Annotated in this window: 39 protein-coding genes, 1 tRNA gene and 1 pseudogene; 3 read left to right on the forward strand and 38 right to left on the reverse strand. The window is 38.4% G+C overall.

Annotation, left to right across the window (positions count from 1 at the left end; genetic code table 11):
- From E7274_RS13025 to E7274_RS13070, 10 genes and pseudogenes are all read right to left on the reverse strand, one after another.
- Positions 1–458, reverse strand: a pseudogene (locus tag E7274_RS13025) (F0F1 ATP synthase subunit beta); the annotation flags it as partial.
- A 12-nt stretch (positions 459–470) separates the two neighbouring features.
- Complete coding sequence (gene atpG, locus E7274_RS13030; RefSeq protein ID WP_304176469.1) at positions 471–1481, reverse strand: ATP synthase F1 subunit gamma; 1011 nt, start codon at positions 1479–1481, stop codon at positions 471–473.
- 3 nt (positions 1482–1484) lie between these two features.
- Positions 1485–3500, reverse strand: coding sequence for a F0F1 ATP synthase subunit alpha (atpA, locus tag E7274_RS13035; RefSeq protein WP_304176471.1), 2016 nt, complete (start codon positions 3498–3500; stop codon positions 1485–1487).
- 2 nt (positions 3501–3502) lie between these two features.
- On the reverse strand, positions 3503–3985 hold the full coding sequence (gene atpF / locus E7274_RS13040; RefSeq protein WP_033153532.1) for a F0F1 ATP synthase subunit B: 483 nt from the start codon (positions 3983–3985) through the stop codon (positions 3503–3505).
- 38 nt (positions 3986–4023) lie between these two features.
- Positions 4024–4245, reverse strand: coding sequence for an ATP synthase F0 subunit C (atpE, locus tag E7274_RS13045; RefSeq protein WP_015548814.1), 222 nt, complete (start codon positions 4243–4245; stop codon positions 4024–4026).
- 196 nt (positions 4246–4441) lie between these two features.
- Positions 4442–5128, reverse strand: a complete 687-nt coding sequence (locus tag E7274_RS13050) for a F0F1 ATP synthase subunit A (RefSeq protein WP_304176473.1) — start codon at positions 5126–5128, stop codon at positions 4442–4444.
- A 213-nt stretch (positions 5129–5341) separates the two neighbouring features.
- Positions 5342–6622, reverse strand: coding sequence for an amidohydrolase family protein (locus E7274_RS13055; protein WP_304176475.1), 1281 nt, complete (start codon positions 6620–6622; stop codon positions 5342–5344).
- A gap of 26 nt (positions 6623–6648) precedes the next feature.
- A complete protein-coding gene (locus E7274_RS13060; protein ID WP_033153527.1) occupies positions 6649–6915 on the reverse strand; it encodes a dihydroxyacetone kinase in 267 nt (88 codons plus the stop codon).
- 106 nt (positions 6916–7021) lie between these two features.
- Positions 7022–8140, reverse strand: a complete 1119-nt coding sequence (gene glgD / locus E7274_RS13065) for a glucose-1-phosphate adenylyltransferase subunit GlgD (RefSeq protein ID WP_304176477.1) — start codon at positions 8138–8140, stop codon at positions 7022–7024.
- 1 nt (position 8141) lies between these two features.
- Entirely contained in the window at positions 8142–9281 is a 1140-nt protein-coding gene (locus E7274_RS13070; RefSeq protein ID WP_304176479.1) for a glucose-1-phosphate adenylyltransferase, read from the reverse strand.
- A gap of 272 nt (positions 9282–9553) precedes the next feature.
- On the opposite strand from E7274_RS13070, the gene E7274_RS13075 reads away from it, so the two are divergent.
- Positions 9554–9625: transfer RNA gene (locus E7274_RS13075), tRNA-Glu, on the forward strand.
- Positions 9626–9714: 89 nt separating this feature from the next.
- Here E7274_RS13075 and xylB read toward each other — a convergent pair.
- The 8 genes from xylB to E7274_RS13110 form a co-directional block, all read right to left on the reverse strand.
- The gene (gene xylB, locus E7274_RS13080; RefSeq protein ID WP_304176481.1) at positions 9715–11172 is read right to left on the reverse strand and encodes a xylulokinase; all 1458 of its coding nucleotides are present in this window, start codon (positions 11170–11172) and stop codon (positions 9715–9717) included.
- A gap of 56 nt (positions 11173–11228) precedes the next feature.
- Positions 11229–12713 (reverse strand): L-fucose/L-arabinose isomerase family protein, encoded by a 1485-nt coding sequence (locus tag E7274_RS13085; RefSeq protein WP_044937243.1) that lies wholly within the window; start codon positions 12711–12713, stop codon positions 11229–11231.
- A 143-nt stretch (positions 12714–12856) separates the two neighbouring features.
- Positions 12857–13279: a hypothetical protein gene (locus tag E7274_RS13090; RefSeq protein WP_304176484.1), complete on the reverse strand. Its 423-nt coding sequence runs from the start codon at positions 13277–13279 to the stop codon at positions 12857–12859.
- 111 nt (positions 13280–13390) lie between these two features.
- Complete coding sequence (locus E7274_RS14420; RefSeq protein ID WP_442960419.1) at positions 13391–13468, reverse strand: zinc-ribbon domain-containing protein; 78 nt, start codon at positions 13466–13468, stop codon at positions 13391–13393.
- Positions 13469–13593: 125 nt separating this feature from the next.
- Positions 13594–14568: a ribonuclease H family protein gene (locus E7274_RS13095; protein ID WP_304176486.1), complete on the reverse strand. Its 975-nt coding sequence runs from the start codon at positions 14566–14568 to the stop codon at positions 13594–13596.
- A 2-nt stretch (positions 14569–14570) separates the two neighbouring features.
- A complete protein-coding gene (locus E7274_RS13100; protein WP_033153513.1) occupies positions 14571–15401 on the reverse strand; it encodes an AraC family transcriptional regulator in 831 nt (276 codons plus the stop codon).
- Complete coding sequence (locus tag E7274_RS13105; RefSeq protein ID WP_304176487.1) at positions 15401–16159, reverse strand: GNAT family N-acetyltransferase; 759 nt, start codon at positions 16157–16159, stop codon at positions 15401–15403. The genes E7274_RS13100 and E7274_RS13105 overlap by 1 nt, the downstream gene beginning before the upstream one ends.
- A 10-nt stretch (positions 16160–16169) precedes the next feature.
- Positions 16170–17423 (reverse strand): DUF6273 domain-containing protein, encoded by a 1254-nt coding sequence (locus tag E7274_RS13110; protein ID WP_304176489.1) that lies wholly within the window; start codon positions 17421–17423, stop codon positions 16170–16172.
- Between the two features lie 188 nt (positions 17424–17611).
- Here E7274_RS13110 and E7274_RS13115 point away from each other — a divergent pair, with 188 nt between their 5' ends.
- Entirely contained in the window at positions 17612–18316 is a 705-nt protein-coding gene (locus tag E7274_RS13115; protein WP_304176491.1) for a hypothetical protein, read from the forward strand.
- A gap of 115 nt (positions 18317–18431) precedes the next feature.
- Here E7274_RS13115 and E7274_RS13120 read toward each other — a convergent pair whose 3' ends face one another.
- The 4 genes from E7274_RS13120 to E7274_RS13135 all read right to left on the reverse strand — a co-directional run bounded on the left by E7274_RS13120 (position 18432) and on the right by E7274_RS13135 (position 22229).
- Positions 18432–18932, reverse strand: a complete 501-nt coding sequence (locus E7274_RS13120; RefSeq protein ID WP_304176493.1) for a shikimate kinase — start codon at positions 18930–18932, stop codon at positions 18432–18434.
- 81 nt (positions 18933–19013) lie between these two features.
- Positions 19014–20846, reverse strand: a complete 1833-nt coding sequence (locus E7274_RS13125) for a carbohydrate-binding domain-containing protein (RefSeq protein WP_304176494.1) — start codon at positions 20844–20846, stop codon at positions 19014–19016.
- Positions 20847–20858: 12 nt separating this feature from the next.
- Positions 20859–21530 (reverse strand): DUF4956 domain-containing protein, encoded by a 672-nt coding sequence (locus tag E7274_RS13130; RefSeq protein ID WP_304176495.1) that lies wholly within the window; start codon positions 21528–21530, stop codon positions 20859–20861.
- A 21-nt stretch (positions 21531–21551) separates the two neighbouring features.
- Complete coding sequence (locus E7274_RS13135; protein ID WP_304176497.1) at positions 21552–22229, reverse strand: polyphosphate polymerase domain-containing protein; 678 nt, start codon at positions 22227–22229, stop codon at positions 21552–21554.
- 181 nt (positions 22230–22410) lie between these two features.
- On the opposite strand from E7274_RS13135, the gene E7274_RS13140 reads away from it, so the two are divergent.
- Positions 22411–22968: an alpha/beta hydrolase gene (locus E7274_RS13140; RefSeq protein WP_304176499.1), complete on the forward strand. Its 558-nt coding sequence runs from the start codon at positions 22411–22413 to the stop codon at positions 22966–22968.
- Between the two features lie 48 nt (positions 22969–23016).
- On the opposite strand, the gene E7274_RS13145 is transcribed toward E7274_RS13140, so the two are convergent.
- The 16 genes from E7274_RS13145 to E7274_RS13220 all read right to left on the reverse strand — a co-directional run bounded on the left by E7274_RS13145 (position 23017) and on the right by E7274_RS13220 (position 42537).
- A complete protein-coding gene (locus tag E7274_RS13145) occupies positions 23017–23385 on the reverse strand; it encodes a desulfoferrodoxin family protein (RefSeq protein WP_033153498.1) in 369 nt (122 codons plus the stop codon).
- 148 nt (positions 23386–23533) lie between these two features.
- Positions 23534–24517, reverse strand: a complete 984-nt coding sequence (locus E7274_RS13150; RefSeq protein ID WP_304176501.1) for an ArsR/SmtB family transcription factor — start codon at positions 24515–24517, stop codon at positions 23534–23536.
- Positions 24518–24528: 11 nt separating this feature from the next.
- Positions 24529–25338 (reverse strand): ABC transporter permease, encoded by an 810-nt coding sequence (locus E7274_RS13155; protein WP_304176503.1) that lies wholly within the window; start codon positions 25336–25338, stop codon positions 24529–24531.
- A complete protein-coding gene (locus tag E7274_RS13160) occupies positions 25335–26324 on the reverse strand; it encodes an ABC transporter ATP-binding protein (RefSeq protein WP_304176505.1) in 990 nt (329 codons plus the stop codon). Before E7274_RS13160 ends, E7274_RS13155 begins: the two co-directional genes overlap by 4 nt.
- Before the next feature lie 8 nt (positions 26325–26332).
- Positions 26333–27145 carry an ABC transporter permease gene (locus E7274_RS13165; RefSeq protein ID WP_304176507.1) on the reverse strand — a complete coding sequence of 271 codons (813 nt, stop codon included), beginning with the start codon at positions 27143–27145 and terminating at the stop codon, positions 26333–26335.
- A 689-nt stretch (positions 27146–27834) separates the two neighbouring features.
- Positions 27835–29940, reverse strand: a complete 2106-nt coding sequence (locus tag E7274_RS13170) for a glycoside hydrolase family 36 protein (RefSeq protein ID WP_304176509.1) — start codon at positions 29938–29940, stop codon at positions 27835–27837.
- 2 nt (positions 29941–29942) lie between these two features.
- On the reverse strand, positions 29943–30806 hold the full coding sequence (locus E7274_RS13175; RefSeq protein WP_304176511.1) for a carbohydrate ABC transporter permease: 864 nt from the start codon (positions 30804–30806) through the stop codon (positions 29943–29945).
- Positions 30806–31696: a carbohydrate ABC transporter permease gene (locus tag E7274_RS13180; protein WP_304176514.1), complete on the reverse strand. Its 891-nt coding sequence runs from the start codon at positions 31694–31696 to the stop codon at positions 30806–30808. The genes E7274_RS13175 and E7274_RS13180 overlap by 1 nt, the downstream gene beginning before the upstream one ends.
- Positions 31697–31780: 84 nt before the next feature.
- Positions 31781–33085, reverse strand: coding sequence for an ABC transporter substrate-binding protein (locus tag E7274_RS13185; protein WP_304176516.1), 1305 nt, complete (start codon positions 33083–33085; stop codon positions 31781–31783).
- A 111-nt stretch (positions 33086–33196) separates the two neighbouring features.
- Positions 33197–34783 (reverse strand): response regulator transcription factor, encoded by a 1587-nt coding sequence (locus E7274_RS13190; protein ID WP_304176518.1) that lies wholly within the window; start codon positions 34781–34783, stop codon positions 33197–33199.
- Positions 34783–36573 carry a sensor histidine kinase gene (locus tag E7274_RS13195; RefSeq protein ID WP_304176519.1) on the reverse strand — a complete coding sequence of 597 codons (1791 nt, stop codon included), beginning with the start codon at positions 36571–36573 and terminating at the stop codon, positions 34783–34785. The genes E7274_RS13190 and E7274_RS13195 overlap by 1 nt, the downstream gene beginning before the upstream one ends.
- 152 nt (positions 36574–36725) lie before the next feature.
- Positions 36726–37961, reverse strand: coding sequence for a glycerate kinase type-2 family protein (locus E7274_RS13200; protein WP_304176521.1), 1236 nt, complete (start codon positions 37959–37961; stop codon positions 36726–36728).
- Between the two features lie 21 nt (positions 37962–37982).
- Complete coding sequence (locus E7274_RS13205) at positions 37983–39374, reverse strand: GntP family permease (protein ID WP_304176523.1); 1392 nt, start codon at positions 39372–39374, stop codon at positions 37983–37985.
- A 123-nt stretch (positions 39375–39497) separates the two neighbouring features.
- A complete protein-coding gene (locus E7274_RS13210) occupies positions 39498–40640 on the reverse strand; it encodes a CdaR family transcriptional regulator (protein ID WP_033154319.1) in 1143 nt (380 codons plus the stop codon).
- Positions 40641–40984: 344 nt separating this feature from the next.
- Positions 40985–41446 (reverse strand): GNAT family N-acetyltransferase, encoded by a 462-nt coding sequence (locus E7274_RS13215; RefSeq protein ID WP_304176528.1) that lies wholly within the window; start codon positions 41444–41446, stop codon positions 40985–40987.
- A 233-nt stretch (positions 41447–41679) separates the two neighbouring features.
- On the reverse strand, positions 41680–42537 hold the full coding sequence (locus E7274_RS13220; protein ID WP_304176525.1) for a BRO family protein: 858 nt from the start codon (positions 42535–42537) through the stop codon (positions 41680–41682).
- Between the last annotated feature and the right edge of the window lie 100 nt (positions 42538–42637).

A 42637-nucleotide genomic window follows, 5' to 3' on the forward strand; every position in this document is an offset into this window, starting at 1 on the left:
CCACCGAAAAGTCCGACCTTACCACCCTTAGCATAAGGAGCAAGTAAGTCGATAACCTTGATACCTGTCTCAAGCATTTCAACAACTGGGCTCTGGTCCTCGAATGTAGGTGGCTCTCTATGGATGCACCAGTGCTCTCCATTATCGAGCTTTTCACCATTATCAAGTGTGTCACCTAATACGTTGAAAAGTCTACCAAGTGTCTGCTCACCAACTGGCACAGAAATACCTGTACCTGTAGCAGTAACTTCCATATCTCTACATAGTCCCTCAGAAGGAGCAAGCATGATACATCTAACCACGCCTAAACCGATGTGCTGAGAGACCTCCATTACTCTTTTCTCATCCCCTACCATAACGTATAGGGCATCTCTAATGGCAGGTAGGTCATTATCTTTAAATTCTACATCGACAACAGGTCCTGAAACCTGGACGATTTTTCCTTTTAACTCTGACATGTTTAACCTCTCTTACCTTTTAGCTTTTTTCTTTTTTAGCGCCTTGGCACCACCGATTACCTCAGTGATTTCCTGTGTAATTTGTGCCTGGCGAACTCTATTGTATTCAATAGATAAATCATGAAGAATAGCTTCCGCATTGTCAGTAGCTGACTGCATCGCCATCATTCTTGCATTCTCTTCACTGGCTGAGCACTCAACCAAAGCTCCATAGATGAAAGCTGTGAAATGGTTGTGTACCAAATGCTCCAAAACCGATGAAAGAGATGGATAGAATGGATACCATGAATCTCCGCCTTCTTTGAAAGCTTCAAGCTCGTAGTTATTGATTGAGTGAACGTGCTTTGTACCTTCCTTCATCTCAGTAGCTACTTTACTTGTTCCTTCTGTATCAGATTCAACCTCCTGAACCTGCTCCTTAATAAACTTATGAGTTTTTAAAGGAAGCAGACGTTCTACGCAAGTCTCTTCTGTAACAGAATTGAGCATCTTTGTGTAGATAATATCGATTCTATCAAGCTCTTCTCTGTTGTATAAATCGATAAGATACTCAGAAATGACACGTGCTCTATGCATTGAAGGATTGTTTGCAGAATATCTGAAATTTTCATCTACGTTATATCCATTGTTTATGAAAAACGCTCTACCAGTCTCACCTACAACGAATAACTTATACTCGTCTTTTGATAAGCCGCCGATTCGCTGAAGTGCATATTTGATGGCATTGTGGTTGTAAGCACCAGCCATACCCTTATCACCTGTGAATACTACGAATCCACGCTTTTTGGTAGTTTCCTGATCATCCTCAACACGGTTATCAAAATAGATGTGTCGGATGTTAGGCATTCTAACAAGATTTTCTGCAATGCCCCTTTGGGTTCCTTCAAAGAATGGCAATGTCTCTTCAAGCTTTGATTTTGCCTTGCGCAATTTCATTGAAGACATCATGTACATGGCTCTTGTAATCTTCATTGTATCCTGAATACTGTTTATTCTATTTAGGATTTCCTTTGTACTTGCCATGGTTTACTCCTGATTCTTTTTGAACTCCTCTGCTGCGTCAACAATCGAAGCCTTAATATCCTCTGACAAATCCTTTGATGACTCGAGCTGACTGATGATTGCGCTATGCTCTGTTGCAAAGAACTCAAGCATATCTGCTCTAAACTTCTTAAGCTTTGAAAGCTCAACATCACTAAAGATATGAGCGTTTGCAGCTACAAGAATAATAACCTGCTCTGCCATTGAGAATGGTCTGTTAAGAGGCTGCTTTAATAATTCCATAAGGACACGACCATGAGCCAACTGCTTCTTTGTTGCATCATCAAGATCTGATGAGAACTGTGTGAAGACTTCCATCTCACGGTACTGAGCCAAATCGATACGAATTGAACCAGCGGCTTTCTTCATAGCCTTTGTCTGGGCAGCACCACCAACACGGGATACAGAAAGACCTACGTTTACGGCTGGTCTCTGACCTGCATTGAAAAGCTCTGACTCAAGGAATATCTGACCATCAGTAATAGAAATTACGTTTGTAGGAATGTAAGCTGAAAGGTCACCAGCCTGAGTCTCAATAATTGGAAGAGCTGTAATTGAACCACCACCTGCTTCTGGTGTGATTCTTGCAGAACGCTCCAATAATCTTGAATGTAAGTAGAAAACATCACCAGGATATGCTTCACGTCCAGGTGAACGCTCTAACAACAATGAGATTGCACGGTATGCAACCGCATGCTTTGATAAATCATCATAAACGATAAGTACGTCCTTGCCTGAATACATAAAGTACTCTGCAAGTGCTGTACCAGAATATGGTGCAATATACTGAAGTGGTGCTGGATCAGATGCTGTAGCACTGACAATAATTGTATAATCCATTGCACCGTTTTCTTTTAATGTGTTAACAAGCTTTGCAATTGTAGATGCCTTCTGACCAATAGCTACATATACGCAGATAACATCCTTGCCCTTCTGGTTGATGATTGTATCAGTAGCGATAGATGTCTTACCTGTCTGTCTATCACCGATGATAAGCTCACGCTGTCCTCTACCAATTGGGAACATTGAATCGATTGAAAGAAGACCTGTCTCCATTGGCTGGCTAACAGACTGTCTGTCAACGATACTTGGAGCTGGACACTCAACTGGTCTAAATCCATCTGCCTGGATTTCTCCGTTTCCATCAAGTGGAGTACCAAGAGCATCAACGATACGTCCAAGGAATCCGTTACCAACAGGAAGGCCTGCCATCTTACCAGTACGAACAACCTTAGAACCTTCTTTGATTTCTGTATCACGACCGAAAAGGATAACACCGACTTCATCGCGTCGAACATCCTGTACCATACCTCTTACGCCGCAATCGAAGATAACGATTTCGCCGTAGAATGCATGATCAATACCGTCTACGTTGGCAATTCCATCACCAACCCAGTTAACGATTCCGACTTCTTTTTCCTGAGCTTCAAGAGCGAAGTCTTCAACGTTTGTTCTGAGGATTGAAAGGATGCTTTCATCAACAGCTGAAACACCAACCGCCTTATTAATCTTTGTAGCGAACTGCTCAATACGTCCCTGTTCGCTCCAGTCATATTCTTTTGTACCCACTGAAAGAATGAAACCACTCTTTAGTGAATCGTCCTGTACTAATTCAAGCTCAATGTCTCCATTGCCTGTTTCCTTAGCAAGGAACTTCTTGATACCTGCAAGCTGCTCATCTGAAGGTGCAGTAACATAGCGAAGTTTCGCTCTATCAACCTTTTCAGTCTTTGGCTGAAGAGATTCCTTGTATGCAGCTCTAATATCATTAAATAAATCAAAATCTCCGTTATCACATAGCAATTTGAAGAAATTGCGGATTTCATGAGGGAATATGCTATCAATAACAACATGCTTCTTAGCGATTGCTACTGTAGGATCTGATAATTCCTCTCCAATTGCAGGTACAGCCTCTAGTATAGAAGCGGCAGACTGCAAATGTGCTTCTGCATTATCTATGCTATGTAGGTCACGGGCATAGTTTAAAGATTTCTCTGTCACTTTTATTCACCTGCTTTACCTAAAAATTCATCAAACAGTTTGCTATCGATATCAGCTCCTGTTTTGCTACCAACAACTTTTGTAGTTGCATCAACTACTATATCTGCAATTTCTTTCTTTGCACTTGCGATGATCTGGCTCTTCTCATGATTAGCCTCTGCAACTGCTGCATCATGAATGCTCTTTGCATCAGTCTTAGCATCTTCTAATATCTTCTGATACTGGCCATCAGCGCTCTTTCTTGCTTCAGCAATAATCTGTTTCTTCTCTGTCTCAGCCTCTGCAACCTTCTGCTCGTACTGTGCAGCAAGTTCATTAGCCTCATTTTCCTTTGCTGTAGCCTTTGCATAAACCTCGTCTGCCTCTTCCTGACGCTTAGCAATAATTTTGCCAATAGGCTTAAAGAAGAAGATTTTGAAAGCTACAACCAGGATAAGAAGATTGACTACTGTCCAAAGAATACTCCAAAATTGAATGTTAATCATATCTAATACCTATCCTTTATTATTAATAGAACTTGTTATTACAATACGAACATTATCATAAGAGCGATAACGAAACCGTAAATAGCTGTTGCCTCTGCAAGGGCACAACCTAAGATAAGGTTCTTCTGAATCTTGCTCTCTGCTTCTGGCTGACGTGCAATACCTTCGCAAGCCTTACCTGTTGCGATACCGATACCAATACCAGCACCAAGACCTGTTACTACTGCAATACCTGCTCCAACTGCGATTAAAGTGTTCATAAAATTTTTCCTCCTAAAGCTCGCCGACATTCACTCTGTGTATGCTTGTTACGATTACAAGCCTTATAGATTCTCCGCTCGACTACATGTCTCGCTTGAGAATCATAAGAGCTTGATATCTACAAGCTCATTATCATTTTTTGAGTCGGCTCTTCTACTTGATTAAAAATACCATAAAAATATTCTTTTCGATTCTTTATTCAATAGCTTCCTTTAAATATAAAGAAGTTAGGAATACGAATACGTATGCCTGAAGTAATCCATCAAACAAATCAAAGTATAATGAAAATACAGCAGGGATAACTGGTGGAACGACGATTTTAAGAAGTTCCATGATAACAAAAGCACCAAGTACATTACCAAAAAGTCGCATACATAACGACAATGGTCTTGTGAATACATCAAGAATGTTAAATGGTGTTACTATAGCAACTGGCTCAACAAATGAATGTAACCATTTCTTTACGCCCTTGTGATAAATACCTGCAGCTTCTACCAAAACTATACTCATAAGAGCAAGTGCTGCTGTAACATTTACATCCTTAGTAGGTGACTTGAAACCAAACAAACCAATGATGTTAGATAAACCAATGTACAAAAGTACTGTGACAAGGTAACCGGTATATGCCTTTCCCTCTTCACCTAAGGTTGCACCAACAATGGCATTTAGTTTCTCGTAAATAAGCTCGGCAAATGCCTGCTTTTTACTGATGTTTTGTGTCTTTAGTCCCGTAGTCAAGAATATGGCTATGAGAATAAGCACGGCCATTACGATCCAGGTAACTACGACTGATTCATAAATCGGAATATCAAATCCTCCGATATGGAGCCTGAATACCTCTTCGCAATTTAGCTCTTCTACAAGCTTTTCTGCTAAAGTCAAGAAAACACCTCCTATTCATTTTTTCTCATGCCACTCATTTTATACCATTCGCACAAAAATATAAGATACAAATTGAGCAATGTGTATAAAGAAAATGTTTGACATGCAATTTACCGGACTTTTACTCCGTATGTTCTCACCATACACCTAAAAAAAGTGTCCAGTCAATGCTGGACACTTTTATTTAACACTTTTTTCAAGACTTTTTAGCAATTAGCAATATACCTTTTTGCCTTTGACAAATTTATCCTTAATAATGGCATCGGCATCATTGTAACACATTCTCTCAATACGCTCTCTGATGGACATATCTCTCATTGAATACATCTTGCTGTCATCGATAACAACTGCATCGAATTCGTATCCATCCTTGAATGTACCAACCTTGCCAAAGTACTCTCCGCCACCTGCTGTAGCAAGATAGAAAACCTCTTCAAAAGAAAGTGGCTTAACATCTGTATCAACCAGGCGATAGTACATTTTAGATGCCTGCAATGTAATAAGCATTGTCTTAAGCATATTCATAGATGAGCCGGCAGCCACGTCTGTACCAAGACCCACCTTGATGCCTGCATCCATAAACTTTCTGATTGGAGCGATACCGCTTGTAAGGTTCATATTGGAATCAGCACAATGAGCAATGTAAGCACCATGCTTTTTAAGGATGCTCATTTCCTCTTCTCCTGAGTATACACAGTGAGCCATGATAGTAGGAAGTTCTGCTGAGCCCATGGTATCAAACAGCTCGTACGCATTTGCGTAGGAAGTTGATTCAGGAACCAACTCCTTTACCCAAGCCACCTCCGACTGATTTTCAGAAAGATGCGACTGGATTCTCAAATTTCTTTCAGCTGAAAGCTTTCCCAAGCCTCTCATTAAATCATCTGAGCATGATGGGATGAATCGAGGTGTAAGGATAGGCTTTGTGTTTTTGTAGCGACCATCGATAGCTGAAAGCCAATCCAATGTAGCTTGAAGTGATGCCTCGGCACTTTCCTCCTGAAGACCTTCGCCACCATTTCTATCCATATTTACCTTACCAACGTATGTGATCACACCAGTATCCTCTAGCTGATCCATGAGGTTGATAGTTGCTTCATTATGCATTGTTCCAAAAACAACAGCACGAGTTGTAAAGCAACGTCTTAAATCCTCTGCAAAATACCCATATGCCTTTTTAGCATATTCCATATCAGAGTATTTGGCTTCCTCTGGGAATGTGTAGGTGGTAAGCCACTCCAGTAGCTCCTCATCCATACCAATTCCGCGGAAGGTGTACTGAGGTGCATGAACATGCAAATCAGTCATGCCAGGGATGATTAAACGCTCGCCGTAATCATATAGCTGCAATCCCTTGTACTGCTCAGGGAGCTCTGTGAAGGCACCTTTGCAAATGCCATCCACACAAACAAGATAACCTCTATAATATGTAGTTATTCTCTTTTCTGATTCCGAGAAGGCAATGCCTCCGCGTAATATAAAGCTGTTATTCATGTAAAATCCTTTCGGGAAGACGCAGCCTAGCCTTGTAAACCTCTTGCCTGTCTATCCATATCCTCGACTACGATATCATAAATCTCGCCAAGTGTTCTGCAGTACTCAAGAACCTTCCATGGCTCGTTTGTATGATAGTGAATCTTGATAAGCTCCTCATCACCTACTGCAAGTAAGCTGTCGCCAACAAAATTCTCTGTGATGTAATCGTTGATTGCATCCTCATCAAGATTCTCGCCCTCAATAAGAAGTTGTGTGTCATATCTAAATTCAATTGTCTGTTCTGGTAACATATTTATTTCCTCCAAAATTTTCTTTTCGAAAAACTACAGAATTACTTTACCACATATATAAAAAAAAGGCGAGTCAGTCTGTTAGTTTAGACTGACTCGTTTTTAATTAAAGTTTATCATTACGTTTTACATATGTTGGTGTAACAGATTCTGATACAATCTTCTTGATTTTCTTTGCCTCAACCCATTTATCTACTACCGCATTTTCGATATAAACTCCATCTCCAATATCAGCGTAGGAAAGAATAATTGAGTTTCTAACTACTGCCCCTTTTCCAATATGAACATTACGTCCAATGATAGAATTTTCAACAGTGCCTTCAATCAAGCCGGCATTACATACCATTGAGTTGGTAACATTTGCTCCGTGGAAATATTGTGTTGGGCAGGCGTCTGTTGTCTTAGTGTAAAATGGCCAATCGTTTGTGAAAAAGTCCATCGCCGTTGCGTAATCAAGCATCTCCATGTTTGCCCTGTAGTAATCATCCAAGCTTGTTATCGCTGCAAAGAATCCTTTGTGCTGATAGCCTCTCACATCAAGAGTCTCGCAAGCTAATGCAATCATATCTGCAAGAGAATAAGCAGAAGACTCTTTCTTAGCCTTTTTAATCAAATCAACAAATATCTCTTTAGACATAACATAGGTGTCCATGCTGACAAGCTTCTCCTTGGCTGTGCCCATGTTGCGTTCCAGAGATTGTACACCTTTTTGCTTGTTCAAGGTAACCACATTGCACGCTCTGTAGTATTCCTTAGCCTGATCTACCTTGTGATATAGCAAAGTAATATCTGTTCCAGCTGCCACATGCTCATCCAAAAGCTTTTGATAATCCTGCTTGTAAATCATGTAGCTAGGTGCCACGATTACATAATCCTGAGGCATGCGCTCTATCTGCTCTAGGTTTTCCAGATACGCATTGATATCTGTATTATAGATGGAACTATAACCATTATTCTGTGTAAATAACAGCTGAATATTTCCTCGTTTTGAATTGATATTGTAATGGCGACCATCACCAATGTGCTCAACAATAGAACGAGGTCTACTATTCAAATATACGTGTATACGATTTATGCCGCTATTGCTCATATTCGAAATAGGGAAATCGATAACTCGAAATCTACCCAAGAATGAGAAAGCGCCAATTGGTCTGTAGTCATGAAGTCCTTCGACTCTGATATAGTTTGCGGCGGAATTAATCACGCCAAATGCTTTGTTTGCCATATTAATCCTCCCCCTTTACATTTTTTGCAACAAGAAGGATTTCCTCGCTCTTCTTATTTCCTACCTTGGCGTTCTTTCCTATTCTAATGTTTTCAGCCACAAGGGCTCTTGTGACAGTAGCTCCTTCTTCAACAATAGCTCCTGGCATAAGCACGGAATCTATTACCTTTGCACCAGGTGCTATCTTTACATTTGAAAAGATAACTGACCTGGATACCTCTCCACCTATGTGAGCGCCCTGGTTGATATATGCCCCATCGATTTTTGCCGAAGAAGCAATGTACTGTGGAATGACACCTGTGTCTTCTGTGTAAATCTTCCATGATGTATCATCCAGATTAAGCTCATTGTCGCTATCCAGAAGATCCATATTGGCTTCCCAAAGGGAATCGATTGTTCCAACATCCTTCCAATAACCTGAGAACTCATAGGCATAAAGCTTTTTATCTCCATTTAACATTACCGGAATAATGTCCTTACCAAAATCATGGCTTGAGTCAGGATTCTTCATATCCTCTATCAAAAGCTTTCTCATAGTCTTCCAGGTGAAAATATAAATACCCATAGATGCCAGGTTGCTCTTTGGCTTTTCCGGCTTTTCCTCAAACTCGATGATTCTTCGGTTGTCATCTGTGTTCATTATGCCAAATCGACTTGCTTCCTTCATTGGCACTCCACGAACAGCTATTGTTGCATCTGCTCCCATTTCCTTATGGAAAGAAAGCATCTTATCATAATTCATTTTATAAATATGATCCCCGGATAGTACCAAAATGTACTCTGGATCATAAGCATCAATAAAATCAATGTTCTGTGAAATAGCATCTGCAGTACCTCGATAAACATCAAGACCACTGTCTGCCTTCTCTCTAGGTGTGAGGACAAAAACACCACTATCCTTTGTGTCCAATCCCCATCTTCCACCTGCCGCAACATAACTATTTAGCAAAACCGATTCGTACTGTGTCAAAACACCTACGATATCTATTCCGCTATTAGCACAGTTACTGAGTGGGAAATCGATAATACGATATTTTCCACCATAAGCAACGGCCGGTTTTGCAACTTTCTTGGTTAACTCATGCAGACGGCTACCGCGACCACCTGCTAGAATCATAGCTAGCATACTTGTCTGAGCCATATCATCCCCCCCTATCTTTCTTCTTTTATATCCTTCTGTAAATAAACAACACACTTTATTTATAGATAATATTTTAATAGTTTTGCACAAATAAGGCAACTTTTTTGAGCTTTTTTTATGCATTTTTATCACATTTATTGAGTACAACACAGTCAAAATATTGTTCAGTATTGTCTTAATTTTCAAATAATTCTGAATTTAAAATAATTGTGGGTTTTCTCTTGACTTAGAGGCCAGGCCATAGTATTATATGTCTTGTCGTTAGGACATATGGTTCCTTGGTCAAGCGGTTAAGACGTCGCCCTCTCACGGCGAAAACAGCGGTTCGATTCCGCTAGGAACTGCTAAGAGCATCGCAAAAGCGATGCTCTTTTTTTTGTTATATGTCAATATAAATAGAATGGCGCTAGCATAGGAGCTAGCGCCTTATTTATTAGAATAAACTCTTTACTGTAGGATAAAGCTTCTTGAACTCCTGATATCTCTCTTCGTATTTACGAATTAATTCTGGATTAGGCTCAACTGTAGTCTTTACCTTTACAAGCTTGTCACATGCCTCTTCTACAGTAGCGTACTCACCACAGCCAACAGCTGCAAGAATTGCGCCACCAAGTCCTGGGCCTTCCTCATTCTCCAAGATATCAAGCTTCAGATTCATAACTGATGCAATAATCTGCTGCCATAATGGAGACTTAGCACCACCACCACAAATCTTGCTTCGCTCAATAACGATACCCTGTGAACGAGCAACCTCCAGCGAATCACGAAGGCCAAAAGCTACGCCTTCAAGAACAGCCTGTGTCATATCCTCACGTGTTGTATCCATAGACATGCCGATGAACATAGCACGCGCATCCGGATTGTTGTGAGGGCTACGCTCTCCCATAAGATATGGTAGATAGAATACTCGGTTCTCACCAAGGTTCTTGATACCAGCCTGCTCTGCTGGATAATCCTTTGTCTTGAGGATTTCATCCATCCACCACTTGTTACATGATGCTGCCGAAAGCATACAGCCCATAAGGTGATATCCACCATCTGCATGATCAAATGAATGAAGGGCATTTGCAGGGTCTACTGTAAAGTTTTTGCTAGAGATAAAGATTGTACCAGATGTTCCAATTGAAAGATTGCACTTGCCCTCTCCAACTGTACCTGTACCAACTGCAGCTGCAGCGTTGTCACCAGCGCCTGCAATAATCTTTACATCATTTGTAAATCCAAGCTCTGCTGCAACCTCTGGCTTAATTGTGCCAACTACTTCATAGCTCTCGTAAAGCTTAGGAAGCTGAGACTCAGAAACATGGCAGATATCCATCATTTCCTTGCTCCAGCATCTGTTCTTAACATCAAGAAGAAGCATACCGCTGGCATCAGAATAATCTGTGCAGAAGCTTCCGGAAAGCTTGTAAGCCAAATAGTCCTTTGGAAGCATAATCTTTGCTACCTTAGCCCAAAGATCTGGCTCATTTTCCTGCATCCAAAGAATCTTTGGAGCGGTGAAGCCTGCGAATGCAATATTTGCAGTGTAAGCAGAAAGCTTGTCCTTTCCAATTACATTATTAAGATACTCTGTCTCTTTACCTGTACGTCCATCATTCCAAAGAATTGCAGGACGAATGACATTGTCATCTGCATCAAGTGTTACAAGGCCATGCATCTGACCACCAAAAGAAATACCAGCCACCTTAGTCTTATCAACCTCTGCTGTAAGTTCCTTCAAGCCTGCCATAGACTGAGCCCACCAATCCTCAGGCTTCTGCTCAGACCAGCCTGGATGTGGGAAGCTAAGGTCATATTCCTTTGAAACTATTTTCTTGATATCACCGTTGCCTTCCATGAGAAGGAGTTTCACTGCCGATGTACCAAGATCTACACCTATATAATACATAACTATAATCTCCTATTCTAAAAATGGCTGGCCGAAGCCAGCCATTTTTTAACTAATTATGCGAATGGGTTCTCTGTTGGGTAACGTACGCCTGCAGGCTGGTTGTATCCGATTTCGTCTACCTCTACTCCGATGTACTTGAATACTTCGTAGAGAGCCTTTCCGTAGTGACCGAATGCAACAGCTCCGTGATGTGGGAATCCCTTCTCGATTAACCAGTGACGATAGAAGCGTCCCATTTCTGGAATAGCAAATACACCGATTGAACCGAATGACTTTGTACGTACATCAAGAACCTCGCCCTGTGCGATGTAAGCACGAAGGATGTTGTCTGCTGTAGACTGAAGTCTATAGAATGTGATTTCTCCTGGAGCGATATCTCCTTCAAGTGTTCCATTTGTAACTTCCTCTGGAAGTGTACGAGCCATAATCTTCTGGTTTCTCATCTCACAGAATGCAAGCTTCTTAGAGCATGTATTTCCGCAGTGGAATCCCATAAATGTATCCTGAAGTGTGTAGTTTGTCTTACCCTTGATTTCTTCGTTGTACATATCCTTTGGTACTGAGTTATTGATATCAAGAAGTGTAACGATATCTTCTGAAACAACTGTACCGATGAACTCTGAAAGACATCCGTAGATATCAACCTCGCAAGATACAGGAATGCCTTCACCTGTTAATCTTGAGTTTACATAGCAAGGAACGAAACCAAACTGTGTCTGGAATGCAGGCCAGCACTTGCCAGCGATTGCTACGTATTTACGATATCCCTTGTGATCTCTTACCCAGTCCTTAAGTGTAAGCTCGTACTGAGCAAGCTTTGCAAGAACCTCTGGCTTCTTGTTTCCAGCGCCAAGTTCTTTTTCCATATCTGCAACAACCTCTGGAATACGGCTGTCGCCTTCATGCTTATTGAATGCTTCGAAAAGATCAAGCTCTGAGTTCTCCTCGATTTCAACACCAAGGTTGTAAAGCTGCTTGATTGGTGCATTACAAGCAAGGAAGTTAAGTGGACGTGGTCCAAAGCTGATAATCTTAAGATCTGAAAGTGCAATTACTGCACGAGCGATTGGCTCGAATTCGTGAATCATATCAGCGCAATCCTCAGCATCACCTACTGGATACTCTGGAATATAAGCCTTGATGTTACGAAGCTGTAAGTTGTAGCTAGCGTTGAGCATACCACAGTAAGCATCTCCTCTACCATCAAGAAGGCTATTGCCTGACTCTTCTGCTGCTGCAATAAACATCTTTGGTCCTTCAAAGTGCTTTGCAAGAAGTGTCTCTGAAATTTCTGGACCGAAGTTTCCAAGATATACGCAAAGTGCATTACATCCTGCTTTCTTAATATCCTCGAGAGCCTGTACCATGTGGATCTCGCTCTCTACTATACAAACTGGGCACTCATAGATGTGCTCTGCACCATATTTCTTTGTATAGGCCTCAATAAGTGCCTTTCTTCTGTTTACTGATAAGCTTTCTGGGAAGCAGTCACGAGAAACTGCTACTACACCAATTTTTACATTTGGCATGTTGTTCATTGTAATTACCCTCCTTAAATACCGCGGCTCCTTTTACAAAAAATAAGCCTCCAAAACGTTTTTTGATAATCAAATGATATCAAACAAAACATTTTGGAGACTTTTAAATCTTTACTATGTGATGTCAATTTTTTGACTTTTATTTAGTTGACAAAAACATCGCGTCTGTTGTTGAAGTATGTACGGTTTACAAAAATCATAACGATAGAAACAACAATTTGAGTAATTGTAGTAGCATCACCCGCAAATGTGCCAAGAATAATTGAGGCACCAATTATATAAATAACTGATAATACAGACTGAACACCATACATTAAGCAAACTAAAGTGCCTGCCTGCTTCTTGCGCTTGATGATAGATAGTGCTGTCACAACGCCCAATGCAACAGTAGCAAGTAAGCAAATTCCATAAAGAACATCTAACACTTTAAGACCTGTGAAGAAGCTATAAACAAGATCTGCATCCTCACCATAAAGTAGGCCAGTGATAAGTGAAATACCTGAACCGAGATTAACAAGTGCACCTGCCCACAAAGCAAAATATCCAAGGAAGTTTGCCCATTTCAAACCAAGGACTGGCTGTGGTGTGTAATACTGTGTTGAACCGTCAAACTGTGGTGCTGGATTAACTGGCGCACTAGCCTGTGCTGCGCTGTTAGCCTGAGCTGCATCGTTTGCCTATGCTACAGGATTACCGCAATTTGGACAAAAAAGTGTGCCCTCTTCTAACTGTGTACCGCATGAACTACAAAACATATTATTTCCCTCTTTTCTTTTATTTTAGATTTGAATTCGTCCTTCAAATCTGTTTGATGAAATTATAATATACTATATTACAATAAATATCAATACCCAACTTTAAAAGTATTGTACAAATACCATTAATTTCTATAATCCGCTAATCTATCAGAAACTCCATTCAGGAATTCTGCCATTTCAAAGGATACTTTTGGTATATCCTGAGATTCATATACGGCTTTTCCTTTAGTTGCCTTAGACTTATCTTTATAAGCTGCATGCTCTGATGGCACATAAAGGAAGTTGATTTCCATGCCCTGCTTTAAGTATTGAAGGCTGGCGTTTATAAATATCTGAAGCATGTAGTCGTCCATCTTATGGATTTTCTTGAAGGCTCCGGAGAAATACTTTGCAGGAAGATTGTTATCCTGATAAATATGGATTTGTTTCAATCCCATACGAGCTGCTATGTACATAGCAAACAATGCAGCAAGCTCCTCTCCTGCCACATTTGATGCTCTAAATAGCCAGTCAAAATCTGTGCCCCTTTCAAGGGCATATCTATACAAACTAAACTTTGATTCTTCCGAATTGTAGAAAACTACACCAAAGAGAATTCTTGTGCTTTCGAAATTGGCACCCACTTTGTCGCCGCCACCATCTACGAAGGCAATATTACACTCAGATGTAAGACTATCGAAATCACAGCCATAGCGAGCCATCAAAGTCTTTACATCCTCATTTGCGCTAATGTCATCAATAGAAACTGGCGATGCAAATGCAGTCTTGAAGGCTTTTGTAATAAGTGCCACCTTGTCAATGCACTGCTCCTTTATCTGGGAATCAAGAATGTTGTATTTACCTCCATCCTCTACAGTTACCTTTTGAAGATTCTGGAAAGCATCAGTTGCAGTCACAATATCATTTTTAACAGTTGCAGATTTAGCAGCTCCGCTACTTACAGAGCCTCCTTTCATAAAAGCCTCTGCCTCTGCCATAGATGTAAAACCCTTAAACACGGGCCCCTTGAAGCCATCAACCTGAGCCTTAGCCTCATCCCATGTGTGATAAATTCCAGGTTTTCTACCCACTCTGACTGCATATACTTTCTTTGCCATTATTATTCATTACTCCTTCTGTACTCGCTGGGGAGTACTCCGTATTTATCTCTAAATGCATTTGAAAATGCCTTTGAATTTGGGAATCCATTTCCCAATGCAATATCTACAATCTGGCCATTTGTTTCTTCTAATTCCCGGACTGCATGCTCTAATCTAATTCCGAGCAAATAGTCTTTAAAATTGATTCCAGCATGCTTTTGGAACATTCTAGAAAGATATGATGGAGAATAGTTAAACTGCTCTGCCATTGATTCCAAAGATATACTCTCAGCATAATGGTCCTTCATATATCTTGTGATATTTGAAAGCTTCTTCAACTGCTTACTGTTCTTAAGTATTTCTTCATTAACATTGAACTTACGATATTTTGTAACCAAAATATAAAGAAGCTCATAATACAAGCTAAGAACCTGAAGCTTATTGGCTTCTTCTCCATTTGTATAAATAAGATACATTTCCTGCAAAAGTGTAAACACACGATGATCTGTTTCTCTGTCTCCATGTGAAAACCAGATAAACTGCTCATCTGTAAAATACTCCGCAAATGTATCCTGTGGAATCTGCAATACCACCGTTTTATTAACATCTGGAGCTGCTATACTATGAACCTCGTTGCTATTTACTATAACAAACTCGCCACCGTTAAGAGGAAAGCGCTTTTCTTGGAGAGTAAATTCCAATCTGCCCTCCCAAACAGCAAAAATCTCAATTGAACGGTGCCAGTGTTTTTCCCTTACATAATTTCCATTCTGGCCTTCAAAAGCAAAAAGCTTGAATGGAAGCCCCTCATCAGTCACTACTACTTCATGCTGATAGTTCTTTAAATCCATTACAAAATCTCCCTAAAATACCTACAATCTCCATCAGTTTCGTATCCCACAATAACGAAACCGAGTTTTTCTAATAAATGTCTGCTGGCTAAATTTTCCGGATCACATCTAGCAATCAAGCTTGTGAGCCCATATTCGTCTCTGGCCAACTCTATTATCTTTGAGCAAACCTCATAGGCCAGTCCCTGCTTCCATCTGCTGGATGCAATAGCAAAGCCCATTTCCGCCTGGTTTTCTCTATCGCAGGTTTCCCGCACTTCTAAACCTGCTCTACCTATTAATTTACCCGTGAATCTATCGAAAATCAACCACATTCCAAAACCATACAGCTTGTAAATATATTCTATATAGTTTTCCTGATATTGCTTTTCTTCCTCATACTCAAAAAGTGGTTCCATATAGTCTGTCATGTGTGGTTCCGAATACAATTCAAAGAGTGCATCCAAATCAGCCATCCCAAATTCCCTGATAAGACAGCGCTCCGTATATGCGATATCCCATGGTATGCCGGCACATCGTCTGTAGATGTTTTCAAAATCATCATCTTCTATTTCATCAACATCCATAAGCACCTGCGAACACCGTATAGGCACAGAGCCTTCTTCCTCATAAGCTGCAACCGGAAAATGTCTGCTTTCGCACTCATCAACAACAGCCTGGCTATCAGTCAGCACCAAAGTGCCAGGCTCATAGTCAGGCTGTAAATCTGTCAAATTATTTATAATTATTTTTCTTTTAAGGAATCTTTCCTGTGTCACGCCTCTGCTCCTAGGTCACATCAATACGGCATGTCATGGTATAAGTTTTGCCATTTGATTTCTTCATTCTAACAGTCAGTGTACCTGTTCCCTTTCCAACGGATGTAATCAAGCCATTGGAGTCAACGGTGAACACACTGGCATCTGATGATTTGTATGTCACATTGTATTGCTTATCTGTACTATTCAAATAGTCTAGATTAATCGCTACCTGGGCAGTGCTACCGTTGCTCATAGAATAAGTGGCATCATCTGGCAATGTGATGTTTCCTATATTTGTGCCATTGTTTGCATATTTCTTTGAAGATGTAGCCTTTGCTGTAGATGTGCTACTTGTTGATGCAGTTGTAGTAGCTGTGGTAGTGGTACTAGCTGTACTTGCAGTGCTTGTGGAATCTGTCGAACTGCTAGTTGAACTGCTAGAAGAGCTACTTGTGGTATCTGATGTAGTGATAGTGTCTGTTGAAGCTGTGTCTGTACCTGATTCAGCAGCCTTCTCCTCGTCAGTCTTTCCAAGTTTTACATACATAGCTGGTCTGATTCCATCACCAAGATAATAGTACTTTCTTTCGATGAGCTTCTTTGCATCATTTACAAACAGTCCCTGAGCCGGGTCATCATAAGCGTTTGTTCTAAGAGGCCATGTGTTGCTGGTCTCATATTTCATAGTATCCTTGTACGCTGTGTACTCATCTGAAGAAAGGAAGAATATATAATCAGAAGTTGTACTCTGATTGTTGTAAATATTCATATTGAGAGAGTTCTTAACATTTCCGGCAAGGTAATAAGCATCCAAAGTAGTGTCATGATAGAAATTCATGAGACTTGTCTGGGCTGCTTCCTCTGTAAGAGATGTCTTCTGGATTGTGGCTCTCTCAGCGTCTGTAAAGCACTGCTGATAGAAAATTTGATTGAGCCAACCTCTCCAATAGTTATCCTCCCACTTAACATAGCCAGCAGACGACTTGCTATTTAAATACATCTGATTAATTGAATCTCTGTATGCAAGCACTGAATATGAATGTAGAGTCTTTCTTGAAACAATAAGGGCAACCTTTGTAGTATCGTCATATGTAAGAATTGTCCAGTTGATAATGTTTCCATCCAAGGTTCCAAAGGCAATATCATCACCTTCTGCATATGTTCCTGAGGATTTCTTTTTAGCAGCATCTGCCTGTAGTGACAAGCCAAGGACTGCTACTCCCATAAATACGGCCAGTGAAAAGGCCAATATCTTTTTTGAAACTTTGATTGCTCTTCTCATATATAATCTCCTAACACAAAAATATGTGCATAATTTCCCTTATATCTTTATAGTAATATCGTGCATTTTTAAAGTCAAATTAATATTGGATAATTAACAAATTTATCATTTTTGATAATTGTAAATTTCAATTTCAGTTGCTATACTATCCTTCTGTATAAAGTTATATCGAGTTTTAAGGAGACATAATGACAAAGAAAGAAATGTTTAAAATGTTGCACGATGAAGAACCTGTTCTTCGTGCAGAAATCACTGCATTGTACTCAGTTCTAGATCACAAGCTGGGGCTCCACGGTGCAGAAGTTCCAATCACCTTTGGGATGGATGAAAAGGCCCTTGGATCTTATCTTCCACCTTCATATGATGATGAAGAGCAATTCCAGTTTTCACTATTTTTCATCGGTTTCTGCTTAAATGAGCAGCTTTCAAAGGCCGATCGAATCAATTTATATAAGCATGAATATGCACACTACATGACACGTCACATCAGCATCCCAAGCGAATACACATGGCAGCCAGGAGTTCACGGCAGTGCATGGAAATACTGCTGCAGCCTTATCGGCGCCATCCCTGCAGACTACTACGTAGAAGGCCAGAGCCTCAAAAAGGTGGACTATGATTCAGTTTTAAAGCGTCCTACAGTAGATCACAAGCAGGTTCAGATGCTTGATACTTATCGCACACAGCGCGCTTACAAAAATATGGAAAATTCGAAAATACGATATGAAGTAGGCGATGTTGTTTCTCATCCAAAATTTGGAGAGGGAACAGTCAAAGAAATTGAAAAGCAGCCATCATCTGTACGCCTCCACATCGCATTCGGAGACGAAGTCAAAATTATCGATCAGAAGTGGCTTGTAAAAACTGGCTACAAAAAAGTTTCGGAAACCTAATTATATATAAAACAAAAAGTCCTGTTACACTAACAATCCTATGATACTGTCTCGTCGGCTAACACGCCTCCTTGACAGTACATAGAGATTGATAGTTACAGGACTTTTATACTATCTATTCAGATATTTTTTCTAGCACCGCATCCAAGGTTTCCTCGAGGCCGAGGCCCCCCTCATCTACGGTTACATCTGCATATTTTTCATACAGCGGAATTCTTTCGTCGTAGAGAGACTTAAGATTCTGCCCGTCTTTTAGAACAACCCCGCGGCCCTTTAGACTGCCGAGGCGACTATCAAGTGTTTCATAATCAAGCTTAAGATAAACTACAGTTCCAATTTCCTTTAGGTGCTCCATTGCTTCTGCGCCATAGATAACACTTCCACCAGTTGCTATAACTGTTTTGGTTGAAGAAATGCTGGCATTTACATCATTTTCTATTTTAAGAAAACCATCTACACCTTCCTCAGCAATGATTTCCTTAAGCAAACGTTTTTCCCTCTTTTGGATAAGCAAATCCGCATCTACGAATTCAAACCCAAGTTCCTTCGCCAATACAACACCCAAAGTACTTTTGCCAACACCTGGCATACCAATTAGAACTATGTTTTCTTTCATTTTAATTATGTCTCCTAATCATTCACTATAAATGTTAGGGGTATTGTACATGATTTGCTTTAAAAGAAAAAGCACTATTTATTATAATCTTCCCTTTCTGTAAAATATTGCAAATCCTAATCCTGCTACAAGGACTGCCGCTGAAACTCCAAGTAAAATCCATGTCTGTGAATCTAACTCAGATAATGACTGAGCTGTATCTGTAGAATCTTCTGACTCTGTAGTCTCTTCTGACTCAAATCCAGCTTGGCCTCCTGCCATGCCCATACCGCCTCGGCCTCCTTGTCCCTTGCCCTGTGGCATAGCGCTTTCATCCATGTCCTCAGGTGCCTGGAATTCTTCGCTTGACTCTGAGTCTTCTGGTGCCTGGAATTCTTCATTCATTTCTACGTCTTCCGACTGCATCTGCTGGCCGCGGCCCATGCCACCCATTTGGCCCATGCCACCCATCTGGCCCATGCCACCCATCTGGCCCATGCCACCTGCTGTGGCCTCTCCTGCAGTAGTTACCACATCTTCAAGTGTAACTGTCTCGGATTCATCGCCAGCAGTAATTGTATATGTTTCACCAATTACTAAATCAGGGCTACTTATATTAATTGAAGAGAAGCTATATGGAACTTCCCATGAAATAATTTCATTTCCATCTGCATCTACAACCGAAACTGTAGTTCCAGCTTCCATAGAAGCGCTAGTTGTGTAAAGTATAGATGCCTGTGTGGATGTACTATCAAAGGATTCTGCCATACCGCTACTTCCAGCAGCAATAATTGTTCCTCCTGTGATTACTGCAACACCACCATTTTCACTTGCGTAATCAATTGCGTTGTTAGATCCGCCATCAGTTAGACTTACAAAAATCGTACCACCTGATATACTAATATCACCGTTAGAATCAATGCCATCTGCGTCATTACCACCTTCATTAAAAATTCTAAGAGTGCCGCCACTTATGCTAATGTATGTTTCCTCTGTAGTTTCAGAATCTGTAGTTTCAGAATCCGTTGTTGAGCTTTCCATTTGGCCCATACCAAACTCTTCTGACGATCCTCCATTAGCATTTATGCCATCATCTGTTGAATAGATAGTGATATCTCCATCTTCTATTTCAACAATGACTGCTTCAATTCCTTCGTAAGAATTGCTTATGAGAATTGTGCCTCCGCCAATGTATACACTGGTATCGCAAGTGATGCCATCATCTTCAACATCAATAGTAATATCTGCATCTGTTATATTCAGAGCATCATTTGCTTTCAAGCCATCACCAGGAGCTGTCACTGTGATTGTTCCACCTGTGATAATCAAATCATCCTTTGAAACAATGCCATGTGAATAGCCGGTTGTAACAGTCAAGCTACCGCTTCCATTTATTGTCAAATCATCGTGTGAGAAGATTGCTCCATCTCTATCATCTTCAACAGCCTCCTCTGAATACTCGCTGCCTGTCTCAATTGTGTTTTCAGAGCCATCTGCCAAAGTTAAAAATACCTTATCTGCCTGCTCTACGATAATTCCTGCATCATCTTCGCAGTAAATATCTACCCCATCAAGCATGATCCAAATTTTGGAATTATCCTCTGCAGAAACAACAATGCTTCCATCAGTAAGCTCTCCACTTACCACATAATATCCAGATTGTGCAATGTACACATTTCCATCATTTACATAAGCTCCTGTCCCCGAAACAGTTATGTCATCTCCTTCTAATGTAATAATTGTCGCCTCGGAAGTATCCCAGTCACCATCCATATCATTGTTTGTAAAATATGAAGATGTGGTGGTTGTTTCAGAATCCTCATCAACCACCACTGTAAGTCCAAGCTTCTCGCCATTCATAAATAAAACTGTCAGGATGATGGCCAGTATCAAGACCACTACGCAGATGATGTCAATTTTTTTATTAGTTGACATAATCTGTCCTCCTTATCCCATGTAATCGCCGTTATAACTAACTAGTACTGCGCTTTCTACACCTTCCATATCTGATAACTCGTTAATGAAATCTGTGTTATCTTCCTTAAGTCTGATTTCAAGATTTAATTCAATCTCGCCCTTTCTTGCTGTCTTGCTCTTAACTGCACACTTAGTTGTCTTCTCCTCTAAGTACTGCATTGCCTCTTTTTCTGCAAGATTATCATCACATCTGAGAACTACAATATAAGGATTAACATTTGATTTACGATTCGCAAATACGGTAATCATGATACCAATCAAAACACTACCAAATACTGCAAGTGGAATCATTCCTGCTGCAAGTACGATACCTGCTGCAATTGCCCAGAAAAGAAAAGCTATATCAAGAGGTTCCTTGATGGCTGTTCTAAAACGAACGATTGATAAGGCACCGACCATACCTAACGAAAGAACTACGTTACTGGTTACTGCCAAGATAACGAATGTCGCAATCATTGTAAGAGCTACTAAAGTCACTCCGAAATTTGATGAGTACATAACTCCTGCATATGTCTTTTTGTAAATAAAGAAAATAAACAACCCAATTGCAAATGATAACGCCATAGCAATTACCATATCTAAAACTGTTACGCTTGTTACATTGCTTAAAAAGCTTGATTTAAAAATATCGCTAAATGTCATAATCTTCACTCCTTCTATCTCTTAACCATAAATCCTACACTGTGCATACTTTGAAAATGCCTGCACTCTAGTCCCTGGGATTTGTACTGCATCTCTAATTATTTCTGGCAGATATGCATCCCATTTGACCTCCAATATAATTGGCGCGTCGCCCGCTGGAATTGTTACACATTCTGGATTTAAGAAATCCGTTCTATTCATCCCTGTTCTTATGTCATAATCTAATGTAACTCTTACATTTCCAGGTGCATATACAAATGGCTCTCTGGTGTAATCTACTATGGTCATTGGTCTCATTCCCTGATATCGCATCTTGCAATACAGCTCCTGAAGCAGTGAATGTGGGGAATCAATCATCCAATCAATATCTCCATCCACTATCTTCTGTGCCTCTTCCGCTGTCAATGGAGCATGGTATTTCGTACCAAGACCGTTACATTTACTTTTCTTTTCAAGGTGGATAATTCTAGTATCGAAGTTATAATATCTTATGCGAAATTTCTCTCGCATGTTCACCCCATCCACTTTTTCACGAAGTGCTTTGTCGTTCAGATTATCGAAATAAAGACTTCTTATAAGATATTTTCCGTCGATTGTATGTGGATCAGGTATCGCTATAGCTGACATTCTTTGCCTTATTGTTAGCAAGTCTGCATAGGTTATAGCGTGTTTCCATTCATGCCTATACCTCTTTTCCATAATTCACTCCTATCTGTTGCTATTTCTGTATCATTTAGCGGTATATTAACCCTGTCAAGTGTGCGCAACATGATTGCAATGTGAACAAATCGGTACAGGTTTTGTGTTTTTTAGGTTTTTCTAAGGACTTTTATTGCTATAATAGATTCGTAGAATTTTTCTTATTAATGAAAGGAACACTATGGATAAGAATTTAGCCGTTATATTTCCAGGAGTTGGATATCACTCAGATAAACCACTTTTGTACTATTCAAAGAAGCTTGCCAAGAATCATGGCTATGAAATAAAAGAAGTTAAATACACTTTTTCTAAAGATTTGAATTCTATTAAGACAGATGCCTTGCAGGCTGAAGCTGCAATCAATGAAGCTATGGCACAGGTTGTGGAGCAATTAAAGGATGTCGACTTTTCTTCCTATGATAATGTAATCTTTATTGGAAAAAGTATTGGCACAGCCATCGCTGCCAAATACGCCTTTGACTACGGTATCGAAGCAGAAAGCATTATCTTCACACCAATAGAAATGACTTTCGCCTATATCAATGCTTGTGAAGGCTTTGTCTTCCACGGAAGCAAGGATCCTCTTTGTGATACTGATATGTGCGTCCAGCTTTGTGATGAACTTTCAATCACATATGCCGTCATCCCAGATGCAAACCACTCTTTAGAGACCGGTGATGTGGATACAGATATTCAAAACCTTCATAGAATAATGAAAATAGTAGATGGATTATTTTAACAAAAAAAGAGCTTTGGGCACCCCCAAAGCTCTTTACTATTATTAACATTATGATTTCCATAATCCATGTAAGTTGCAATATGCATAAGCTGCAACCAATGAATCGCCATCTGTAAGAGCGAACTGAGCGCATGGCTTCTGACCTGGCTCGAGAACCTTTCTCTGAGCTCCCTGCTTTGTTTCGATAGCAATCCACTCAATGTAGTGCTCTGGAGCCATAGGATGCTCTACAGAACCAACCTCTACAGTCACCACATTTCCCTCTACCTTACATACAGGAACATGCTTTTCAACTGCACCATCAGAAGTACCAGGAACAAGCTCCTTCATCTTCTGACCACAGCAAGACATTGGAGCACCGGACTCCTTAACCATGCCTACAAAATTACCGCAAACCTCACATACATAAAATTTCATACCTAGCCTCCTTTTACAAGATACTCCCCAACTGTAGCTTCATTGTATCATAGGGGATTAGAATAGTCTTTAACTACACAAAAAACTCACAGATTATTGTGTAAAATATAGTTGTGTTAGCGATATGCCACAACGAAAGGAAATTAAATCACATCAAGTATTCATATATCCTATAAGTCAAGAAGTCTAATGCCTCCTCGGCTACTGAATAGTACATATAGTTTCCTTTTCTTTGTTTAGTGACTAATCCACCTGCGCTTAGCACTTTCAATTGTTTTGAAACTGCCGCCTCTGAGATTCCAAGCTTTATGGCAAGATTTTGGGTGGTGTCTGGACGATGCTTTATAATTCTCAGGATCTGTAATCTGGTACCATCAGCAAGACCATTGTATAGCCGCACTAGTTCCTCTGGAGGACATGTCTGCACATTCTCCGCATAAAAATGCTTCACTGTCTGAATAGATGAATTGTTGTCCCTACCCATAATCAGATGCGGGCTAAGGAATACGCTGCCAGTCACGAAAATTTTATTTATCTCATCATATTTAAAGTGAAACTCTCTATTTTTAACAAATACAATCCCACTCTCGTTTACCTTTAATCTCTCATGAATATCTGATAATGATTTTGCTATCCCCTCTGCCTCCCAGGCCTTAAGCATTTTCTTAAGTGCTGTATTCATAAGGGGCTCTAAAATCATTATTTCCTGATAAAAGTAGGATTCATAAAATCGTCTTGATACATTGATGATTTTTTGTTTTTGTGTAGGTGTTACGTTTGTGCCATTATCACTAAAGACCTTTTTCCAGGTATTGATTGAATATCCTTCTAGCGTGGTTAGCGCTTCCTCAATATTCATATCCCTCACCGGGTACGTGTCGAATGTGACAAAATCCATAGGTGCAAACCACTGATTTGTACACTCAGACAATTCCCTTATATCAGAAATCAGCTGCTCATCTACTATTTCTTTCACACGCTCCCACCAATGAAGTCTCGCCGTATGATGTTCGGGATTGCAAATAACATGCATAGCTGCAAACATTTCAAAAAGTGGAGAAAAAAATATTTCTCCACTTTTCATATAAGTATATGAATCTTTAATTCTATCTGTACAGATGCCTATTTTCATATATATTCCTACTAAAACAGTACAACGTTACCTGTCTTTCTCATATGTTTTTCTACAACAACTATTGTAATCAAAGTTGCTGATAAAAGCACCACTATTATTGCCACACACGCAAATATTGTGTTTGAAATAGACAATATGCTTGCGCCATTTAACAACACCTGTCGCAATGCCTCAAGAACATATGTAAGAGGAAATATTAAGCTTATGATTTTGGCCCATGCCGGGAAAATTGCTATAGGCACCTTCACCCCTGCAAAGATTTCCATAGGCTCTTCTAAAATAGTAAACAGAAAATCTGTATCCCTTGAATATAGAAAACACGCATTTAAGAATACACCCCACAATAATGCCATTATAATAAAAAGCAAAAGTACTATTGATACACCTATCGTATTTACGTTAATAGAAGCGCTATTACTAAATACAATCAAGAGTCCAAATATCAGCATTACTATAGAGCTTTCAAATACAGATGACAGTGCATTCCCCATTAATACTGCCAGTCTATTGGCTGTGGATAAATAAATGTATTCCAAAGTACCACTCTGCCGCTCCCTCGAAAAATTCCAAGCCGACTGAACAACAGATCTAAAAAAGCTCATAGCCATGTAGCCTAACATCAAAAATACTAATATGTTCTTACCATTTATGTACGAAACCAGCGTCCCTTCCACGTTAAAAGCACTATAGCTATAATATGCTGATAAAAAGCTAAATAACGGCCAGATAAAAAGGGAAATGTAAATTGTACGATTATTAAAATAGTTTTTATGTTGTTTAACTGCCTCAGCCCACACAACCTTTAGGAAATATCTCATGCTATTTCCTCCTTTTGCATATCTTTGGAAAGTTTTATGACAGCCTGTTCTAAAGAAGGCTCCATCTTATGCAGCTCATTGATAGTCAGCATTTCTTGTATTGCAAACCCTGCCAGTACAGATGACAGTTCCATTTTTGATTCGATTACTGTTTTTCCATTTTCGAAACTTATTTCTGCCTCGTTATCCACATAGCAAATATGACTTTTCAACTTTTGGTAAATAGCTTCATCCATACCTTTGGTTGAGAACTCATACTGATTACGCAGGAATACAAAATCTGTCAAATCCCTCTTGGTCCCCTCAACCACAAGTTCACCGCTATTTACAAGATAAATATAATCACATAATTCCTCTACCTCAGATAAGTAGTGCGAAGTGAGAAGGATTCCCTTCCCCTGTTCTTTTGCCAAACTCTTTATTTCACGATGTAGCTCCTGAGTAACCACTGCATCAAGACCTATAGTAGGCTCATCCAGAAAAATATACTTAGGATCATTTATGAGACCTCTGGCAATCTGCAATCTTTGTTTCATTCCCTTTGAAAATGTTTCTACTGGAAGATTTGCTTTATACTCTAGGCCTACTAACTTCAAGAGCTTCTCTATACGCTGCTTTAAAACAGCATTATCTATGCCATATAGCTGACCGTAGTACCAAAGATTTTCATATGCTGTAAGCCTCCAATAAATCATTCGCTCTCCGCCAGCAATCATGTTGATTTGCTTCTTAACCTCTGATGGATGTTTGATGGCATCCATTCCATCAAAACTATATGTTCCTGATGTAGGCTCTATAAGTGTTGTAAGCATCTTTATAGTAGTTGTTTTACCGGCTCCGTTTATTCCCAGCAATCCCACAATTTGCCCCGCATCTATTTTCATCGATATATCTTTTACAGCCTCTATTCTCTCTCTATGAGATTTGAAAAGCCCGTCTCTTCTTTTTACATCATATGTCTTTTTTAAATTTCTAACCTCTATCATCCTTTGACCTACCCTTCCATTTTTTCTAACGCTAATCTTTCCGCCTGCTTCATTAGAGGCATTCCGAATGCTATATAAATTGTTCCACTAATCAATGCCATCAAGGCTGTTTGGGTGAATTGACCTTGTCCCATGCCACCAAGCAATGCTGCTCTCATAAGAGAAACGCAATCTGTAACAGGGATCAGCTTTCCTAACAATCTAAGACCGGTTGGTAAATACTCTATTGGAAATGTAATTCCACAAACCAAAAACATGCCTGTGAATAATGTGTTTTGTGTAATATAAGTATTTCTGGTATAAAGCATCACGCATCCCAGCATCAGTGATAACCCAAAGAAGCAATATAGTGACAGGACCACTGCTATCCCAAATTCTACTAAGTTGAACTCATGTATTCTAAGGCCAAAGAATACTCCAATAAGTGTTGCTATTGCTGTTTCTCCAAAAGTGGTGATTGTCTGAAGCAACATATTGCCTAGGAAATATGCCACTCTTCTAAATGGAGCAAGCATCAGGCTTTCCAACGTTCCTTCCCACAGTTCAGTCATCAAGGTTCTGCTAACATTCAGACATGTTCTAACAACAAACAGATACATAAGACTACCCACTATAGCGTAGCTCATATAATCACTTGTGCCTGTCAAGCCACTGAAGCTATCCGACAGCTGTCTTCTGAAAAAATAGTGATACATCAGCCACGCTCCAAAGGTAGTATAAAAAGAAGTCAATATACACCCCACCATAAAGCTGATTGGATAGGCCCGCAGTCTTACCTGAAACTCCTTTTTAATGGTTGCTTTCAATACTTTTAGTTCCATTAATCCTCCTCTTTGCAATTAACCATTTGGTTAATCATATTTTATTTTTCAAAAATATATGGGATTATAATGATGCAGAATTAGAAAGTCAATAAGAATTTGAGATATTAATACGTGTTTTGGATGTTGATTATAATTAGGAAGAGCTAAAATATGGAGGCTGTTTTTGAAATCCTACCGCCAGATTTGCAAAATCCTAGTTTCGCCCGTAGTTTTTGACCCCTGTGTGTATAAACTAGGCCTTATGAGTGTAGTAGTGTGTATTATCTAGATAGATAGCGGGATGCTCTAGCGATTTATAGTCGATTTAGGCATACACTAATCCAGTAGTGGGCATTTCACTACGGTTGAATAATTAAAAATCGCCTCCCAACCGTAGGTTCAAAAAAGATATGCCACAGATGACAAAAAGCCCCACCAGACTGGTGCAGTAGAGGGTCAAGTATATCTACAAGAAAAAAGCCTTCAGACGAATCTGAAGGCTTTTTTGCTGAGGCTGAGGAGGCTCGAACTCATCTCGGTCTCAAAAATATTGAAAGAAAGGCATTTGTTGCCTCTGCATTTTTAAGTTAAACCACAGGTTAGAACATTGGGGTCAGAGGCACCTACTTTTAAAACTAACAATCATTGATGAAGGCGATGATTGCTTCAATAAAATGAGCTGGCTATAATGCCAGCTCAGCTTGCCATTACTTCTTTTTAAAATATAGGCATATAGCATACATATCATCAGGAATGACATATTCCAATCTTCCCGTATTGAAAGATATATTTTCAGTCTGGAAAGAATAACAATCAGCTAAATCATAATCTTTACTTAGGTCTAAACATACTTTTTCACCTTTAGCCTGATTAAAGCCATGTATTACAACGTACGCTTCTTTCATTTCTAGACTCTCTCTAACTATTGCTTGCCAGCCCTTTGGATGACGATAGCTACCTATCTTGCTTCCGTAGAAATATGTTTTACCATCTTTAATGATAGATGCGATTTTCTTGTAGAAGGAAATACCTTCATCTATCACTTTCCACTGTAATTCGTCCAATGAACACACGTCACCTGATAGGCACATTCTTCCTAAAAACGTATTTGCGATAGAATAAGCTACTCTCTTTAGTGAATCATCTTTTCTTATAACAGCCCAGATTTGACTTTGTCTAGGTAAGATTACCCTATGCAAGTTTGCTGCAATAATAGGTATTTCTGGGCACTCGTGTGCATCTGAAAATGAGGCCATACTACAAAGTGACATCATTAAAGGTTCAAGCTTATGTCCACCAGAAGCACAGTTCTCTAAAATGATTCCAGGTATTTCCTTTTTTACTTTCTGTATAAACTTAATAGATTGTTCCTGATTTTGTCTGAGACCTTCGCCTAGGGATTCAGCTCCATCGCATCCAATTCCCACGTTGTCATTACAATCCATTTTCATGTATTCAAATCCATATTGCTTTAAGGTACCAATAACCTTTTGGGTTAAATAATCTTGCACATACTCTTGGCGTAAATCCCAGAATCTTCTCATGGTAGTAGTCAATGGATATCCGTCACGTTTTAATAAGTGAGCTGTATCTTGATAAGCTTTTGACTTCTCTCCTACATTATCTATTTCAAACCAAATTCCTGGTTTCATTCCACCATTTTTAATAGTTTGAACAGTCTTATCTAGTCCATCTTTGAAAAGTTCTTTGGACACATCATAATCGCCCATAGAAACATCCCAAGGAATTCCCTCTTGCTTATACCAGCCACAGTCAATAACGAAGTACTCAAACCCTTTATCTTTAATGGTATTAACTATTTCACATATATTCTCGTGAGATGGATTTCCCCATGTAGTACAATACTCATTAAACATTATTGGCAAAATCTGTTCTGACTCAGGTCCATCATTTACGACCCTATTTAGGGATGAAGTCAGTCGTCTATATATTTCTTCCTCATCATGCTGGCATACAGAAACAATCGCCTCGGGTGATACAAATTCCTCGTTTGGCTCTAATGTCTTTGTCCAATGACCATACTCACGATCAGCTAAACCACCTGAGATTTGAACATAATCTCCTCGTCTATATACCTCCATTTGCCAAGAAGCATTATGCATAAGTTGAGCACCCCAAAAGATTTGGTTCTTAGAATCTTCCAACACCATAATAGGGAAGAACTTATTAACTGGAAGTGATCCTATAGAACCAAATCTTTCGCATCTAACTGCGTGGCCTCCCCATGATGGCTCAAGTTGTAAATCCTCAAGTGATATCGTTTCCTTTCTCCCTTCCATACTCCATACGCTACGGATTCTATGGAGTTTTAAAGTTTCAGCACCATCTTTATCCATCAACGGAGAAAGTTTGCCTAATGAAAAACTTGATAATGTTTCTAAAGTTACCTCTTTGCTGCTATTATTCTTAAAACTAGAATAGGTTCTAATTACATTTTCACCTTCTATATATGTAAGATGATGGCATACTAAGTAACCTCTTTCATCTTCCAACAGAGTTTTAATCTCCGTTGTATCATCTCCAGTTTTTACGCTTTGCTCTTTATATTCAAATCCAGTTACTGTAGGGCTTTGGCGCATCGTAACACCAGGTGCGTAGCCGCCATTATAAGTATCTCCCATTATCTTAACCTGGACTGCCGAATCAATATATGGCTTTTCTTTCATGTCATCCATATTTATATATTCAATAGCAGCAGGAAGTAAAACGAATTCAACATTCTTGGTATCTTCATCAATAAGATATGTTGCCTTCATGTCCCCTAAAACATAAGTGTTTAATAATTTCTGCATGATTATCCTTTCACCGCCCCAACGGTCATTCCTTTAATAAAGTATTTTTGTAAGCTTAAAAACAATATTGCTATTGGCATAACTGAAATAACAATTGCTGCCATCGCAGTTGTGTAATCACTGGCCTGAGCAGAAAAGAGTGACTGAATTACAACAGTAAGTGTTTTCAATTCTTTCTTACTTACATATAAACTAGCTAACATGTAATCATTCCAAATTTGGAAAGCCTGCATGATTATAAGTGTCGCCATAGCTGGCTTTAGAAGCGGTAATACAACGGTAAAGTAGGTTCTAAAAACTGAGCATCCATCAATTCTTGCTGCTTCTTCTAGCTCTATAGGAACTGTAGACATAAAGCTTGTCATTAAAAATACGCCAAATGAAATCGCCGTAGCTATATACATAAATATAATTCCAAATCTTGTATTTGTAAGATTCAAATTGGCACCAATAATATATATTGGTAAAAACAACGCCTGAAATGGAATTAAAATTCCAATGATGAAATATACATAACAGAACTTGAAAAACTTTCCTTTACTTCTAGCAATAGCCCATGCAGTAGCACTACATAATATAGCTAAAACCAATACTGCTATTGCTGTATACAAAAAAGTGTTAGTAAATGTAGTCGCTAAATTAAGCTTCTCAAAAGCCTTCTTATAGTTCTCAAATTGAATGCTTGACGGTAATGTTAGTGCATTTGTTAAATATAATTCTTTCTTTGTCTTAAACGAATAATTAAATACTACAAATATAGGCAAAATAAATATTACTGCTACTATTGTCATCAAAATTTGCGTAATAAATGTACTTTTAGTATAAGGGGTAGATGTAATTTCTGATTTGTCCTTTGTTCTTTTCATTATTGCTGCACCTCCCTTGACTTAAGTGTCTTAACCTGAATTAAGGCTACTAATAATAATGCAAGCACCAATGTTACTGACATAGCAGAGCCATATCCAAACTGTCTTGATCCAATTGCAGTATTGTATATCTGTAATATTACTGATGTTGAAGATCTACCAGGTCCACCACCTGTTGAAGATACTAATAAGTCATATACCTTCAGGGAACCTGTAGTAATTCCAACAACACATATAGTTATTGATGGAGCAAGCATTGGAATTGTGATATTAAAAAATCTAGATACTGCTCCAGCACCATCTACTTTGGCTGCCTCATATAGCTCAGCTGGAATAGATTGAAGTCCAGCAAGATAGATTAGCATCCAATATCCAATCCACTGCCAGTTATTTGCTATTAAGAGACCAGATAAAACTGTCTCACCGCTGCCAAATAGCAAGAAATTGATATTTGTTCCTAACACATCATTAATTTCAGGGAGCACGTTTGAATACATTTTTAACCAAATAAAACCAACGATTACTGAACTGATTAGACAAGGAATAAAAAATACAGTTCGATACAGTTTTTGTGCCTTAATTCCAGAATCGAGTGCCACTGCAAATAAAAGCGCAAATACGTTTTGAATTATCGTATTTCCAATAGTAAATTTTATTGTGAACCACCATGATTGCAAAAAATTAGTATCATGAAATAGATTGATGTAATTTTTTAATCCCACAAATGGCTTGTCTACAGTAAGACCATTCCAACTTGTTAAAGAATACCTGAAAGCAAGAATTGCAGGGATAATAATACCAACTGTAAAAACAATAAAACCTGGTATAACTAGCAAGAAATATTGTCTTTCCAACCTTTTTTGCAATCCACTTGTTTTAATATTTCCCATTTTCACCTCTCCAAACTAGCAGTCATTAAGAAAAATTGCTATAAAAATGGCCGCTGCAGAAGCAGCAGCCATAATTTTTAAAAACTATTCAGCTGAACTTGAACTAACATCAACTCTTGAATCAGAAGCTGCCAAGCAGTCCTCAAATGATTCATCTCCTAACAACCATGCTGCAATATCTGCTGCATTCTCCTCCTGGAAACCGCCCCATACAAGCTGGTTGTTTCCAAGGTTTACATCAACTACCATGCCCTCAGCTGCATATTTATCAATATCCTCTTGGCTAGGATTTGTAAATGTAGGAGTTACTCCTTCTAGCATTGAAGCTGTCTTTGTATAGTCATAAATCTCAACAGCAAGCTCCTCATCACTTGTAAGTAAATCCAGAACACAGTTAACAGCATCCTGATGTTCTGTAGTAGCACTTGTCATAATTGCAATGTTTGGCTCAAAGATAAGCTTTGAATCACCTGTTTGATTAGGGAATGGGAAAATACCAAAGTCAAAGTTCTCATCAATATCAAGGAAGTTTTGGATTGACCATGAACCTGACACCTTCATAGCTGCTTCTCCAAGAACCATCTTTGCATCGCAATCTGTCTGCTCAAGTGAAAATGTTTCTGGGAAAGTATTGTCATAAATTAACTTATTATACTGGTAACATGTCTGTGCTGCCTTATCCTCTGAGAATGAAGTTTTACCTGCTCTAAAATCATCGCCCCAAGTAGGATTATTATTAAATACATCATTCATCATGAACTGCATTGTAACGTTACCAATTGACCATGTATCAACCATATGCGATGCAAATGGTGTAATACCTTTGGCATTACAATCATCTATAATCGCCTGAAGATCTTCCTGAGTCTTTGGAATCTCCCAGCCATTATCCTTAAACATCTGTCTATTGTAATAAACTCCCTGATACAATGCGTTATAAACTAACCCATAAGTTTTTCCATCAAATGTAACATTCTCATTTGCTGCATCGAGAACACGGTCTGTATACTTACTATCAATCTCTCCAAGAAGACCTAAGCTAGAATAAGTAGCAACATCCTGTCCTTTTCCGATAATGATATCTGGGATTCCAGTCTGCATGTACTGTTGCATCTTTGGATGGAACTCTCCATCCCAACCAACGCATTCCCATTCCAATGTGATATTAGGATACTTTTCAGCCAAAGCCTCATCAATCATATCCTCAATACCAGCATCAGTTGTTGATTGTCCCGCTAAAACAGTTAATGTTACTGGCTCATCTGAAGCTACTACGGTGTCCCCCGAACCACTTGTAGCAGATGTTTCAGTTCCCTGACTGCCACAACCAACAAATAAACTAGCCACCATTGTTGATGCCATAAGCATACTCATCAGTTTTCTTTTCATAATTCCTTCTCCTTTTCTATGTGTTATCGATTACTGATGATGTAATTCTAAATCCTAACGTAAGTTCTCTGTTAGGAATAATTTGAAATAAAAAATTGGATTATTTTGAAATTATTCAAATTGCTTTCTATATTCTCTTGGACTCTTTCCAACAATTTTCTTAAATACTCGATTAAAGTAAGTATAATCGTCATAGCCTACTAAAAAAGCAGCCTCATTATTCTTAATACTTGAATCTCGTAAAAATTCCATAGCCTTTTCTATACGTTTATTAGCAATGTATTGGACAAGGTTAGTTCCTGTTTCCTGTTTAAACACTTTAGAAAAGTACGTGCTTTCAACATTAAATTTACTTGCAATTCCTCCAAGAGTTATATCTTCTGCATAGTATTCGTCTATATACTTTACTGCCTTTTTTACCGTGTCTTTAATTGAACCAACATATAGCTCTGATTGGACGCCGATAACCTCATCCAATAAAGACTGCATAGCCACACTTAGTATTTGAGTATCGAGTTTTTCTACACAGGATTCAATATAGTCAGATAGCTCATAATATGTATCCACGTCTTCGGTAGAAGCATTTACCATTGAATATTCAAGAATTATATTACAGAGTTTTCTAACAACCTGTTTTACTTCTAGAAAGGTCCATTCCTTTTCTTCTAAGGATGAAAATCCTATTTCTTCAAATAGTACTTTCTTAAGCCCATTTAAATCCTTACTCTGGAGCAAATACTTTATCTGGTTTTCCTTATCCTGATTTATAATGCTGCGCATTTGCTTATGGGTTGCTTCCTTTTCTTTTGAAGCAAAGAGTATGCAGCTTTCTTTATTAAAGCCTCTAGTCATCATTACAGACACAGCTTGTAAATATGCATCCTTTAATGTATCAATGCTATAACTATGCTCACTTACCGCAACTGTAATCGTACTATTTGACTTCTGTTCCAAATTGCTTATTATGCAAGCTGCCATTCGTCTCAAATCATCGATACCCGCTTCGCTGACAATTATAAATTCATTGTGCCTATAGATATAATTAAAAACGAGAAGATCTTCATCCATTAAGATCTCTGATAAATAGCTTTTTATCTTATATGAAAGCAAATTGATATCATTGCAATTTTCCTCTATAAGGTCATGTAACTGATGTATTTTTACAAGCATAATACTACAGCCAGAAGTCTCTACCGAATTGTTTGTAATAATAGATGGCGCAAACATAACAGGCTCTTTTTTAATTAATGCACTTAATTCTCTATCCTTTAGCGCAGATGAAGCTTTCAATATTTGAATTCTGTTTTGTTCTTCGTTTGCAAGTATTTCTAGTGCTTTAGAAACAGCCGAAACCAAGTCGATTTTACTAATAGGTTTTAGCAAATAATTAATAGCCCCCGCTAAAAGTGAGTCCTTTACATATACAAAATCATCGTATCCACTCACAACAAATACCACTATCTGTGGATATTTTTCTTTTATTATCTTAATAAGCTCCACGCCATTTACATATGGCATGTTGACGTCGGTAATAAGTATATTGCATTGCTCTGTTTCAACTCTTTGTAATACTTCCTCGCCATCACATGCTGGCTCCAAAAATGTAATATTATAAGCCGACCAATCTATTATTGTTCTAAATTTTTCCCTTATCCAATACTCATCATCCGCAACTAGCAGATTATATGATGTCGCCATTATGAAAATACCTCATCTATCTTTTTCCTTGGAATCCACAATTTCACTAATGTGCCCTTATTAAGTTCGCTATAGACTTTTAATCCATATTCCTCACCATATAGCATTTTTAATCTTGCGTTAATGTTGTAAATTCCAATAGAATTTCCTTCTTCAACAAGCATCCTGTCATTTTCTTCAAGACGCTTGTTCATCTCAGTCGCATCAAATCCAGTACCGTTATCCTCAACTTCAATAATTAGGTTTTCATCTTCTATAAAAGCTCTAATACTAATTATCTTATCGCCATGCTTATTTTTGATACCATGATTAATAGCATTTTCTACAAGTGGCTGAAGCGATATTCTCGGAATAGTATCTTGTAATACTTCTTCAGCAATATCAAACCTATACTCAACCACATTTCCCATTCTTACATCCATAACAAAGATGTAGTTTTTCAAATGATTGATTTCTTGAGCAACTGTCGAATATGGATGCTTCATATCTAAACTATATCTAAATATTCCAGACAAAGACTGGCATAGTCGACTTACGATTTCACAATTCTGAATGCTAGCAATGCTACTCATTGTATCTAATGTGTTATAAAGAAAATGAGGATTGATCTGTGCCTGCAATGCCTTATACTCAGCTTTGTTAAGTAAAAGTTTGTTCTCATACTCCTGACCAATTAGATTTTCTATCTCATCAAGCATATGATTAAACTCACTTCCAAGTTGTCCAATTTCATCTGGCCCCGTATAGTCTATTCTTAGATTAGTGTCACCATCACTAATTTGAGAAACTGTGCTGGTAAGCTTTTCAAGTGGCTTGGCTAAAGTTTTTGTTATGTATAGGAATAAAACAATTAAAACAACAGATAACACAAGTACAATTAAGAGCATATTTCTTCTTAGTATTACTTGGTTTTGTTGTAATAAGCTCTTAGGCATAATGGTATAAGCTGTTAAGTTATACTTCTTCTGACTAACAGAAAACAAAACATTATTTCCTTCAACAAGACTATCTGTATTTGTTTCTTCGGAAGCTTCAACTTTGCTGCTGACAGCTTCGAATACATCTTGATTAACGCCTGCTGGATTATCCATAACATACAATACCAAATCACTAAATGGCTGGATCCAGACGTAGGTATTATCGCTAATTACGTATTTTCTCATTATCTTATCAATGGCTTTAGTATCGATATCGCATACGACATACCCCACTTGCTCTTCTAGCTTATTGATATTATGAATCTTAACTACAAACCTTATGATATTTCTATTAAGCGCCTGATTATAATATCCAGAAATGAGCATCTGATTATCATCAGAACCAACATATTCCTTTACCTTGGCTGAATTATATTGTTCTTCATTAACATAAATATCTTTGGGATAATTATGACGAGGAGTAGAAAATTTACGATACACACTAACTGTTTCATTATCATCTGTATACAGATATAGAGCTAGCGTGCCTTTTTCCAGAAGTGATGTACTTGTAACAAGCTCTTTTGCACGAGAATAATACACTTCTCTAAGAGTGTTTATATCCTTATCTTGACTGATATCTCGTAAGAATTCCTTGTCATTATAAATATCTATAATGTCAGACTCGATTCCAAAAAAATAGGTATACAATTCATTTTGCATATTCTGCAACGAATTGTAGCTTTCCATTTCAGCTTGTTTGTAAATAAGGGATTCTGATGCGTTTGCAAACAGAATTGTTTGAACTAAAAGAGCGCCATATGTACAGCATAGGCACATAATTAGAATTTTAGTACGAAGTTTTAGTTTCATCCCCACTATTCCCCCCTTCTCCGTAGCCTTAGTATAGCATACTATCGTTTCTCTTAAACAGCCAAATTCTCAATTAAAAAGAGCTGGCTATCAACCAGCTCTTTCATATTCTCATATTAATAATTGAATGCACTGTGATCATATAATATTCATTAGATATCAATCAATGCTATAGCAACATCATTCACGTTCGTTCCTGTTGCACCAGTTATTATCAGACCATCAACTGCTTTTAATGCATTGTATGCATCATTATCTTTAAGAACATCATGTATGTTGATTCCTTTAGATAGTAATTCTTGATAAGTCTCGTTATCAACATAGCCTCCAGCGGCATCTGTTGGGCCATCTGTTCCATCACTACCAACTGATGCTACTGCAATGCCCCTGTTTCCAGCTATTCCTATAGCTGCGCTGAGTGCAAGTTCCTGATTTCTTCCACCTTTACCGGTACCAGTAAGATGAACTACTGTCTCTCCACCAGCAATAATGGCAAGCCTTTCATTGTCTTTTGCTTTTGTTTTGGCGATGCTAGCAAGAAAACTTCCTGCTTCTCTTGCCTCGCAGCAAAGCTCATCAGTCAAAATAATAGGCTTATAACCTAACTTTCCACTGTTGCTAGCAGCAGCTCTACAAAGTTCTCTAACTGATCCCGTTATGTGAGTTTCTACATTATTTAATTCTTTAGGAGTTTCTTTATCTAATAGCTCTTCAGCTTCCTTAGAAAGCTTGATATTGTATTTACGAACTATTTCTTTTGCTTCATCACATGTAGAAAAATCAGGATATGCAGGGCCACTTGCTATCATATCAAGTGGGTCACCAACTATGTCGCTAAGCACAATACTAAATACTTTGGCTGGAGCACAAGCTAGAGCAAATCTACCGCCTTTTACTTTACTAAGACGCTTGCGAATAGTATTTATCTCTACTATATCAGCACCACTAGCAAGTAACTGTTTTGTAATGTCTTGTAGTTCTTCACCAGAAATTAATGGCAATTCAAACAGGGCACTTCCACCACCGGAAAGTAAAAAGATAACTGTGTCATCTTCTGATAGTCCTTCCACTAATTCAATAGCTTTTTTTGTCGCATCAAAGCTATTTTGATCAGGTACTGGATGTCCTGCTTCAAAGCATTGTATCCCCTCAATGTTGCTTTTCACATGATCATATTTTGTTATTACAATGCCGCCATCTAATCTTTTAAGAACCTTTTTTGCTGCTGCGGCCATTTGCCAAGCCGCCTTTCCAGCGGCTACTAGAATCACTTTACCTTTTCCATAAGAGAAATTGTTAAGGGCTCTAGTAACCGCCTCATCAGGCAGAACTTCTTTTATTGTGTTTTCAACAATATAATCAATATCATTCCTTAATTTCTGATTCATAAAACTTCCTCAATCACATTTTTAATGTATGAATAGGCTAAGTATAGCTATTTCAATTATAGCTGCAATACCCATAACAAGCGATGCTACTGTCCAGGTCTTGTAACCTCTTTCTGGAGTCATCTCACCAAAGTTAGTAACAACCCAGTAATAAGAATCGTTTGCATGTGATACTGTCATAGCACCTGCTCCGATTGCCATACATACAAGTGTTATCTGTGCTGGTGTAGTAAAGCCAAGCACTGGAAGAAGTGGAGCTACGATACCAGCTGTTGTTGTAAGTGCTACTGTAGAAGATCCCTGGGCACTCTTTAAGATAGCTGAAAGTAAGAATGGGAAGAAGATGCCCATTGCTGAAAGTACTGTAGCATGTTCTGAAATGTAGTTAACCATATCAGAAGAAGCGATAACTTTACCAAGTACACCACCTGCAGCTGTAATGAAAAGAATAGGACCAACTGTCTTTAATGTATCGTTTACGATGTCATAGAACTCATCAATCTTTTTAGCTCCGCAAAGCTGAATAACAGCAAAGATTGTACCTACTGCAAGAGCGATAATAGGAGTTCCTAAGAACTTGCAGATGCTAGCACCAGCGCCTGTTACCTTAGCCATTGTAACAATTGAAGATAATGCCATAAGGATGATAGGAACGATAATAGGTGCAAGAGCAGAGAATCCATTTGGAAGCTTACCATACTCAGCAACTAATTCTTCGTATGTTTTGCTAACTGCGTTTGTATCAAATTCATCATCAGCCTTAACCTTCTTGCCAATAAATGTAGCATAGAAATATGCTGCAATAAGTGGACAGATTGAACAAACAATACCAAGTCCAATTACAAGAAGTAAATTGTCACCAATTCCAAGTGTATTTGCTGCAGCAATTGGACCTGGTGTAGGAGGTATAAATACGTGAGATGTAAATAGACCAGCTGCAAGACCAACTGTCATTGCAACAGAAGATGAAGCTGTTCTCTTTACTAAAGCTTTACGGATAGGGTTTAAGATTACAAATCCTGAATCACAGAATACTGGGATTGAAACGACCCAACCCATAAGCTCCATAGCAAGTACAGGATGATTCTTACCTACAATCTTAATTACAATATCTGCAAGCTTAAGAGCTGCTCCTGTTTTCTCCAAGATGCTACCAATTAAAGCACCAAGGATAATAACAATACCAATAGATGTAAATGTGCCAGAGAAGCCCTGACCAATTACAGTAGCAATACCAGCCTTTGTTGTTCCGTCTTCTAATGTGACATCAACAATAGGAATGCCCGCTAATAGACCTAATACTAAAGAGATGCACATAATTGAAATAAATGGGTGAATCTTGAATCTTGAGATCATGACAATCATTAATACGATTGCCAAAATAAAGATGATAATTAACGGAAATCCAGTCATGGAACCGCCCTCCCTTCTTAAAGCATTTATAAGATACTTTTATGATAAGGGAGGGCGTTATAGAATTTAATGTACTATCATTACAAAAAGAGCATTAATTTTTTGTGTTGAGAACACAACACATTATATATTGTATTTGTTCCTCTTCCTATACAAATAGGTGTAGAAACTCTCTAAAAAGCTTCTATCAGAAGCTTTAGCCACTGGGTCGATATCCATTAATTCCTTGTACTTATTGTATCGATAAACCAATGTATTCTTATGTATGAATAACTCCTGGGCTGCTTTATTAAAGTTAAAGTTGTTTCTAATTAAAGCTCCAACTGTCTCTATGAAATCATCAATCTTTCCCTCTGGAAATTTGCTTTCAAAGATATAAAACATGTTTGCCATATCTCTCATTGGAGTAATGAAATGCAAATACTCTCCTACATGATCATAAAAGAAGACAGAGCTTCCCTCTGTTTTTATATATTCCTGTAACCATCTACAATGTCTGTATGCATAGTAATAGCGTGCATAAGAATCTTGGAAACTACCAATGTAAAACTTTGCCTGAGTATCATTTTCTTTCATCCATCTAAGAACTGGACTTAAATACTCTCCAACTATGTATTTGTAATCAGAGAATAATTCGCTAACTGTGTCAGGCATAGTTTTAAATATGATGACTCTCTTTTCATCAAGAGCTAAAGAAACATCTTTTAAAGTATGATAAGGACTCTTTTTCAGATGCACCAAAAAGTCAGATGCATTGACCCCATCCATAATGGCTAAGATAGGAATTCTTATTCTCTCTTCAGGATAGCCAAGCTCCTCAGCCAACTCACGTATTTCCTGCGAATCCGCATACTCAACCTCAGTTAACATATGGATAAAACGTTCTTTTCGATTTTCACGTAGTCTGGCTTTTTCTTGCTGCTTTTCATAGCGAAGCATAGACTGAATTGCCATCTTTACAATCATTGCTACAGGTCTGACTTCCTCTGGCTCTCCAGTAAGACCAACTACTCCCTCTCGCCTTCCATCCATCTCTATTACCATGTTTATGCCTGGAAGAACGTTTGGAAACTGCTCAATGGTTGTAGTATCAACTATGTCCTCTTCCCCATGAACAATTCTGTAAGCAATCTCGTGATACTGTCCCACTCGCTCACTATTTCTGCTTGCTATTATTACACCGTCTTCATCCATAATGTTTACATTATATGAAGTGTATTCTGTTACCTGTTCAATAAACTTTTCCGCTAAAAGCTTACTAATCATGCCCCTTCTCCCTTTCCATCATCATATCCACTATTTTAAATCTTAGGCTATACAAAAGCAAAGTTCGTAGCGAGCTTTCAATCATGTATGCTGGCAGATTAAAAATTATGTCCACAAGGATGTTATGAACATAGGTGATGCATCCTTACTTTTTTCAAAGCCACAGTTATTGTAAAAGTTCATTTCATTGTCATAAGCAATTACAGCTATTCTTAGATAGCTTTTGTACTTTTCTTAAATCATATCAATCAAAGTTCTGCCAATCTTCTGATAAAAATAATTCTTCTAGTTCATTTTTGTTAAAGTTATGCTTATCTGTATATTTGATGTTCATTATTGCCTCCTTAAACTAGTTCCATTTCAGATTCCATTTTTACAAAACCATATTTTTCATACAAAGGACGTCCCATTTCAGTTGCCTCTAATGAAATATTGTTAATCCCACGTTCTTTTGATATTTTAACGAGCATATCTAATGTTTTATATGCGATACCTTGACGTCTATAATCTGGAGCCGTATACATATTCATGATATAAGCCTTCTTGCCACTAGGGTTATGATACGTAGGCATAACACTATAAAAACTAACGCCTCCAGCTCCTATGAATTTATCGTCCTCCATGACGAGAATTGCATAATGGGTATTATCCTCCAATGCTTTTTTGTAATAGTTATAGGATTCTTTTTCTACATTTGCCATATCCGTAGAAGCATCTAGCTTATTTGCTGCTCTTAAGACTTCAATACGTGATGTAGTCAATAAATCAAGATCATTCAATGTTGCAACTCTAAATTCCACTTTTATGTCCTCCTATGATTGTTTATGTTTTCAAAAGCATACACTATGAAGTTTAATAAAACAATTATTTGACTTGTCTTCCAATGAACTGTATAGTCTAAAAAAAGATGTAGCCCAATCTGACTACACCCTTCATAAATCTAAATTATCATAGAAGTTCCATATTTACAGAAAAAATTTCATAGGCTCGACTTTTCATTTGCATTAAAACGATTCCTTATCTATTTCATTATTAATAATCAATCCTCATCTATTTCAGAAACAGCCTCTATCAACTGTGTTACAGCCTCATTCAATTGAATTGCATTCTGACTTGTTATGATTGATTTACCTGTTTCTTGTTCTATCTCACGTCTCGCATTTCCTGCAACACTGCCACCCTTTTGCGCAATCTTTTGATTTTCTTCTAACCCGCTAGGATTATGTACTTTAGTAAGCTCAGTTGTTGTAGCCTCAGCCAGCATATTAAGAGCTAATTCAAGGGTGGACATATTATCTCTTAGATTTTCTTTCTTTAGGCCTTTAAGATTTTTATACTGTCTAGTACTCATTCCAGACCAAGCTCTAGTAACTTCATCTGTCAAAATAGCAAATTCTCTGCCCTGTTCCACACCATGGGCTTTCCACTGATCTGTTAGTTCTTTTCGCGCTCTAATTGTCTGTAACCTTTGATTAATCCAATCAGCATCATATCCCAGTTTAGAATATGTTTCTAAGGCTCTATCAATCGTAAGCTCTGGGTCAATGGTCTCCTCTATTCTCTCTCTACCAACTTGAGCTAACCACATTTTAAATGGCTCTGCTTTCTTTGATGGAATAGATTGAATAATACGGAGTAACTGTTCAGTATTTGCTACGTCAGTTAATCGTTTTTTTCCATCCTGTGCTGTCATTTTCAACTGGTGACAATTTGTCACCAGTTGACTTCCTTCATCCTTAAGCCTCTGTTTAAGCTTATTCCAATATTTCCTACCATCAGCACTTTCTGTTAAAACTTGGCATACATCTACAATCGAAAAATACCATTCTTCCTCTTCTTCAACCCATGCAGTTCGAATTGGTTGATTTTCAAATAATTCTAGCTTATCATCTGCCATATTAAATACTCTCTTTCCCTTTTTCCCTCAAATGAAAAACTCATTGCAAAATAGAAGGTATTTCTAATACATTAAAGATTGTATTTTCAATTTTTGTGGT

The organism is Pseudobutyrivibrio ruminis (assembly GCF_015057245.1).
Taxonomy (GTDB): domain Bacteria; phylum Bacillota; class Clostridia; order Lachnospirales; family Lachnospiraceae; genus Pseudobutyrivibrio; species Pseudobutyrivibrio ruminis_E.

Bases quoted from the DNA above. Each gene is read 5' to 3' on its own strand.
- E7274_RS13190 (WP_304176518.1), bottom strand. From the start codon at position 34,783: ATGGCGACATCATATAATCTGCTAGTTGCGGATGATGAGTATTGGATA.
- E7274_RS13115 (WP_304176491.1), top strand. From the start codon at position 17,612: ATGACAAAGAAAGAAATGTTTAAAATGTTGCACGATGAAGAACCTGTT.
- E7274_RS13205 (WP_304176523.1), bottom strand. From the start codon at position 39,374: ATGACTGGATTTCCGTTAATTATCATCTTTATTTTGGCAATCGTATTA.
- E7274_RS13085 (WP_044937243.1), bottom strand. From the start codon at position 12,713: ATGAACAACATGCCAAATGTAAAAATTGGTGTAGTAGCAGTTTCTCGT.
- atpG (WP_304176469.1), bottom strand. From the start codon at position 1,481: ATGGCAAGTACAAAGGAAATCCTAAATAGAATAAACAGTATTCAGGAT.
- E7274_RS13200 (WP_304176521.1), bottom strand. From the start codon at position 37,961: ATGAATCAGAAATTAAGGAATGATATTGATTATATTGTTGAAAACACA.
- atpF (WP_033153532.1), bottom strand. From the start codon at position 3,985: ATGATTAACATTCAATTTTGGAGTATTCTTTGGACAGTAGTCAATCTT.
- E7274_RS13155 (WP_304176503.1), bottom strand. From the start codon at position 25,338: ATGAGATATTTCCTAAAGGTTGTGTGGGCTGAGGCAGTTAAACAACAT.
- E7274_RS13120 (WP_304176493.1), bottom strand. From the start codon at position 18,932: ATGAAAGAAAACATAGTTCTAATTGGTATGCCAGGTGTTGGCAAAAGT.
- E7274_RS13185 (WP_304176516.1), bottom strand. From the start codon at position 33,085: ATGAAAAGAAAACTGATGAGTATGCTTATGGCATCAACAATGGTGGCT.
- E7274_RS13170 (WP_304176509.1), bottom strand. From the start codon at position 29,940: ATGCAGAAATTATTAAACACTTATGTTTTAGGGGACATGAAGGCAACA.
- E7274_RS13220 (WP_304176525.1), bottom strand. From the start codon at position 42,537: ATGGCAGATGATAAGCTAGAATTATTTGAAAATCAACCAATTCGAACT.
- E7274_RS13125 (WP_304176494.1), bottom strand. From the start codon at position 20,846: ATGTCAACTAATAAAAAAATTGACATCATCTGCGTAGTGGTCTTGATA.
- E7274_RS13210 (WP_033154319.1), bottom strand. From the start codon at position 40,640: ATGATTAGTAAGCTTTTAGCGGAAAAGTTTATTGAACAGGTAACAGAA.
- E7274_RS13140 (WP_304176499.1), top strand. From the start codon at position 22,411: ATGGATAAGAATTTAGCCGTTATATTTCCAGGAGTTGGATATCACTCA.
- E7274_RS13070 (WP_304176479.1), bottom strand. From the start codon at position 9,281: ATGGCTCAGACAAGTATGCTAGCTATGATTCTAGCAGGTGGTCGCGGT.
- E7274_RS13180 (WP_304176514.1), bottom strand. From the start codon at position 31,696: ATGGGAAATATTAAAACAAGTGGATTGCAAAAAAGGTTGGAAAGACAA.
- E7274_RS13145 (WP_033153498.1), bottom strand. From the start codon at position 23,385: ATGAAATTTTATGTATGTGAGGTTTGCGGTAATTTTGTAGGCATGGTT.
- glgD (WP_304176477.1), bottom strand. From the start codon at position 8,140: ATGGCAAACAAAGCATTTGGCGTGATTAATTCCGCCGCAAACTATATC.
- E7274_RS13160 (WP_304176505.1), bottom strand. From the start codon at position 26,324: ATGATAGAGGTTAGAAATTTAAAAAAGACATATGATGTAAAAAGAAGA.
- E7274_RS13095 (WP_304176486.1), bottom strand. From the start codon at position 14,568: ATGGCAAAGAAAGTATATGCAGTCAGAGTGGGTAGAAAACCTGGAATT.
- E7274_RS13165 (WP_304176507.1), bottom strand. From the start codon at position 27,145: ATGGAACTAAAAGTATTGAAAGCAACCATTAAAAAGGAGTTTCAGGTA.
- E7274_RS13130 (WP_304176495.1), bottom strand. From the start codon at position 21,530: ATGACATTTAGCGATATTTTTAAATCAAGCTTTTTAAGCAATGTAACA.
- E7274_RS13195 (WP_304176519.1), bottom strand. From the start codon at position 36,573: ATGAAACTAAAACTTCGTACTAAAATTCTAATTATGTGCCTATGCTGT.
- E7274_RS13150 (WP_304176501.1), bottom strand. From the start codon at position 24,517: ATGAAAATAGGCATCTGTACAGATAGAATTAAAGATTCATATACTTAT.
- E7274_RS14420 (WP_442960419.1), bottom strand. From the start codon at position 13,468: ATGTTTTGTAGTTCATGCGGTACACAGTTAGAAGAGGGCACACTTTTT.
- E7274_RS13060 (WP_033153527.1), bottom strand. From the start codon at position 6,915: ATGTTACCAGAACAGACAATTGAATTTAGATATGACACACAACTTCTT.
- xylB (WP_304176481.1), bottom strand. From the start codon at position 11,172: ATGTATTATATAGGTGTAGATCTTGGTACATCGGCAGTGAAACTCCTT.
- E7274_RS13055 (WP_304176475.1), bottom strand. From the start codon at position 6,622: ATGAATAACAGCTTTATATTACGCGGAGGCATTGCCTTCTCGGAATCA.
- E7274_RS13100 (WP_033153513.1), bottom strand. From the start codon at position 15,401: ATGGATTTAAAGAACTATCAGCATGAAGTAGTAGTGACTGATGAGGGG.
- E7274_RS13175 (WP_304176511.1), bottom strand. From the start codon at position 30,806: ATGAAAAGAACAAAGGACAAATCAGAAATTACATCTACCCCTTATACT.
- E7274_RS13135 (WP_304176497.1), bottom strand. From the start codon at position 22,229: ATGGAAAAGAGGTATAGGCATGAATGGAAACACGCTATAACCTATGCA.
- atpE (WP_015548814.1), bottom strand. From the start codon at position 4,245: ATGAACACTTTAATCGCAGTTGGAGCAGGTATTGCAGTAGTAACAGGT.
- E7274_RS13110 (WP_304176489.1), bottom strand. From the start codon at position 17,423: ATGAGAAGAGCAATCAAAGTTTCAAAAAAGATATTGGCCTTTTCACTG.